Below are 42222 nucleotides of genomic sequence, written 5' to 3'. Positions count from 1 at the left end.
CGAGGCGGCCCGGGGCGGGGGCGTCCGCCCCGGTTCGTCCACCGTGATGCCGTAGTCCGTGGCCAGGCCCTCCAGCCCGCTGCGGTAGCCCTGGCCGACGGCACGGAACTTCCAGGTGCCCTGGCGGCGGTAGAACTCGCCCAGGACGAAGGCCGTTTCGACCGTCGCCCCCGGATTGTCGAAGCGGGCCGCCACCGCGCCCCCCGCCGCGTCGCGGACCTCGATGCAGAGGCCGGGGACCTGGCCGAAGGAGCCGCCGCCGGCGGAGGCGGCGAGGACCACCGTCTCGATGGCGGGCTCCACGCCCGCGAGGTCGACGAGCAGGCTGTCGGTCACCCGGCCGCCGGCCTCCCGCTTGCCCTCGTGGCGGACGGCGCCGGAGGTGTGCGCCGGCTGGTTGTAGAAGACGAAGTCCGCGTCGGAACGGACTTTTCCGTTCACCAGGAGCAGTGCCGAGGCGTCCACGTCGGGCACGCCCGGTCCGGAACGCCAGCCCATTTCCACGCGCAGCGCCCCCGTCGGCACCACGGTGTTCGCTCCTTTGGCCATGAACATGTCCGGCCCCCTTTATTTCTTGCCGACAACGCCCCTGGGCGCGTTCCGTGCGGTCCGTCCATTCTGCCGCGCGCGGCGCGTTTCCGCCGTCGTCCGGCCGCCGGTCCGGGCGGACCAGGCCGTGGAACCGGGCCGCAACCGGCCGGTAACACGCGCGCAAGTCGGCCTTTATCAGAAGATCGCGTTCCGGGCATGCCCTTTTTCATCAAGTTCGCTCGCATTGGGGATCTCAGGTCACGGCGGACACGGAAAACAACCCTCTTATCGGTCTCCCCAACCAGCACATCGTGGGCTTAACTTATGTGCCATGACCTCCCCCCGCTCCACCTATGGCGGCGGCTACTACTCCGCCTCCTTCCCGGACACCCCGATCTACGACTCGCTCGTGGCCGAACGGGGCACCCCGCAGATCGCCCCGATCCGGGTCCCCGCCGCGTACGACACCCCGGGCAGCCACCTGCCCGCCCTCCCCTCGGCGCTCCCCGCGCTGCCGGCCGCGCCCTCCCAGCCCTCCTACGGCTATCCGCAGCAGGCCCCCCAGCCCGCGCCGCTGCAGCAGGCCCCCGCCCCCTACATCCCGCAGCAGATGTCGGCGCCGCGTGGCTACCCCGCGCCCCAGCAGCCCCAGCAGCCCCGCCCGGCGGCGCCCGCCCCGGCCGGGTACGAGGCGATGCGCCCCGCGGCGCCCCGGCCCGCACCGGCCCCGGCTCCGTACCAGGACCCGTACAACAACCAGCAGTACCGGGGCTACTGAGCCGGCCCGACTGTCGGTGCCGCCTGGCACGATGACCCCATGGGGAACGCGCGACTGCGGTCGATTCACGTACATCCGGTCAAGGCGTTCCGGGGTTTCGCGCCCCGGGAGGCGGAGGTGGAGCCCTGGGGGCTGGCCGGAGACCGGCGCTGGATGCTGGTCGACGACGGGGGAAAGGTCGTCACGCAACGCCAGTGGCCACGCCTCGCGCTGGCCGCCGCCGAGCCGCTGCCCGGCGGCGGCATACGGCTGTCCGCGCCCGGCGCGCGGCCGCTGTCGGTACCCGTCCCGGACCCTGGGGAGACGGTCACGGTGGAGCTCTTCCGTGACAAGGTCCGTGTGACACCGGCCGCCGACGAGGCCGCGCACGCGTGGTGCGGTGCCTATGTGGGGGCGCGGACCCGGCTGGTGTACCTGGACGACCCCGCCACCCGCCGGCCCGTCGACCCGGAGTACGCGCGACCGGGCGAGACCGTGTCCTTCGCCGACGGCTACCCGCTGCTGCTGACGACCACGGCCTCCCTGGACGCCCTCAACTCGCTGATCGCGCGGGGCGGTCACGCCGCGGAGGGCCCACTGCCCATGGACCGTTTCCGGCCCAACGTGGTGGTGTCCGGCACCGAGCCGTGGGCGGAGGACGACTGGTCGCGCGTGACCATCGGCGAGGTCTCCTTCCGGGTCGCCAAGCCGAGCGGACGCTGTGTGGTGACCACCACCGACCAGGACACCGCCGTCCGCGGCCGGGAACCCCTGCACACCCTGGGGCGCCACCGCCGGCACGGCGGCAAGCTGCTCTTCGGACAGAACCTGGTGCCGCTGACCCGCGGCACGGTCCGCGTCGGCGACCCGGTCACCGTCGACGGCTGACCCGGCGGAGCACTGGTCTGCCGGCGGGAACCCGGGGGCAGGGCCCGCGCGTTGACCCGGATGAGAAGTTCATGAGAGGTCCGCCGGGGCGCCCGGCGGGATCCGCCGGGGGGTGATCTCGCTCTCTCTTCGACGGCTGCGCTCATGAACGGCTCGGTCCGGGGTTGTCACGGAGCGGGAAGGGGGTGCGGACCGTGCGAGCGATCGGGGGACTGTGGCGCTGGCGGCACAATCCGCTGCGCCGCGCGACCGACCTGGCCGAGGCCTGGGTGGCGCTGGCCACCCTGGTGCTGATCGTGTGCGTCGCACCCGTGGTGGGCGTGGTGGTGGGCACGGCCGCCGCCGACGCCCTGCGACGGTCGGTCCACGACCAGCAGGAGACCCGCCACCGGGTGACGGCCACCGTCGTCCGCGAGCTGGACCCCTCGCCGCTGGACGTCGACCCGGAGGCCGCCGCCGCGGCTCCCCCGCGCAGCCGGGTCCTCGCCGAGTGGACGGCACCGGACGGCTCCGCCCGGCACGGCCCCGTCCTGACGGTCGCCGACAGCCCGCACCCCGGCGACCGCTTCCCGATATGGACGGACGAGCACGGCCGGACGGTGGCCCGCCCGCTCGACGCCGCCACCGCCGCGACCCACGCCGTGCTCGCCGGGACCGGCGCCGCCCTCGCGGCCGCCGCCCTGGCCGAAGGGGCGCGACGGCTGGTCGTCTGGCGCATGGTCCGCCGCCGCTACGCCCGCCTGGACCAGGCATGGGAGCAGGCCGGTCCGGACTGGGGCAGGACGGGCACCGGCAGTTGACCGGCTTCGCCTCCGGTCGGCCCACCCCTCCGGCGCACGCTACGGTGGACCGGCCGAACCCGTTTCGGCATCGACCCGCGCGTGAGAGACCACCGGGGCACGCCCCGGCGGTGAACGAGCCATCGAACCAACGAGGTGGGGGCACAGCAACGCCATGGCACAGGGCACGGTCCAGGTGACGCACACCGGCACGTCGCGGTGGCGGCGCCGCACGGGCGAGTACGCATCACTCGCCGCCGCCCTGGAGGCCGCGGCCGACGGTGACGTGCTCACCATCGCCCCCGGCACCTACCGGGAGAACCTCGTGGTGCGGCGGGCGGTGACCCTGCGCGGTCCCGACGGCTCCCACGGATCGGTGCGGATCGCGCCCGTGGACGGGGTGCCGCTCACCGTGCGCGCCTCGGCCGTGGTGCAGGACCTGCACGTCGAGGGACAGGACGCGGCGGCACCCGCCGTACTGATCGAGGAGGGCACCCCGGAACTGCTCGACGTCCGGGTCGTCACCCGGTCCGCCGCCGGGATAGAGGTGCGCGGCGGCGCGCGGCCGACGGTGCGGCGGTGCTCCGTCGACAACCCGGCGGGCATCGGCATCGCCGTGGTCGACGGCGGGGGCGGGGTGTTCGAGGAGTGCGAGGTCGTCGCGGCCGGCCAGGAGGGCGTCGCGGTGCGCTCCGGCGCCCGCCCCCGGCTGGACCGCTGCCGCGTCCACCACGCCGCCGGCTCGGGCCTGACGGCGACGGGCGAGCACTCCTCGCTGGAGGCCGTGGGGTGCGAGATCTACGAGGTGCGGGGCAGCGGCGTCCAGGTCACCGGCCGGGCCACCGCGCACCTCACCGACTGCGACGTACACCGCACCACCGCCGACGGCATCACGCTCGACACCGACGCGGTGCTCACCCTCGCCGACTGCCGCATCCACGACATCCCCGAGAACGCGGTGGACCTGCGCTCCCGTTCCGTCCTCACCCTGACCCGCACCACCGTGCGGCAGTTCGGCCGCAACGGCCTGTCGGTGTGGGACCCGGGCACCCGCGTGGACGCCAACCAGTGCGAGATCTTCGACAGCACGGGCGACTACCCGGCCGTCTGGGTCAGCGACGGCGCCACCGCCGTGCTCGACTCCTGCCGGGTGCACGACGTGCCGGACGCCCTGTTCGTCCTCGACCGGGGCTCGCGCGCCGACGTCGTCGACAGCGACCTGTCGCAGGTGCGCAACACCGCGGTGTCGGTGAGTGACGGCGCCACCGCCCAGCTCGACGACTGCCGTATCCGGGAGGCGGCGACCGGCGCCTGGTTCCGCGACCACGGCAGCGGCGGCACGCTGAACAACTGCTCCGTCGACTCCACCCGTACCGGAGTGATCGTCACCAAGGGCGCCGATCCGACCATCGAGCGCTGCACCATCGACTCCCCCGGCGAGGCCGGCGCCTATGTGTCGGCCGGGGGCCGCGGCAGCTTCCTCGACTGCCGGGTGACCAACAGCGGCGGCTACGGCTTCCATGTGATCGACGGCTGCCGCACCACGCTGCGCAAGTGCCGCACCGAGCGGTGCGCGCGCGGCGGGTACGAGTTCGCGGACGCCGGGCCGGACGCGGGCGACGCGGGGCCCGTGGTCGAGGACTGCACCAGCGACGAGAGCACGAGCCTGCGGACGCCGCCCGAGACACGGGAGCCCGCCGTGCACACGGTGACCCGCTCCCCCGGGCTGCTGGGCTCGATCCCCGGGCAGCGCAGCACCGAGCAGGAGCCCCTCGTCACGGCCGCCGCGCCCGAGCGGCCGGCCCGGGACTCTCAGGACGTCCTCGGCGAACTGGACGCGCTGGTGGGCCTGGAGAGCGTCAAGCGCGAGGTGCGCGCCCTGATCGACATGATCGAGGTGGGCCGGCGCCGGCAGCAGGCGGGCCTGAAGGCGGCGTCGGTCAAGCGGCACCTGGTCTTCACCGGCTCCCCCGGCACCGGCAAGACGACGGTGGCCCGGCTGTACGGCGAGATCCTGGCCTCCCTGGGCGTCCTGGACAAGGGGCACCTGGTCGAGGTGTCCCGGGTGGACCTGGTCGGCGAGCACATCGGCTCCACGGCGATCCGCACCCAGGAGGCGTTCCAGAAGGCGCACGGCGGCGTGCTGTTCATCGACGAGGCGTACGCGCTCTCCCCCGAGGACGCGGGCCGCGACTTCGGCAAGGAGGCCATCGACACCCTCGTGAAGCTGATGGAGGACCACCGCGACGCGGTCGTGGTGATCGTCGCCGGCTACACGGCGGAGATGGAGCGGTTCCTGTCCGTCAACCCCGGTGTGGCGTCCCGTTTCTCGCGGACCATCACCTTCGGCGACTACGGGCCCGAGGAACTGCTGCGGATCGTGGAGCAGCAGGCCGACGAGCACGAGTACCGGCTGGCGCCGGGCGCCGCCGAGGGGCTGCTGAAGTACTTCGCGGCGCTGCCCAAGGGGCCGGCGTTCGGCAACGGCCGTACCGCGCGCCAGACCTTCGAGGCGATGGTGGAGCGGCACGCGAGCCGGGTCGCGCAGGTCGCGGACCCCAGCACGGACGAGCTGACCCTGCTCTACGCCGAGGACCTGCCCGAGCAGCCCTGAGGCCCGCCGTCGGCGCCCGGCACCGCCCGCGTCCCGTCCTCCTCGGGCCGGGGTGCCGGCACCTGGGGGCGCAGCCGGGCCAGCAGCCGCCGGCGTTCCTCGGCGAACGCCGGGTCGGCCTGGTAGTCGCCGTGCCCGAGGATCGGGGCGGGCAGCGGGTGCTCGGCGGTGCGGCCGTAGGAGAGCGGGTCCTTCAGGGCCTCGCGGTCGACCTCCGGGCCGCAGTCGCCGGGCAGCCGGACCGGGCCGCCGATCGGGTCGGTGTGCCGGTACAGGTTGCGCCAGCAGTCGATCTCCTGGTGCAGGGAGGCGAGCGCGGCCGGTCCGAAGTGGGCGGGGAACCAGCGGCCGTAGAGCCGCTCCAGCGGGGAGCCGTAGGTGAGCAGGGCGACCCGGCCGCGGGCGGACGGCTCCAGTTGCCAGGCCGCGGCGGCGGCGAGCACGCTGCCCTGGGAGTGGCCGGACAGCACCAGCTTTCCCCCGGTGGCCCGGGGGCAGGTGGCCATGCGCCAGGTCAGGTCGGGCACGGCGCGCTCGGCGTAGCAGGGCGGGGCGAAGGGATGGGCGGCGCGCGGCCAGAAGGTGCCGACGTCCCACAGGATGCCGATGGTGCGCCGCGCGGAGGCGTCCTTGTAGGCGCGGCGGCCCCAGGTGACGAACAGTATGAAGCCGAGGCCGATCAGCCAGGAGCCCACGGCCTGCGCGGTCTGGGCGGCGCCGTGCACGACGGCGTACGTCCCTTCCGCGGCCTTCGCCGGGGTCCGTCCGGTGGTCAGGGCGCCGGCGAGGGCGCCCATGCCGAGCAGGAAGGTCGCGGTGGAGACGACGGCGACCAGGAGCGGTGCCAGGTCGGTGAGGCCGGCCATCGCGCGGACGGCGGCGATCCGGCGGGTACGGGCCGGGTCCCCGGCCTCGGCCGCGTGGTCACCGGCCACGGCGGCGCGTTCGGCGCGGGCCCGGGACCAGGCGCGCCGGGCGAGCAGGGCGCACAGCGCGAGGACCACGACGAGCAGCGGCGGGATCACGGACGCCTGCCAGGTCAGCAGGACCGGCGGACCGGCGAGCGAGGTGCCGGTGCCGTCCAGCCAGTCCGACACCCGCTGGGCGACGCCGCCGGACATGACGCCGCCGAGGGCGCAGGCCAGCATCGCGACGGCGGGTCCGCCCAGGCCCCGCATCGCGGCGCGCGGGTCGGGCGCGGCCCGGTGCAGCACGTGGGCGACGGCGGCGAGGGCGACGACCAGCAGCCCCTGGGCCAGGGCGAGGCCGCCGAAGACCGCGTCGCCCGGCAGCCGCCCGGCGGACGCCCACCCCGGCCGCTGCCATCCGGCGTACACCGCGGCGAGCAGCAGCAGGGCGAGCGCGGCGAGCGGCAGCCGCCGTACGAGGTGTTCGTCGAGCCCTCGGTCGAGGATCCGTTCGCCGCGGCCCCGGCGGCAGACCACGCCCACCACGACGGCGGCCATGACGACCAGGGCGGTCTGAAGGAGCCACCCGCCGGTGTCCAGGAACGCGGGTCCGCCGGCCCGGCGGTCGAAGCGGGCCGCGGGTACGGCGAGGGCGGCGGCGACGGTCAGCAGCCCGGCGGCGGTGTGCGCGGCGCGCAGCCGGGCCACCAGCCGGCGCCCGTACCAGAACCCGGGCCGGCCCAGGGCGTTGTGCCCGCTCTCCGTCCCGGCTTCCGGATCGCGCTCCATCGGCTGCTGGGACTCGTAGGCGCGCCAGGTGCGCAGGGACAGGTACCAGAGCAGGCCGGTGAGCGCGGCGGGCACCAGGGCGGCCAGGGCGAGCCGGCGGCCGGGGGCGCTCCACCAGCCGGCGTCGGGGCCGGCCGGGGAGAGGAAGCCCAGCCAGGAGTGGCGCGTGGCGCACGCCTCGGTGCCGGCGCACTGCCAGGCCGCGAGGTCCAGGGCGACCTCCGCGGCGGCGGCGACCAGCAGCACCGTCAGGGTCAGCCCGGCGAGCCGCACCAGCAGGCCGTACAGGCGCACCGTCCGGGTGTGTCCGGTGGCGGCGGGGCGCATCCAGTGGGCGAGGTTGGCCACCATGAAGGGCAGGAGCAGCAGCCACAGGGCGCGGGTGCCGTCGCCGGAGGTGAGGTTGCACCAGACGTACGCCTCGGGCACCGGTCTGTCCCGGTAGTCCTCGGGGCGTGCCTCGGCGTCGGCGTCCTCGGCGCGGCGGAAGACGGCCGCGATGTCGTCGCCGGTGACCCGTACCGTGCGCGGGTCGTCGAGCATCTCCTGCGGGGTGGTGCCGCCCACGCCGTGCACCAGGAGTTCCAGGGCGGTGCCGGTGCCCTGTCCGCCGTCCGCCGCGCCCTGGTGTGCGGACCGTTCCTGCGCCTGTTCCACTGTGTCGCACTTCCCCCGTGACGCGCCGTCGGCTGTGTCCGTGCGGGCACAGGATCTCCGCTGAGCGGGTCGCGTACACCCCTCCCCACGGAATCTCCCCCAAGCGTGTGACTGGCGGCGTTCCGGTGAGGTCTGAGTGACATGTGCGCGACGGGTGGGCGGTGGCGCGCCCCGTGACGGGGCGTGCGAGGATGGTGCGTCGGCGCACCAGGGCGTGCGGACGTCCTCGTCGGAGCGGGCGCGCCGGGCGGGTCGGACTGGTGGCGGCGAAAGGACCGGAGCGTACGTGAGCGAGAATCAGAACCTCCTCGCGGAGCAGCGGCGGGCCCTGATCCTCGACGAGGTACGGCGCCGGGGCGGCGTCCGGGTCAACGAGCTGACCCGCCGGCTCGGCGTGTCGGACATGACGGTCCGCCGCGATCTGGACGCGCTGGCCCGGCAGGGTGTGCTGGAGAAGGTGCACGGCGGTGCGGTGCCGGTGGTCGAGGCGAGTACGCACGAGCCCGGTTTCGAGGCCAAGTCGGGTCTGGAGCCGACCGCCAAGGAGGAGATCGCGCGGGCCGCGGCGGAACTGGTCGCGCCGGGCGCGGCGATCGCGCTGTCGGGCGGTACGACGACGTACGCGCTGGCGCACCGGCTGGTCGATGTGCCGGATCTGACGGTGGTGACCAACTCGGTGCGGGTGGCCGACGTCTTCCACGCGGCGCAGCGCACCTCGGGGGCGCGGCAGGCCGCGGCGACGGTGGTGCTGACCGGCGGGGTGCGCACGCCGTCCGACTCGCTGGTGGGCCCGGTGGCCGACCAGGCGATCGCTGCGCTCCACTTCGACGTGCTCTTCCTGGGTGTGCACGGCATATCGGTGGAGGCCGGGCTGTCCACGCCGAATCTCGCGGAGGCCGAGACCAACCGGCGGCTGGTGCAGTCGGCGCGGCGCGTCGTCGTGGTCGCCGATCACACAAAGTGGGGTGTGGTGGGCCTGAGTTCGTTCGCGGAGCTGGCGCGGGTGGACACGCTGGTGACGGACGCGGGGCTGCCCGAGGAGGCGCGCGCGGAGGTCGCGGAGCATGTGCGGGTGGTCGTGGCGGGGGCCGTGGCGGGCGAGCCGGAGCAGGACGGCTGACGGACGCCGCTGACATCCGGCGGGGCGCCGGGCAGGGTGGCGCCTCCACCCGTCCACGGCCGGCTCACCGCGGCACCCGGGGTGTCCGTATGACGCACCGACTGCGCCCGGTGGGGCCGGACTTCCTCACGACGGCTCCCGTACGGCTGGTCTTCTCCGGGGCTGTCACCGCCGCGCCGGAGACGGTGTTCACCGCGCTCGCCGAGGACGTGGCCGGCTGGGCGGCGTGGTTCCCGCAGGTGACGATCGCCCGGCCCACGCCGGACGGGGACGGCCGGGAGATCCGGCTGCGAGGCGGCACGCGTTTCCAGGAGACCGTCCTCGACGCCGACCGGTCGGTCCGAGCGGTACGCGTACCGGGTGGACGCCACCGACGCGCCGGGGGCACGGGGACCGGCCGAGGAGTGGCGGCGGGACGCGGCTGCGGTGGACCTTCGCCGCGGACGGCACGGCGCTCTTCCGGCTGGTGCCGCGCGGCCCGGTCCGGGGCGGGCGTTCAAGGGGGTGTCCGCAAAGTCGCGTCGTCCGCCCGGAGGGCGGCCTCGCGGCGTCTGGTGCGTGCTCTGGGGTCCCCGGTCGCAGGCTGGGGGAGTGCCGGGCGGACGCCCGCGTACTGGTTGCACTCGGGTGTTCGCCCGGTGCGGCGAGAGTGCGTGCCAGGCGTCGCGAGGCAGGCGTGACTTTGCGGACACCCCCAAGGGGACGGTCGGCGTATTGGACCGGCGCTTGGCGCGCGCGGGACGTCGCTCGGCCGGCGCCCGGCCGTCAGTCGGGCCAGACGCCGGTGTGCAGCAGGGACTCGATGGCCGCGGTGTACGGCTCGATGCTCAGGCCCTGTTCGGCCAGCCAGGCGTCGGAGTAGTACTTGTCGAGGTACCGGTCCCCCGGGTCGCACAGCAGCGTCACCACGCTGCCCCTGCGGCCCGCGGCCACCATCTCGGCGACGATCTTCAGCGCGCTCCACAGGCCGGTGCCGGTGGAACCGCCCGCCTTGCGGCCGATGACCCGCTCCAGGGCGCGGACGGCGGCGACGCTCGCCGCGTCGGGCACCTTCATCATCCGGTCGATCGCGCCCGGCACGAAGCTCGGCTCCATGCGGGGCCGGCCGATGCCCTCGATCCGGGAGCCGCAGTCGCAGGTGACGTCCGGGTCACCGGTGGTCCAGCCGTCGAAGAAGCAGGAGTTCTCCGGGTCGGCGACGCAGATCCGGGTGTCGTACTGCATGTAGTGGACGTAGCGGGCGAGGGTCGCGGAGGTGCCGCCCGTGCCGGCCGTGGCGACGATCCAGGCCGGTTCCGGGAACCGCTCCAGACGCAGCTGACGGAAGATCGACTCGGCGATGTTGTTGTTGCCGCGCCAGTCGGTGGCCCGCTCGGCGTAGGTGAACTGGTCCATGTAGTGCCCGTCGGTCTGCGCCGCGAGGCGGGCCGACTCCTCGTACATCTTCCGCGAGTCGTCCACGAAGTGGCACTGTCCGCCGTGGAATTCGATGAGGCGGATCTTCTCGGCGCTGGTCGTGCGCGGCATGACGGCGATGAAGGGGACGCCGATCAGCTTCGCGAAGTACGCCTCGGAGACGGCCGTCGAACCGCTGGACGCCTCGATCACCGGGCGGCCCGGCCGGATCCAGCCGTTGCACAGGCCGTAGAGGAACAGGGAGCGGGCGAGCCGGTGTTTGAGGCTGCCGGTCGGGTGGGTCGACTCGTCCTTGAGGTAGAGGTCGATGCCCCAGGGCTCGGGCAGCGGGAACCGCAGCAGATGCGTGTCGGCCGAGCGGTTGGCGTCGGCCTGGACCTTGCGGACGGCCTCTTTCAGCCACGCCCGGTACGCCGTGTCGCCGCGGTCGACGTCCAGGGTCGCACCGGTCCCGATGGGCTGGGGAGTGCTCATGGCACGGCTCCTCACGCTGGCGCCGACGGCGCCCGGCCGGGCCGCCTGCGCCGATCATAAGCATGTTTCCCGCACGTCTCTCACCTGCATAAAGGCCCCTTGGGGAGGCTCAAAGGAACGTCTGGAGCGGGATGCGGGGCGGGGCGGGGGCGCATTCGCGCCAGTGCTCCGGGCCGTGCCGGGAAGGGACCCGCGCGCACTGGTGCTCCACGCCGGGGGCGGGCACACTGCTCCGGGTGGGACCCGAGCCCCGCCCAGGGGCACACTGGATCACTGTACGAGCCGGCACCGGCCCGCCCGGAGCACGGTCCGGCCACCGACGCGCACGAGGGGGCGGCGGCATGGCGGAGCCGGAGTTCACGGCGACGGGGGTGCGGATAGACAAGTGGCTCCGCTCGCTCACGCGGGCCGGGCAGGTGCGGATCAGCGACGGCCGGCTGGAGCTGCTGACCAGTTACGGCAGCGAGATCGACAGTGCGCCGGTGCGGTCGGTGCGGGCCTCCAGGCCCTGGTTCGCCCCAGGGGACCGGGCCCTCGCGGAGCTGGACGGCAAGCGGTACCTGCTGACCCTCGGCGAGTCGGCCCCGGTGCCGGGCGAGTCGGGCCCGGCGGCGGCACGCCGGTTCATCGAGGCCGTGCGCCGGGCGGCGGGACACAGCGGGTGAGATGTCCGTAAGTTGCGCTGCCTCACCCCTTGCGCCACGCTGGTCTCACGTCACTCTGGGTTTACCGGCGATAACGCTGCGAACCAGCCCGCCGGCCACGACAGCAGGCGGTCGCGTGACGCAGGCGCCTGCTGGATCCGTCCTCAGTGTTCTTCCGGACCTCTATGTCGGGGAGTCGCAGCCGTGATCAGTCACCCAAGCAGGCACTGCACGGTGGAGCTCCAAGCCCTGCCGTCGCGGATCGGCCAGGTCCGCAGAATCGTATCTGCGCAATTGCGCTACTGGCATCTCGACTCCCTCGTCGACCGGGCCGCGCTCGGCGTGACGGAGCTGTTGACCAACGTCCACCAGCATGCCCGGCCCGACAAGACGTGCACCGTGGAGATCGAGCTGCTGCCCGACCGGCTCACGGTGTCGGTACGGGACCGCGACCCGCGGCTGCCCGTGGTGGATACGGCCGAGCCGCTCGCGACCTGCGGGCGCGGTCTCGCCATGGTGGCCGCGATGAGCGAGAGCTGGGGCGCCCGGCCGGACGGCGAGTCCGGCAAGGTCGTCTGGTTCGCCCTCGCCACGCCACCGTCGCTGCCGGCCCTGTCCGGCCGCCCGCCACGGCGCCTGGTCGAGGAGGTGTCCGCCGAGCCGTTCGCGCAGGTGGCACGCGCCGCTCCGGCCCGGTCGGCCGTCGCCGGCTGACCGGACGGTGACCGCCCCCTCCGGGGAGCGGTGCCGGCGCCCGGCGAGGAGCCGGCGGGCCCGGCCCGGCGGTCAGCCGAGTACCGCCAGCGGGTCGTCGAGGACCGGCTGCCAGGCCAGTTCGGCGGCGCCCACCAGGCTGTTGTGGTCCAGCGCGCAGGGCAGGACGGGGACGCCGCCGCTCTGTCCCCACAGGCTGCGGCCGGCGATCACCGCGCGCAGCCGGTCGGGGTCGGCGCGCAGCAGATCGCGGTGGAGGCCGCCGAGGATGATGCGGTCCGGGTTGAGGATGTTCACCAGGCCGGCCAGGCCCTGGCCGAGGCGGTCGAGGAGGGTCTCGGCGGCGGTGCGCACGGCCGGGTCGGTGTAGTGGTCGCGGACCAGGTCGACGGACTGCTGGAGCAGGGACTGCTCCGGGCCCGGTTCGCGTCCCGCCGCGGTCAGGAAGGCCAGCGGGTCGGTCTCCACGTCCAGGCAGCCGCGGCTGCCGCAGTGGCAGGGGCGGCCCTCGGGGTTGACGGTGAGGTGGCCGACCTCCAGGGCGAGACCGGAACTGCCCGAGTGCAGGCGGCCGTCGAGGACCAGGGCGCCGCCGACGCCCCGGTGGCCGGTGGCCACGCAGAGCAGGTCGCGTGACCCGCGCCCGGCGCCGTGCCGGTGTTCGGCGAGGGCGGCGAGGTTGACGTCGTTGGCCGTGAAGGCGGGTCCGCCGAGGCCGGCGGCGCGCACCCGCTCGGCGAAGATCTGCCGGACGGGGGCGCCCGCCGGCCAGGCCAGGTGCAGCGGGTTGAGCGCGAGGCCCTCCGGTTCGGCCACCGCCGACGGTACGGCGAGCCCGGCGCCGACACAGCGCCGTCCGGTGCGCTCCAGCAGTTCGGCGCCGGCCTCCACGACGGAGCCGAGGACCTTGGCCGGGTCGGCGTCGACGATCTCGCAGCCGGGGGTGGTGGCGACGATCCGGCCGCCGAGCCCGACCAGCGCGGCCCGGTATCCGTCGGCGTGGACCTGGGCGGCGAGGGCGACGGGGCCGTCCTCGGCGACGGCGAGACGGTGCGAGGGCCGGCCCTGGGAACCGGCGGGGGCGCCGGGCCGGGCGTCGACCCGGATCAGGCCGAGCGCCTCCAGTTCGGCGGCGACCGCACCGGCCGTGGCCCGGGTCACGCCGAGTTCGGCGGTGAGGACGGCGCGGGTGGGCGCGCGTCCGGTGTGCACGAGCTCCAACGCGGGGCCGAGCGCCCCGCGCCCCCGGTCCAGCCGCGTCCTGGAGGTGGTACCGTCCGCCGTTCTCCGGGGGTCCGCCTTGCCGCTCATGGAGGTGAGTCTCCCATGATCTGTGCCGGGGAAGCCCGCGCCGGGGAAGCCCCTTGGAGCCCGCTCACCCGCAGGGTGATGTTCAGCCGCCCGACGAGCCCCAGCTCCGGCGGCGCCGTGCCGGGGTGTACCCGTGGGACCCCGTGGTAGGCGAACCGGGCCGGGCCGCCGAAGACGAACAGGTCGCCGCCGCGCAGTTCGACGTCGCTGTAGGGGCGGGCGCGGGTCTCGGTGTTGCCGAAGCGGAAGACGCAGGTGTCGCCGAGGCTGAGCGAGACCACCGGCGCGTCCGACAGCTCGTCCTCGTCGCGGTGCATGCCCATCCGGGCGTCGGCGTCGTAGAAGTTGACGAGTGCGATGTCGTACGGCGCCGCGGGCACCGCCCGCGCGCCCAGCGCGTCGGTCACCGCGCGGCGGGCCAGGTCGCCGAGCCGGGCGGGGAAGGGCTTGACCGGGGCGCCGTCTCCGTCGGCGTGCGGGAGTAGGCGTACGGGTACGCGTGCGGGCCGGGGCAGTCCGGGTTGTCCCGCACGGCCCGGCCGCAGCTCGGGCAGGCGCGTACGGGGCCCCAGTGCCATCCCAGGCAGACCTGCCGGGCGGTCATCGTGCCGCCGCCGGGGGTGCGGACGGTGCGCAGTCCCGCGGGCGGGCGGGCCCACCGGCGGCACGCGTCGAGCAGCTCGCGCTGGAGCCCGGCGTCCAGCCAGTCCGGCAGGTGGACGGCGCCGGGCGCGATCTCGGTACGGCCTCGGGGGAACAGCTCGGCGTCCATGTGCTCCATCCTGCGCCCTCCCGCCGCCGACCGGTCCTGAGCTGCGGCTCCGCTAGCCTGGACGCACGATGGACGACCGTGACGACCGTATGACGACCGAGTGGGGCGAGCCGGTGCTGACCCGGTTCCCCGAGGATCCGCGCGACCGGCTGCGCGCCTGGGACGCCTCCGACGAGTATCTGCTCGGGCATCTCGCCCAGGAGCGGGTGCCGCTGTCCGGGACGGTCGTGGCCCTGGGCGACCGCTGGGGCGCGCTGGTGACGGCGCTGGCGGCGCACCGGCCGGTGCAGATCACCGACTCGCACCTCGGCCGGGAGGCGACCCGGCTCAACCTCGCCCGCAACGGCGTGGAGCCGGGCGCGGTACGGCTGCTGACCACGCAGGACCCGCCGCCGGAGCGGATCGACGTCCTGCTGGTGCGGGTGCCCAAGAGCCTGGCGCTGCTGGAGGACCAGTTGCTGCGGCTGGCGCCGTCGGTGCACGCGGACACGGTCGTCGTCGGCACCGGGATGGTGAAGGAGATCCACACCTCGACGCTGGAGGTGTTCGAGCGGGCCCTCGGCCCGACCCGGACCTCCCTCGCGAAGAAGAAGGCCCGGCTCATCTTCTGCACGCCGGACCCGTCGTCGGAGCGGCCCGCCAACCCCTGGCCGCTCAGCTACCGGCTCCCCGACGGCATCGGTCCCGTCTCGGGCCGGACCGTCGTCAACCACGCGGGCGTCTTCTGCGCCGACCGGCTGGACATCGGCACCCGGTTCTTCCTCCAGCACCTGCCGGAGGACCCGGCCGGGAAGGTCGTCGACCTCGGCTGCGGCAACGGCGTCGTCGGTACGGCGGTGGCGCTGGCCGGCCCCGGGGCCGACGTGCTGTTCACCGACGAGTCCTTCCAGGCCGTGGCCTCGGCGGAGGCGACGTACCGGGCGAGCGGGGCGCGGGGGAACGCCGAGTTCCGGGTCGGTGACGGGCTGGCCGGGGTGCCGGTCGGCAGTGTCGACCTGGTGCTCAACAACCCGCCGTTCCACTCCCACCAGGCCACCACCGACGCCACCGCGTGGCGCATGTTCGACGGTGCCCGGCGCGCGCTGCGGCCGGGCGGCGAGCTGTGGGTGGTCGGCAACCGGCACCTCGGCTACCACGTCAAGCTGCGCCGCCTGTTCGGCAACAGCGAACTGGTCGCCAGTGACCCGAAGTTCGTCGTGCTGCGGGCCGTCAGGAAGTGACCGAGCCCACCACCCGGACCAGGTCGGCGACCGTACGGCCCATGGCGTCCCGGCCCACCGCGAGGTAACCGCGCGGATCGACCGCCTCGGGGTGTGCGGCGAGGTGCGCCCGGACCGCCCCGGTCAGGGCGATGTTCAGCGCGGTGCCGACGTTGACCTTGGCGATGCCGCCCGCGACCGCCGCGGCGAGTTCGCCGTCCGGGACGCCGGAGGAGCCGTGCAGGACGAGGGGGACGTCCAGCGCGGTCGACAGTTCCTTGAGGAGGTCGTGGTCGAGGGCGGCGGTGCGGGTCGTCATGGCGTGCGAACTGCCGACGGCGACGGCCAGGGCGTCCACCCCCGAGTCGGCGACGAAGGCGCGGGCCTCGGCGGGGTCGGTGCGGGCGCCGGGCGCGTGGGCGTCCAGCGGCGGCTCACCGTTCTTCCCGCCCACCTCCCCCAGCTCCGCCTCGATCCACAGCCCCTGGGAGTGCGCCCAGTCGGCGGCCGCGCGCGTCGCGTCCAGGTTCTCGGCGTACGGCAGCCGGGAGGCGTCGTACATGACGGAGCTGAAGCCGGCGTCCGGTGCCTGCCGCAGCAGGGCGTCGCTCTTGACGTGGTCGAGGTGGAGGGCGACGGGCACGGCGGCGCGTTCGGCGGCGGCGACGGCGGCGCGGGCCAGTGGTTCGAGCCGGCCGTGCCGGAACTTCACGGCGTTCTCGCTGACCTGGAGGATCACGGGCGCGGCCACGGACTCGGCGCCGGCGACGACGGCCTCGACGTGTTCCAGGGTGATGACGTTGACGGCGGCGACCGCGGTACGCGCCGCCGCGGCGCGGGCGACCAGGTCGCCGGTGGTGGCGAGGGGCACGGATCTGTCCTTTTCCTGAGGCCCGTCAGGGGGCGAGGATCACCGAGCGGGTGAGGTGGCGCGGCCGGTCCGGGTCCAGACCCCGGGCGGCGGCCACGGCGACCGCGAGCCGCTGGACGCGGACCAGTTCGGCGAGCGGGTCGAGGGTGCCCGCCACCCACGTCCCGCCGGTGGCCGCGACCTGTTCGGCCAGTCCCTCGGGCGCCTCGCCGAGCATCCAGGTCGCCGTGGTGGAGGTGGTGACGCTGATCGGGCCGTGCCGGTACTCCATCGCCGGGTACGCCTCGGTCCAGGACAGGGACGCCTCGCGCATCTTCAGGGCGGCCTCGTTGGCCAGTCCGACGGTCCAGCCGCGGCCCAGGAAGGTGAACTGGGTGCGGCCGACGAGCCCTTCGGGCAGGTCCGCGGCGAGTGCCGTGCGGGCGTCGGCGACGGACTGCTCGACGGGCAGGCCGAGGTGGGCGCGGAGCAGGGTCAGCGCGGTGGTGGCGAACCGGGTCTGCACCACCGAGCGTTCGTCCGCGAAGTCCAGGACGACCAGGTCGTCGGCGGCCGTCATCACGGGCGTGGCGGGGTCGGCGGTGATCGCGGTGGTGCGGGTACGGCCGCGCAGCCGGCCGAGCAGCTCCAGCACCTCGGTGGTGGTGCCGGAGCGGGTGAGGGCGACGACCCGGTCGTAGGAGCGGCCGTGCGGGAACTCCGAGGCGGCGAAGGCGTCCGTCTCGCCCTGGCCCGTCTCCTCGCGCAGCGCCGCGGCGGCCTGGGCCATGAAGTACGAGGTGCCGCAGCCGACGATGGCGACCCGCTCCCCCGCCGCCGGCAGCGCGCCGCCGTGCCGTGCCGCCTCCGCCGCGGCGCGGGTCCAGCACTCCGGCTGGCTGTTGAGCTCGTCCTCGACGTATGTCATGGCCACACCCTCCCTTGGATTGATTGTTCTTGCAAGGTATAGCGAGCTTTCAAGCACAATCAAGCATTTGACGGGTGAGCATCTGCGTTAGGGTCGGCCAGGGACCGAGGAACGGAGGGTGCGCATGTCGCGCGACGCCCGCTGGAAGACGCTGCTGGAGCTGCTCGTCGAACGCGGCCGGCTGGATGTCGAGGAGGCGGCGGCCGAGCTGGCGGTGTCGGCCGCGACGATCCGCCGCGACTTCGACCAGCTCGCCGAGCAGCAGATGCTGGTGCGCACGCGCGGCGGCGCGGTCGTGCACGGGGTGTCGTACGAGTTGCCGCTGCGGTACAAGACGGCGCGGCGGGCCTCCGAGAAGGAGCGCATCGGGCAGGCCGTCGCCGCCCTGGTGGCGCCGGGCGAGGCGGTGGGGCTGACCGGCGGCACGACCACCACGGAGGTGGCGCGCGCGCTGGCCGTGCGCCCCGATCTCGCCTCGGGCACGCCCGCGCTCACCGTGGTCACCAACGCGTTGAACATCGCCAACGAGCTGGCCGTCCGGCCGCAGTTCAAGATCGTGGTGACCGGCGGGGTGGCGCGGGCGCAGTCCTACGAACTGATCGGGCCGCTCGCGGACGGGGTGCTCGGCCAGATCACGATGGACGTGGCGGTACTGGGTGTCGTGGCGTTCGACGTGACGCACGGGGCCGCCGCCCACGACGAGGCGGAGGCCGCGATCAACCGGCTGCTGTGCGAGCGCGCCGGACGCGTGGTGGTGGCCGCCGACTCCACCAAGCTCGGCCGGCGGGCGTTCGCCCGGATCTGCGCGGCGGAGACGGTGGACACGCTGGTCACGGACGCGGCGGTGGACGCGGACACCGTACGGCGGTTCGAAGAGGCGGGGATCACGGTCGTCGCGGTGTGAGCCGCCGGGCCGCCGCCCCCGGCCGGGGGCTCAGTGGCCGTGGCCGGTGCCGGGCGCGTCGGTGTGGCCGTCCGTGGGGGTGGCCGACGGCGACGGCGTGGCCGCCTCCCGTGCCGTACTTGCCCGGACCGTGAAGGCCGCCGTCCGGACCTTCCCCTCGTGCCGGAAGTCGAGGAAGAGCCGGTAGTCGCCGGCGCTGGGCGCGGTGGCCGTGAAGGAGACGGTGGGACCGGGCTCCGTGGTGCCGTCACCGGGTTCGCCGTTCGGGTGGACGTGGAGGTAGGCGAGGTCACCGGAGCGCAGGGCGACCAGGTGGCCGTAGGCGCCGAGGTAGGGCTGGAGGTCGGTGACGGGCCTGCCGTCGCGGGCGACCGTCAGCCGCAGTCTGCTCGCCTGACCCGGACGCAGGGCGCCGGTCAGCCGTACCTCGTAGCCGTCGACGCGTGCGGTGGCGACCGGGGCCGGCAGGTCGTGCGGCGCGTAGGAGCCGGACGCCGCCAGGTCGGCCCCGAGGGTGAGGTTCCCGGCGCCGCGCTCCGCCGGGGTGAAGTCGGCGAAGACCCGGTATCCGCCCGCCCGGGGCAGGTCGACGGGCGTGCTCCAGGTGCCGTCGGCGGCTCGCTCCGGGTGAAGGTGGCGGTAGGTGCCCAGGTCGCGTGAGGCCAGGACGAGGTGGAGCTCCTTGCCGTGTTCACGCCGGTACGCGGTGACGGCCCGCCCGTGGTCGTCGCGGACGGTGAAGCTCAGCTCGGTGCGCCGCCCGGCGGTGACGCGGGGCGTGTCCAGGTCCAGCGTGTAGCCGTCCTCGGCGATCTGGAGCCCGCCGGCCGGCACGCTCTCGTGCCCGGCGTGACCGTCACCGGCCTGCGGCATCCGTGCCGGGTCACCGTGCTCGTCGTGGGCGGCGGACGCGGAGTCCTCCACGGCCGGGTCGAGGGCGGCGCCCACGCCGTAGGCCGTGCCGAAGGCCGCGGCCAGGGCGGCCGCGAAGGCGGTGATCCGCAGTCCCGTGTTCATGGTCGTCGTCTCCTCGGCTCAGGGCTCGGTACGTGCGTGCGCCACGTCACCTCCATCATACCCCCTAGGGGTATCTTCAGTAACTCGGACCTGCCCCGTACGGGCCCGGCCGAGGCGCCGTCCGGGCCCCTGCGGGTCAGGCTGGTGTCCGGACGTCCCGGGGAGAAGGAGCACATGAGCGAGCCGACCGCCGCCGTACTGCGTGATCTGCGGGCCGTGGACGGAGCCCTGTACGCCGCGGTGGCCGCCACGCCGACACCCGCGCTCGACCGGACGCTGCGGCGGCTCTCCCGCGCCGCCGACCACTCCAAGATCTCGCTCGCCATCGCCGCCCTGCTCGCCCTGGGCGGGAGGCGGCGGCGCCGGGCCGCGGCGGTCGGTGCCGGTTCCCTCGTCCTGGCCTCGGCCTCGGCCAACCTGCTCGGCAAGCGCCTGGTGCGCCGGCCGCGGCCCGACCGGGAGGCCGCCCGGGTCACGGTGGACCGGCGGGTGCCGATGCCGGCGTCGGCGGCGTTCCCGTCCGGCCACACCGCCTCCGCGGTCGCGTTCGCCACCGCCGTCGGCACGGTGCTGCCGCCCGCCGCCGTCCCGCTGGCCGCCCTGGCGGGCGCGATCGGCTACGCGCGGATCCACACCGGCGTGCACTATCCGGGCGATGTGGCCGCCGGGGCCGTGCTGGGGGTCGCGAGTGCGGCCGTCACCCTGGCGGTGACGGCCCGTACCCGGCCGGGGTGCGTCAGCCGAACGCCTTGACGGCCTGGTAGTACGTCCACGCCGTTCCGTCGCAGGTGGTCTTCGTACCGCCGGTGTAGCGGGCGCAGACGCGCTTGAGGTCCTCGTAGAAGGCGCTGTCGAGCCGGGCCTTGTCGGCGGTGAAGGTGCCCGCCGCCTTGTAGTTGCGGTAGCCGAAGTCGTGTCGCGCGCAGGAGGCGCTGAAGGGGAAGCCGAGCGGGTTGTCCGGGGAGGACGAGCAGTAGTCGGTGGACCAGTCGAACCCGTAGGCGGACCAGGCGGACTGGTTGGCGCGGGCTGCGGTCCACAGGCTCTGGCTCGACGCGCTGGTCTGGGTCCAGCTCGCGAGCACCTGCGGTTTGTCGGCGGGAACGGCGTCGGCGGCCGTGGCGGTGGCGACGACGGTGAGGACGGAAAGGGCCGAGGCGGCAAGACCGGTCACGAGTCTTCTGCGGTGCATCCCACACCTCCATGAGGCCGCGGCCCGCCCCTCGGGCCGCGGGTTCATGAGGATGATGCGCGTCCCGGCGCCCCCCTCACACCCGTCCGCTCCCAATGCGCCGTCAACTCTTGTCGACCGCGGGCGAACGGGAGTTGAACGGCCGTCACTCCCGCCCCGTACGCGGGCGACCGGTCTCCTCGTACGGCAGTGTCGTCCCCGGCAGGGCGTACTCGTCCCGGCGCCCGCACATGCCGTAACCGCCGAGCCGGGTGGGCGAGGCCGCGTGGGCGGTCGCCCCGTCGAGGTGGGCCGGGTCACCGGCCGCCAGGGCGTCGAGCTGCGCGCCGGTGCGTTCGGCGGCGGCCAGCGCGCCGGCCCGCCACACCTCGCGCCAGACCGGCACCTTGTCGCGGACCAGGCGGGCGGCGGTCCGCTGGAACGCGCGCAACGGGGTGTCGTCACCGGCGAGCAGGGCCGCGCGCAGCGGGAGGTAGCCCTCGACGGCGAGGTCCCGGCGACGCCGGGCGGCGGCCTCCGTCTCCGGTCCGCCGCCCGGCGGCAGCGTGGCCGCGGCGGCGTACGCGCCGGGGTCGGCGAGCACCTCGGGCGGGAAGGTGAAGACGGCGTCGCCCGCCTCCGGCAGTCCGCTGTTCTGCATCAGCACGGTGATCCGCAGGCCGCCGCCCTGGACCATGCGGTGGACCGTGCCCGGCGTGAACCAGGCGACCGAGCCGGGCCCCAGCGGGATGTCCCGGCAGCCGTCCGGGCTCAGCGTCTGCACCGCGCCCCGGCCGGCGGTGACGACGTACGCCTCCACGCACACCAGGTGCAGGTGCGGGCTGCCGCCGCACACCCCGTCGGCGGACTCCCAGTCGTAGGCGCTGAGGTGGGACAGGCCGACGGCGCCGGGCAGCGGGTGCGGGATCACCACGGCAGCTTGGCCAGGTGTGCGGCGACCCGGTCGCGGTCCCAGGCGCCGTCGGCGATCACCAGCCGGTAGCGGTAGCCGAAGGACTGCCCGGGCGCCAGCTCGAACTCCTCGAAGAACGCCCAGGAGAACGCGACGGTCGGGACCGGCTCGGCGCGCACGAACCAGTGCGAGGGGTGGATCGCGGTCTTCTCGTCGAGGTTCTCGGGCGCGTGCGCGAAGACGAGGGTGGAGTGGGCGTCCACGTCGTCGTGCTCGGTGGTGAACGCCAGCCACGGGCCCTGGGTGCCCATCAGTTCCCCGGCGCCCGTTCCGGCCGGGGTGAAAACCGTGCCGCCGGTGAAGTCGCGGGGGCCGCGCCACTGGAGGCCGGTGTAGCCGGCCATCTCCCGGCCCGCGGTGGTCGGTGAACCGAAGACCAGCGGCTCGGCGCGGAGGTTGGTGAGGCGGATCGACCAGTCCAGCGCCCAGGAGCCGGATTCCTCGTCGACCGAGTGGACGGTCAGTCCGCGTTCCTCGCGGGCCCACTCGGCGCCGCCGTGCTCGACCCAGGTGAGGTGCTCGGTGAGGGCCAGCCGGTCGTCCTCGGCGGTCAGTTCCGCGAAGCCGTCGTGCCGCATCGAGCCGACGCGCTCGGGCAGCGGCAGGTAACCGCGCCCGTGGACATAACTGTTGCCGCCCCAGAAGTTCTGCCCGGACACGTGACTGGCCGTCATCTGCACGCCCTTGTGCCAGCGGTGGTCGCTGGGGCGGTACCCGGTCACGGTGCGCCCGGCCAGGGTGCGCACCGGGTGGGCGTACGGCTTGCGGGACTCGAACGGGTCGGGGTCGGGGCGGTAGACGTACCGGAGGATCTCCGTGCCGGCCGCCGTCGTGACCGTGATGTCCTCGCCGTGGGTGTGGGTGACGCGGATGCCGTCGCTCATGCGTGCTCCTCGGGGGCCCAGTCGGGGTGGTCGCCGTGCATCGCGGCGTAGAACGGGTCGCCCGGGCCGATCTCCCCCGCGCGTACCGGCTGTCCGGTGAACGCCGCCTTGTACAGGGCGGCGGCGAACTCCAGGGTGGCGCGGGCCTCCTCGCCGCTGCCCGGGGGCCGCTCCCCGGCGTCCCAGGCGTCGAGGACCGCGCCGAGCTGTGCGGTGTGGGAGCTGGGCACGTCGGCGGCCGGGGTGCGCCAGGCGGCGGCGCGCCCGGCGTCGACGTGCCGGGCCGGGGTGTAGGTCCAGTCGGCGTTGCGGTGGCCGTACAGGTGGGTCAGCTCCACGGTGGCGTCGGCGCAGTCCACCCGGATGCGGCTCGTCTCGTCCGGCGACAGGACGCTGTTGACCACGGTGGCCAGGGCGCCGTTCGCGAACCGCACCAGGGCGGTGGACACGTCCTCGCTCTCGGTGTCGTGCACCAGCCGCGCGGCCATCGCCCGGACCTCCGCCCAGGGGCCGAGCAGGTGGAGCAGCAGGTCGTACTGGTGGATGCCGTGGCCCATGGTCGGGCCGCCGCCCTCGGTGGCCCAGCGTCCGCGCCAGGGCACCGCGTAGTAGGCGGCGTCGCGGTGCCAGGTCGTCTGGCAGTGGGCGACCAGCGGCGCGCCCAGCTCCCCGCCGGCGATCAGCTCGCGGGCGTGCGCGGCGCCGGAGCCGTACCGGTGCTGGAAGACGACGGAGGCGTACGCCCCCGAGGCCCGCTCGGCCGCCGCGATGTCGTCGTACTCGGCGAGCGACAGGCACAGCGGCTTCTCGCACAGCACCCAGGCACCCGCCTTGAGCGCGGCCACCGTCTGCTCCCGGTGCAGCGACGGCGGGGTGCCGATGAGGACCAGGTCGGGGCGTACGGCGTCCAGCATGGCGCCCATCGAGGTGTGACCGGTGGCCTCGGGGCCGGCCTCGGCACGGAAGGCGTCGAGCCGGGCCGGGTCCACGTCCACGGCGGCGACCAGCTCGACCCGGTCGGCATGGGCTCTGAGCGCGGGCAGATGGCCTCCGGCCACGATGGCACCGGTGCCGACGACGGCCACCCGGCGGCGGGCGGGGAGCGGGGACATGCGGGGGTCCTCCTCGGACGCTGACGACAGCACGGGGGTGCGGGCGCCGGACGGTGAACGGCGGACGACAGTCGATGGAAAGCGCTTACACCCGGGCCGACCTTAGGCGTCGGGCGAACGCCTGGACAACCCCCTCCGCGCGGTCCGTCCGCAGCCCTTCCGTCGGGACCGGGTGCCTCGCCCGCGCCGTAGCGTTTGCGGGCCCGGCGGGCGGCTGGTCGACTGTCGCAGGGGGCCGAGTCCGGCCGCGCGAGGCGCCGGCACTCCCCTTCGGCTCCCCGTGGAAGGAGTTCAGGCGTGAGCACCGATCCCAGGCCGGCGGCACCGGCACGCCAGACCGACGGCAGCCAGCCGTGGCTGCATCAGCAGGGCCGGATCATCCAGGAGTTCGGCACCGTCAAGCAGTTCCCCTTGGCCCTGTCCATGGAGACCCGCCTCTACTCCGCCCAGCGGCTCAACAAGGTCCTGGCGGACACGCGCATCCTGCACGACCTGTACAAGAAGTACCACTGGCTGATGCGCGGGGCGACGTTCTACCAGCTGCATCTGCTGATGGACAAGCACGCGGGCGAGCAGCTGGCACTGATCGACACGATGGCGGAGCGGGTCCAGACGCTCGGCGGTGTCGCGGTCGGCGACCCCCGCCATGTCGCGGAGATCACCACCGTGCGCCGGCCGCCGGACGGGGTCGAGGAGGTGCCGGCCATGCTGTCGCGGCTGCTGGAGACGCACGAGCAGATCCTCGCCGACTGCCACGACGCCGCCGCGGTCGTCCAGGAACAGGGCGACGACGGCACCAACGACATCCTGGTCTCGGACGTCATCCGCACCAACGAACTCCAGGCCTGGTTCCTGGCGGAGCACCTGGTGGACACACCGCTGGTACGGGTCTGAGCGGAGCGGCGGGCGGCGGGAGCCGTCGACGGCCGGGGTGCCGGACCGGTCTCCCCCGCCGCACTCCCCGGCAAGCCGCCACCACCCCCTCATGACCGCCGTCGTACACCGCACCGGACCGGCAGGCCCGACCAAGGACGAGCGAACGTGCACGAGACTCCCGAGACGGCCCCCGACGGCCAGAACCCGCCCCCGGCACGGGAGGGGGCCTGGAGGCGGTTCCGCGAGGGTCCGTGGTGGCCGGCCACTGTGCTGGTGCTGATCCTGGCGGCGGCGGCCGGTCTGTTCGCCGGGTCGTACACGTACACCATGGCCAACCCGACCCCGCACCAGCTCCCCACGGCCGTCGTCGGCTCGTACGAGCAGGGGCGGGGGAAGGCGTTCCTGGAAGGGCTGGGCAAGGCCCTCAACTCCTCGGTCCACACCCGTACGTACGACTCACGGGCGGCGGCCGTGCGGGCCGTCGAGGAACAGTCCGTCTTCGCCGTCTTCGAGCTGCGCGACAACGGCCGGCAGGTGCGGCTGGACGTCTCCTCCGCCTCGGGCGCCTCGGTCGCGGAACTGCTGGAGCAGGCGGCCCCGGCGGTCGGGAAGGCCACCGGCGTGGCGGTAACCGTGCGGGACGTCAATCCGCTCCAGGACGGTGACCCGCGCGGTCTGGCGATCTTCTACATCTCGCTCGCGGCGGTGATCATCGGCTTCGTCGGCGCGATCCAGCTCAGCGTGCACGCCCGCGCGCTCACCCCGCTGGAGCGGATCGGCTTCACCCTCGCCTACGCGCTGCTCGGCGGGTTCGCCATCGCGGCGGTCGTCGACTGGCTGCTGGGCGCTCTCGACCTGCCGTTCGTGGAGTCCTGGCTGATCCTCGCGTTCACGATGTTCGCCAGCGGGATGACGTTCACCATGTTCAACACCCTGGTCGGGCGCTGGGCGATGCTCCCGACCTGGGGCGTCATGATCCTGCTGGGCAACCCGTCGTCCGGCGGCGCGGTGTCCTGGCCGCTGCTGCCGTCCGCGCTGGGCGTGATCGGGCAGTGGCTGCCGCCGGGCGCCTCGGTCAACGCCCAGCACACCGCGGTGTACTTCGCCGGGCACCAGCACGCGTTCCCGTTCCTGGTGCTGGCCGGGTGGGCGCTGGTGTCGTGCGCGGTGTTCTGGATCTGGCGGCACCGCCACCCGGGCGGGCGGGACAAGAGCCCGCCGGAACTCGCGCCCCCCGCCTCCTCCTGAGGGCGGCGCCTACCGGGACGCGTCAGTCGCCGTCGGCGAGGCGGTTCAGCCACTCCCTGAGCAGATGCCGCTCCGCGTCGCTCAGGGGCGTCCGCTCGGTCAGCGCGGCGCGCAGGGCGCGGGCCGCGCCCGCCGGGCCCGCCTCCCGGACGGCCGGCTTCTCGTGGGTGACGGCGACGACCATGGCCTCCCGCAGGGCGGTCAGCAGGGCCGGATCGCGCCGGTCCTCGGGCAGCGACAGCCAGGTGAGCACCGCGCCGCGCGCCGTGGCGTGGATGATCTGCGCCGCCAGTCCCTCGTCGACGCGCAGCCAGCCACCGGCGGCGAGCCGCCGTACCCGGCCCATCAGGATCTCCATGCCGGCCGCGAAAGCGGGCGAGGCGGTCCTGGCGGGCTCGGCGTACATCAGCGTGAACAGCGCGGGGTTGGCCAGCCCGAACTCGGCCGCGACGTCCCAGCCCGCCCTGAGGTCCGCGATGGGGTCCTCGGGATCGGGATCGACGCGCTTGGTGGCGAGGAACGCGGTGAAGCCGTACTCGGCGACCGCGTCGAGCAGCCCGTCCTTGTCGCCGAACAGCCGGTAGATGGCCGGCGGCTGGAGGCCCGCCGCGTCGGCGACCGCGCGGGTGGTGACCGCGTCGCGCCCACCGCGCGTCAGCAGGTCGATGGCGGCCTCGATGACCCGCTGCCGGGTCTGCTCCCGTGATGACATGAATCAATGATACGCGACCTATGATTCCGTCGTTAATATCAGTGCTATCGTCTTGACGTTTCCACTGGAACCACAGTCTCGCCACTGGAGCGCATCATGATCATCATCACTGGAGCCACCGGCCTGCTGGGCCGTCGGATCGTCGAGCGGCTGCTCACCCGCGTACCCGCCGGCCGGGTCGGCGTCAGCGTCCGCGACCCGCGCAAGGCGCAGGCGCTCGCCGACCGCGGCGTACGGGTACGGCAGGGCGACTTCACCGACGTCGCCGGTCTCGCCCACGCCTTCGAGGGCGCCTCGCAGGTGCTCATCGTCTCCGTCGACAAGATGGGCGAGGAGTGCGTCAAGCAGCATCGCGTGGCGATCGACGCGGCGGTCGCGGCGGGCGCCCGCCGCATCCTGTACACCAGCCAGATGGGGGCCAGCCCGTCCTCGCGCTTCCAGGCGTGCGTCGACCACGCCGCCACCGAGGAGGCCCTGCGCGCCGGCGGGATACCGTTCACCTCGCTGCGCAACGGTTTCTACGCCGCCAGCGCGGCGCATTTCATCGGCCAGGCGGTGGAGTCCGGCCGGCTCGTGCTCCCCACGGACGGGCCGTTCAGCTGGACCGCGCACGCCGACCTCGCCGAGGCGGCGGCCGCCGTCCTGGCCGACGAGGGCCGCTTCGAGGGCCCCACGCCGCCGCTCACCGGGGCACGGGCGCTCACCTTCGAGGACCTCGCCTCGCTCACCACCGAGATCACGGGCCGCACCCTCACGAGGATCACCGTGCCGGACGACGAGTGGCTGGCGGAGGTGACGGGGCACGGCATGCCCGCCACCGTGGCGCAGCAGTTGCTGGGCATCTTCACCGCCGCGCGCGACGGCGAGTTCGCCACCGTCGACCCGACGCTGGCCACCTTGACCGGCCGGGAACCCGTCTCCGTCGAGACGGTGCTCCGCGAGCACCTGGCCGGCCACTGAACCACGCGCACTGCCGGATCGCCTGCCCGTGCCCCGCACGCGCGAGCCCCGGAGGCCGTTCCTCCGGGGCTCGCGCACACCGGTCCCTCAGCCGAGCGGCACCGTCACCTCACCCGCGCCCTCGGCGCTCGCCCCGCCGGCGACCCGCACCGTGAACGCCCGCTGGGTCCCCTCCGCGCTCACCCGCAGCACGTCGCCGTCCCGCCGCACCCGGAACGTCGCCGCCGGCGCCCCCGTCGCGTCCGGCACGGTGACCTCGGCCGCGTAGTCGGGGGACGCGGACGGGTGGACGAGCAGCGTCGGCGCGTCCAGCCAGTCGCCGTCGGGCCGCTGGTCGTCGGAGGCCAGCGGCAGCACGGCGCCCTCACGGACGTACAGCGGGAGGCTGTCGTAACCGTGGCGTTCGGTGCGCCAGGCCGGGCCGGTGACCTGCTCGCCGCTGAGCAGGTGCGTCCAGGTGCCCTCCGGGAGGTAGACCTCCACCTCGCCGTCCTCGGTGAAGACCGGGGCGACGAGCAGGTCGGGACCGAGCATGTACTGGCGGTCCAGCGGGCGGCAGGCCGGGTCGCCGGGGAACTCCAGGACCATCGGGCGCATCATCGGCACGCCGGTGCGGTGGGCCTCGGCGGCGGCGCCGTAGAGGTAGGGCATCAGGCGGTGCTTGAGGAGGGTGAAGCGGCGGGCGACATCGACCGCCTCGTCGCCGAACTCCCACGGCACCCGGTACGACGAGGAGCCGTGCAGCCGGCTGTGCGAGGAGAGCAGGCCGAAGGCGAGCCAGCGCTTGAAGACGGCGGGGTCGGGGGTGCCCTCGAAGCCGCCGATGTCGTGGCTCCAGAAGCCGAACCCGGACAGCGACAGGGACAGGCCGCCGCGCAGGGACTCGGCCATGGCGCCGAAGGAGGACCAGCAGTCGCCGCCCCAGTGCACGGGGAACTGCTGGCCGCCCGCGGTCGCGGACCGGGCGAAGAGGACGGCCTCGCCCTGGCCGCGCTCCTTCTCCAGGAGTTCGAAGACGGTCTGGTTGTAGAGCTGGGTGTAGTAGTTGTGCATCCGCTCCGGGTCGGAGCCGTCGTGCCAGACCACGTCGGTGGGGATGCGCTCGCCGAAGTCGGTCTTGAAGCAGTCCACGCCCTGGTCGAGCAGCGGCTTCAGCTTCGACTGGAACCAGGCGCGGGCGTCGGGGCTGGTGAAGTCGACCAGTCCCATCCCGGCCTGCCACAGGTCCCACTGCCACACGTCGCCGTTGGGCTTGCGCACCAGGTGCCCCAGTTCCGCCGCCTCGTCGAACAGCGGGGACTTCTGGGCGATGTAGGGGTTGATCCAGGCACTGATCCTGAGCCCCTTCTCCTTCAGCCGGGCCAGCATGCCCTCCGGGTCCGGGAAGACGTCCGGGTCCCACTCGAAGTCGCACCACTGGTACTCGCGCATCCAGAAGCAGTCGAAGTGGAAGACGGAGAGCGGGATGCCGCGCTCGGCCATGCCGTCGACGAAGGACGTGACGGTCGCCTCGTCGTAGGAGGTGGTGAAGGAGGTGCTCAGCCAGAGACCGAAGGACCAGACGGGGGGCAGGGCCGGACGGCCGGTGAGGGCCGTGTAGCGGGACAGGACGTCCTTCGGGGTGGGGCCCGCGACGACGTAGTACTCCAGCGTCTGGTCCTCCACGCTGAACTGCACCTGGCCGACGGACTCCGAGCCGATCTCGAAGGAGACCGCGCCGGGGTGGTTGACGAAGACGCCGTAGCCGCGTGAGGAGAGGTAGAACGGGATGTTCTTGTACGCCTGCTCGCTGCTGGTGCCGCCGTCGGCCTGCCAGATGTCGACGACCTGGCCGTTCTTCACGAACGGGGTGAAGCGCTCGCCGAGGCCGTAGATCTGCTCGCCGACGCCGAGCGCGAGGCGGCTGAGCATGTGGTGGGCGCCCTCGCCGGTGGTGGCGTACGCGGTGCTCTTGGCGTCGGCCCGGGTCAGCTCCCGTCCGTCCGCGTCGTGGAAGGTGAGCCCCCAGGGGCCGGAGCGGTCCAGGCGCAGGGTGAGCGGGCCGCTGGTCAGCTCGGTGACCGGGCCGTCCTGGCGGACCTCGCCGACGCCGTCCGGTGCCTCGTCGAGCGCGAAGTCGGGGCCCGGGTGCCGCTTGCCCGCGTGGTGGGTGACCCGGACGCCGATGACGCCCTCGGCCGGTGAGAAGCAGTCGACGGTGATGAGCGGGGCATTGAGTGTGTCGCCCCGCCGTGTCACCTTCTTCACGGCGGCATGGGCGGTGAAGCGCTTCGACTGGGCGTGGACATCGCGTACTTCGGTGGCGTACGAGAGGTGCACGCCCTCGCGGACGAGCCAGAAGCCGTCGGTGAACTTCATGATCTTCCTCGGGTGGGGCGAGAGCGGTCGGATAGCGGTGCGTGACGTCTCAGGAGCATTTTGATCGTACACAAAACAAATCGGCGCGGAAGGGCTCCGGTTCGACTTTTCGGCCTCTGAACTGGCCTGATAACCGAAGAGAACGGCGCACTCACGGAGAGAAGGGCCCCCTGTGGGGCTAGCGCGGAAGCCGCTCCGTGACGTATTAGTCATGCCATCAAACAAAACCGTCCGGCGTGGGAGCCGACGGTACGACAGCAAGGGCCGCACGATGTCGAAGCGCTTCAACCCCACTCCCGAGGACAGGTTCACGTTCGGTCTGTGGACCGTTGGCTGGCAGGGCAGGGACCCGTTCGGGGACGCGACCCGGCCGGAGCTGGATCCGGTCGAGTCGGTGCGGCGTCTGGCGGAGCTGGGCGCGTACGGGGTGACGTTCCACGACGACGATCTGATCCCGTTCGGTGCGCCGGAGGCGGACCGTGAGGCGCGGGTGAAGAGGTTCCGGCAGGCGCTGGACGCGTCGGGCATGAAGGTGCCGATGGCGACGACGAACCTGTTCACGCATCCGGTGTTCAAGGACGGGGCGTTCACCGCGAACGACCGGGACGTGCGGCGGTTCGCGTTGCGCAAGACGATCCGCAACATCGACCTGGCCGTGGAGCTGGGTGCCGAGGTGTATGTGGCCTGGGGCGGGCGTGAGGGCGCGGAGTCGGGCGGGGCCAAGGACGTGCGGGAGGCGCTGGAGCGGATGAAGGAGGCCTTCGACCTGCTCGCCCAGTACGTCACGGAGCAGGGCTACGGCCTGAGGTTCGCGATCGAGCCGAAGCCGAACGAGCCGCGCGGTGACATCCTGCTGCCGACGGTGGGGCACGCGCTGGCGTTCATCGAGCGGCTGGAGCGTCCTGAGCTGTTCGGGGTGAACCCGGAGGTGGGGCACGAGCAGATGGCGGGGCTGAACTTCCCGCACGGTATCGCGCAGGCGCTGTGGGCGGGCAAGCTGTTCCACCTGGATCTGAACGGGCAGTCGGGGATCAAGTACGACCAGGACCTGCGGTTCGGTGCGGGGGATCTGCGTTCCGCGTTCTGGCTGGTGGACCTGTTGGAGACGGCCGGGTACCAGGGGTGCCGGCACTTCGATTTCAAGCCGCCCAGGACCGAGGACATCGACGGGGTGTGGGCGTCGGCGGCGGGCTGCATGCGCAACTACCTGATCCTCAAGGACCGGGCCGCCGCCTTCCGCGCCGACCCGGAGGTCCAGGAGGCGCTGGCCGCGTCCCGGCTGGACCAGCTGGCCCGGCCCACCGCCGAGGACGGCCTGGCCGCCCTGCTGGCCGACCCCACCGCCTACGAGACCTTCGACGCGGAAGCCGCCGCCGCCCGCGGCATGGCCTTCGAACACCTCGACCAGCTCGCCATGGACCACCTCCTCGGCGCCCGTAGCTGACCCCCGGTCCGCGGGTCGGCCGGTGCCCGCGGACCTCCTCCCATCCGCCCCGTGACGCCGTGGTCGCGCGGGCGGGCCGGCACCCCCTCGCACCCAAGGGCACCCACCGTGACAGCACACCCTCCGGCCGCCGGACCTCGCCGGCGCCGTCGCTCACGCAGAGCCGCAGCCCCGCTCGCCGCCGTCTCCGTCCTGGTCGCCGGGGCGGCGCTGACCGGCTGCGGACAGCAACGCGACCCCGATGTGTACACCGTGATGAACTCCTCGACCGACGAGTCCTACCACCGCTGGGACGCCGAGGCGATGGCCCGCTGCGGCAAGCAGCTGGGCGTCACCATCGAGCAGCAGAGCGTCCCCGCCGCCCAGGTCATGACCAAGGCGCTGCGCATGGCGTCCTCCAAGTCGCTGCCGGACGTCATCCAGTTCGACGCGTCCGAGATGCCGACGTTCGCCGACGCCGGCGGCCTGGTCGACCTCAAGACCCTCGGCCTGAGCACCCGGGACATCCCCGAGGGCATCGTCAACTTCGGCTCCTACAAGGGGACCTACTACGGCGCCGCCCGCTCCGTGAACACCCTCGCGCTCTTCTACAACAAGGACCTGCTCGACCAGGCCGGCGTAGAGGTCCCCAAGACATGGGACGAACTGCGCGCGGCGGCGAAGCAGCTCACCGAGGGCAAGCGGTACGGGCTGGCGCTCAGCGCGGGCGGCGCGGAGGACGGCGTCTTCCAGTTCATGCCGTTCATGTGGTCCAACGGCGGCGACGAGGCGGAGCTGGACAGCCCGCAGGTCGCCGAGGCGCTGGACTACTGGAAGGCGCTGCTGGCGGACGGTTCGCTGTCGAAGTCGACGGTCAACTGGACCCAGGCGGACGTCAACGACCAGTTCATGGCCGGCAACGCGGCCATGATGATCAACGGTCCGTGGCAGGTGGAGACCCTGAACACGGACAAGTCGCTGCACTGGGAGATCGCGCAGATACCGGTGCCGGAGGCGGGCGAGGACTCGGTCGGTCCGCTCGGCGGGGCCATCCTCACCGTGCCCAACACCGGCGACGAGCAGCGGGAGAAGACGGCCGGTAGGATCGTCGCCTGTCTCTCCAGCCAGAAGGAACAGCTGACGTACGCGCTCAACAGCTGGATGGTCCCGGCCAACGCCAAGGCCGCCGCCGTGTGGCGGGAGAAGGTGCCGGAGCTGGACGCGCTCGCCGACCAGGTGGCCGCGGCCCGGTCGCGTACCGCCAAGCTCGGCGCGGGCTGGTCGAGCGTGTCGCTCGCCCTGCAGAGCGCCTTCCAGTCCGCCCTGACCGGCCAGTCCAGCGAGGCCGCACTGAAGCGCGCCCAGCAGCGGGCCACGAGCGGGAACTGAGGAACGTGACCATGACCACCTCGACCGTCACCGCGACGCCGGCCGGCAGAGAGCCGAAGACGGCCACCGCTCCCGACCCGGACCGGCTCAGGCGCCGGCGCCGGCTCACCCAGTGGGGGTTCGTCGCCCCCGCCGTCGTCTTCATGCTGCTGTTCTTCGGCTACCCGCTCGTCCGCAACGTCGTGATGAGCTTCCAGCACTACACCCCGAAGACCTTCTTCACCGGCGAGTCCCCGTTCAACGGCACCGACAACTGGTCGAACGTCTTCCAGGACGCCCTGTTCGGCAAGGCCCTGTGGCACACCCTGGTGTTCACGGCCGGCTCACTGGTGGGCCAGTTCGGCATCGGCCTGGCGCTGGCCGTGTTCTTCAACCGCCGGTTCCCCCTCAACGGCGTCCTGCGCTCCCTGATCCTGCTGCCGTGGCTGGTGCCCATGGTGGTGTCCGGCGTGGTGTGGCGCCGCATCCTCGACCAGGACACCGGCGTCCTGAACACCTTCCTGGACACCGTCGGCCTGGGCAGCGGCCACACCCCCTGGCTGACCAGCCCGGACATGGCCCTGCTCTCCGTGATCCTGGTCAACATCTGGATCGGCATCCCGTTCAACATGGTCATCCTGTACGGCGGTCTCCAGGAGATCCCGAAGGAGCTGCACGAGGCGGCCGCCCTGGACGGCGCCTCCGCGTGGCGGACGTTCCGCTCCGTCACCCTGCCGATGCTGAAGCCGGTGGTCACGGTCGTGCTCGTCCTCGGCTTCATGTCGACGGTCAAGATCCTCGACCTGATCCTCGCCCTCACCGACGGCGGACCGGCCGACGCCACCCAGACCCTGGGCACGCTCACCTACCAGAACTCCTTCGTCCAGCTGGACTTCGGGGCGGGCGCGGTCGTCGGCAACGTACTCATCCTGATCTCCGCGGTGTTCGCGGTGTTCTACCTGCGGGCCAACCGCACCGAGGGGAAGTGACGTCCATGGCCTCGCAGACCACCACGGCACCGAGGCGCCGCTGGGGCTCCACCGTCGCCGGTGTGCTGATCCTGTGCGTGATGCTCTTCCCGCTGTACTGGATGCTCAACACCGCGCTCCAGCCCGAGTCGGGCCTGCTCAAGGTCGACCCGGTGCCGGGCAGCCTGGACCTGTCCGGCTTCTCCAAGGCCATCACCGACCAGGGCGGCCACCTGGTGACCTCGCTGGTCGTCTCGTTCGGCGCGGTCGTCATCTGCCTGGCGATCGCCGCGCCGGCCGCCTACGGGCTGGCCCGGTTCGGGCTGCGCGGCTCGAAGACCATCGTCTTCGGCACGCTGATCACCCAGATGGTGCCGGGCATCGTCATCGCCAACGCGCTCTACAACTCGTACGTCGACCTGGGCCTGGTCAACTCCTACTTCGGCCTGATGCTGGCGGACGCCTCGCTGGGCATCCCGTTCTCCATCGTGCTGATGCGCTCCTTCATGGTGTCGATCCCGGGCGAGGTGATCGAGGCGGCGCAGATCGACGGGGCCGGGCCGGTGCGGACGTTCGTCAAGGTGGTGCTGCCGATGAGCCGCAACTCGCTGATCACGTCGGGGCTGTTCGCGTTCCTGTTCTCATGGAGCGACTTCATGTTCGCGCTCACCCTGAACACCACCGACGAGGTCAAGCCGGTCACCCTCGGCATCTACCAGTACATCGGCGCGCACGTCGGTGACTGGGGTTCGGTGATGGCCGCGTCCGTGCTGTCGGCGGTCCCGGCGGCGATCCTGCTCGTCCTCGCCCAGAAGTACATCGCCGCCGGTATCACCGGGGGTTCCGTCAAGTGACGTCCACACCGAAGGAAATGGGTTCCGCAGGCATGACTTCCCCACGCTTCCCGTCCGGCTTCGTCTTCGGTGCCGCGACCGCCTCGTACCAGATCGAGGGCGCGGCGCGCGAGGACGGCCGCGGTCCGTCGATCTGGGACACCTACAGCCACACCCCCGGTCTGACGGCGAACGGCGACACCGGTGACGTGGCCTGCGACCACTACCACCGCTACCCCGAGGACGTGGCGCTGCTGCGCGAGCTGGGCGTGGACTCGTACCGGTTCTCGATCGCCTGGCCGCGGATCGTCCCGGACGGCGGCGGCCCGGTCAACGCCAAGGGGCTGGACTTCTACTCGCGGCTGGTCGACGAACTGCTGGAGGCGGGCATCGAGCCGGCCGCCACCCTCTACCACTGGGACCTGCCGCAGGCGCTCGAAAACCGGGGCGGCTGGCGGGTGCGGGAGACGGCGGAGCGGTTCGCCGAGTACACGGCCGTGGTGGCTGAGCACCTGGGCGACCGGGTGCCGCGCTGGATCACGCTGAACGAGCCGTGGTGCAGCGCCTTCCTCGGCTACTCCATCGGCCGGCACGCGCCCGGCGCCAAGGAGGGCCGGGGCGCGCTGGCCGCCGCCCACCACCTGCTGGTCGGGCACGGACTGGCCGTGAAGGCGCTGCGCGCGGCCGGGGTGCGCGAGGTCGGCGTCACCCTCAACCTGGACCGCAACCTGCCCGCCACCGACTCCCCCGCCGACCTGGCGGCGGTGGTCCGCGCGGACACCCAGCACAACCTGGTGTGGACCGAGCCGATCCTCGCCGGCCGCTACCCGGCCACCGAGGAGGAGACCTGGGGCGAGCTGATCACCGGGGCGGACTTCCGGCAGGACGGCGACCTGGAGCTGATCTCCCAGCCGCTGGACTTCCTCGGCATCAACTACTACCGGCCGATCGTGGTCGCCGACGCCCCGCACCGCGAGCCCGACCCGGCGCTGCGCACGGCCACCGACAACCGGTACGAGGAGGTCACGCTCCCCGGTGTCCGGCACACGGCGATGAACTGGCCGGTGGTGCCGGAGTCCTTCACCGACCTGCTGGTGCAGCTGAAGAAGCAGTACGGTGACGCGCTGCCGCCGGTCCACATCACGGAGAACGGCTCGGCGGAGGACGACGCGGTCGCCGAGGACGGCGCGGTCCACGACGCCGACCGGGTGGAGTACCTGCGGGGCCATCTGACCGCGCTGAAGGCGGCGATGGACGCGGGCGTGGACGTCCGCGGCTACTACGTCTGGTCGCTCCTCGACAACTTCGAGTGGGCGTTCGGCTACGACAAGCGGTTCGGGATCGTCCGGGTCGACTACGAGACGCAGGAGCGCACGCCGAAGGACAGCTACCGCTTCTACCAGGAGCTGATCGCCGCCCACCGGCGGTGAGGTGACCGAGGGGGCCGCCCGGCGGGGCGGCCCCCTTTCTCATGCGCCGCCGCGTTCCGCGTACGCCGCCGGGTCCTCCAGCACCTCACGGACGATCACCCCGGCGGCGCCCCGGGCCGCGTCCCCGAGGGAGGAGGAGGCCCGCAGCCGCTTGCCGTCCTCGGTCCACAGCCCGGAGACCACCCGCAGCGCCAGTTCGCGGTCGACGGCCGGGGCCAGCCAGTCGCTCAGCTCGCGGTAGACGCCACCGAGCATCACCGCCTCGGGGTCGAAGAGGTTGACCGCCCCGGACACCACCACGCCGAGCTGCCGGCCCGCCCGCTCGATCGCCGCCAGGGCGTCCGGCTCACCGCGCCTGGCGCGGCGCCCCAGCTCCGCGACGCCCCGCACGCCCGTGTCCGCGTCGATGCCGGCGGCCGTGAGCAGGGCGCCCTGACCGGCGTACTGCTCCAGGCAGCCGCGCGCCCCGCACCGGCACAGCGGGCCGTCCGGGTCGACCACCATGTGCCCGATCTCCCCGGCGAAGCCGTGCGCGCCGCGCAGCAGTTCGCCGCGCAGGACCAGGGCGCCGCCGATGCCGATCTCGCCGGTCAGGTAGAGGAAGCTGCGCACCCCCTCGGTGCCGGCGCCGAACCACAGCTCGGCCAGGGCGGCGGCGTTGGCCTCGTTGTCGGAGCTGACCGGCAGCGCGCGCTGGGCGGGGCGCAGGGCGAGCAGCGCCTGCGCGAACAGGCCCTCGACGGCCACCCGCTGCCAGCCCAGGTTGGGGGCCTGGCGCACGCTGCCCCCGGTGACCAGCCCGGGCAGCGCGACATGGACGCCGGCCGGCGTGAGGTCCTGCTCGGCCGCCGAGCCGATGGCGCGGGCCGCGAGCCGGGCGGCGCGGGCCAGTACCTCGGAGGGCTGGACGCCCCGGTTGTCGACGTGTTCCACCAGCCGGACCCGGTCGGTGCCGGCGAGGTCGACGACGCAGACGGTGATGAAGTCGATGTTGATCTCGACGCCGAGGCCCGCCGGACCGGTCCTGGACACCTTCAGGACCGTGCCGGGCCGGCCCACCTGGCCGCTGCTGGTCTTGCCCCACTCGGTGACGAAGCCGTACTCCAGCAACTGCTCGACCAGGGAGGACACCGCCGCCCGGGTCAGTCCGACATGCGTGGCGACCCCGGCTCTGGTCGCCTCCCCCGCGTCGTGCACGGCCCTCAGGACCAGGCTGAGGTTGTGCCGTCTGACCGTGGCCTTGTCGGCCTTCGGCTCCAGGGGGGTCAGGTTGTTCATCATCGTGCTGTCGAGCGTATGCGACGCGGGAGGGGCCGGGACGGGCCCCTTGCCCGGTCCGGAGGGTGCTCCTACTCTCACTTTGTGCCGCCGATAAACAAAACCCGTTCGCACAACGACGTGCCGGGCCCCCGCACCGACCTCACCCGGCTCCGCATCGTCCTCACGGTCTTCTTCGCCCTCGACGGTTTCGTCTTCGCCGGCTGGGTGGTGCGCATCCCCGCCATCAAGGAGCAGACCGGCGCCTCCGCCAGCGCCCTGGGGCTGGCCCTGCTCGGGGTCTCCGCGGGCGCGGTCGTCACCATGACCCTGACCGGACGGCTCTGCCGCCGCTACGGCAGCCATCCGGTCACCGTGGTCTGCGCCGTCCTGCTGTGCCTCAGCGTCGCCCTGCCCCCGCTCACCCACTCCGCGCTCGCCCTGGGCGCCGTACTCCTCGTGTTCGGCAGCGCCTACGGCGGGATCAACGTCGCCTTCAACAGCGCCGCCGTCGATCTGGTGAACGTGCTGCGCCGCCCGATCATGCCCAGTTTCCACGCCGCGTTCAGCCTGGGCGGCATGGTCGGCGCGGGGCTCGGCGGGCTGGTCGCCGGGTCGCTGTCCCCGCTGTGGCACCTGCTCGGCCTCACCGTCGTCGGGCTGCTCGTCACCCTGTTCGCCGGGCGCGTCCTGCTGCGCTGCCCACCGCTCGTGCCGCCGGACCGCTCACCCCAAAGCGACGAGGCCCCGCGCAAGGCGGACGCCCGGACCCGCCGTCTCGTCGTCACCTTCGGCCTGATCGCCCTGTGCAGTTCCTACGGCGAGGGCGCCATGGCCGACTGGGGCGCCCTGCACCTGGAGCAGGACCTCGACGCCTCGCCGGGCGTCGCCGCGGTGGGGTACTCGTGCTTCGCGCTGGCCATGACGGTGGGCAGGCTGACCGGTACGGCCCTGCTGGAGCGCCTGGGCCGGACCCCGACCGTGGTGGCCGGCGGCACCGTCGCCGTGGCCGGCATGCTGCTCGGCTCGCTGGCCCCCTCGGTGTGGGCGGCGCTGTTCGGGTTCGCGGTCACCGGCCTGGGGCTGGCCAACATCTTCCCGGTGGCGGTGGAGCGGGCCGGAGCGCTGGGCGGTCCGGGCGGTGTCGCGACCGCCTCCACGCTCGGCTACGGCGGCATGCTCCTCGGGCCGCCCGCGATCGGCTTCATGGCCGACTGGTTCTCCCTGCCGGCCGCGCTCACCAGTGTCGCGGTGCTGGCCGGGGTGGCGGTGGTGGTCGCGGTCTGCAACCGGCGGGTGACGGCGCCGGGCTGAGGGCCGTCTCAGTCACCGAAAACCCGTTCCCCCGGGGGAGTTCGTCCGACAGACTCACCGCTCATGGAGACTGCGCGATTCATCGAGTTCCTGGACCGCGAGGGCCGGCTGCTGGCCTCGGCCGCCGATGCGGCCGGGAGTGACGCCGAGGTGCCGCACTGCCCCGGCTGGCGCGTGCGGGACCTGGTCGGACACACCGGGGTGGTGCACCGCTGGGCGGCGTCGTTCGTCGCCCAGGGGCAGACCTCTCCCCGCCCGATGGGCGATCCGCCGGACCTGGACGGCACCGCGCTCACGGACTGGTACCGCGCGAACCACCGGCGACTGGTCGACACGCTCACCGCCGCGCCGCCGGACGTCCGCTGCTGGCAGTTCCTGCCCGCGCCGACCCCGCTGGTGTTCTGGGCCCGGCGGCAGGCCCACGAGACCGCCGTGCACCGGTTCGACGCCGAGTCCGCCGCCGGCGGCGTCCCCTCCGCGCTCGACGCGGAGTTCGCCGCGGACGGCATCGACGAACTGCTGGGCGGCATGCACGGCCGCGCCAAGAGCCGGGTCCGCAGCGAGAAACCCCGCGTCCTGCGGGTCCGGGCGACCGACGTGGCCGACGCGGTGTGGACGGTACGGGTGACGCAGGAGCCGCCCGTCACCGAGCGCGGCGACACCGGGGACGCCGAGTGCGAGATCACCGGCCCCGCCGGCCGGTTGTACCTCGCGCTGTGGAACCGGCAGCCCTTCCCACAGGTCACCGGCGACGCCTCCCTCGCCGAGCTGTGGCGGCGGACGTCGGGCGTGGGCTGAGGAGGACGTCGGGCGTGGGCTGAGGAGGCTGGGCAGAGGAGGCTGGGCAGAGGAGGCTGAGCCGGAGAGGCTGGGGCCGAGGAGGCGCACCCTGCCGGGCCTGCCGTACCGGCTTGTCCGGCCGAAGGACACCTGTGAGACTCCCGGTATGACCAGTCAGGGAGCTCGGCGCAGCCAGGCCGAACGGGACGCCGTCACCGTCGAGATCGGGTACGCCCTGTTCAGCGCGGCGTTCGCGGCGGTCGTGCTGTTCGGGGCGGTGGCGGGACCGGCGTACGTCTTCGAGCTGCCGGCCGGGGCGCGCCGTGTGCTGGTCGGCGGGGGCGTGGCGGTGGCCGTGGCGGTCTTCGCCGTGCGGGTGGTGAGTGTGCTGCTCCGCTTCCAGCGGGCGGGTCAGCCCCGTCATCCCGGCAGGACGAGCCCCGACTCGTAGGCCGGCACCACCAGTTGCGCCCGGTCCCGCGCGCCCAGCTTCACCATGGTGAAGCTGACGTGGGTCTTCGCGGTGAGCGGGCTGACCACCAGGCGGCGGGTGATCTCCTCGTCGGACAGGCCGATGCCGACCAGGGCCATCACCTCCCGTTCCCGCTCGGTGAGCCGGTCGAGCGCGCCGGCCGCCGCGGGCTCCTTGGAGCGGGCGGCGAACTCGGCGATCAGCCGGCGGGTCACGCCGGGCGAGAGCAGCGCGTCGCCCGCGACCACCGCCCGCACGGCGCGCAGCGGTTCGTCCGGTTCGGTGTCCTTGACGAGGAAGCCGGACGCGCCGGAGCGGATCGCCTCGAAGACGTACTCGTCGAGTCCGAAGGTGGTCAGCATGACGACCTTCACCGCCCCGAGCCCGGGGTCCCCGGTCACCCGGCGGGTCGCGGCCAGCCCGTCGAGCACGGGCATCCGGATGTCCATCAGGACGATGTCGGGACGCAGTTCGCGCACCGCGCGCACCGCCGCCTCGCCGTCCGCGCTCTCCCCGGCCACCTCGATGTCCGGCTGGGCGTCGAGCAGCGCGCGGAAACCGGCCCGTACCAGTGACTGGTCGTCGGCGGGCAGGACGCGGATCACCGGTCTTCCTCCTTGTTCGTGTCCCTGGGTGCGAGCGGCAGGGAGGCGAGCACCGGAAGCCGCCGTCGGGGCGCGGCCCCGCCTCGATGGTGCCGCCGAGCGCCGCCGCGCGCTCCCGCATCCCGGCCAGCCCGTCGCCGCCGCCGCCCGCGTCGGCGCCGGTCGCGGGCCCGTCGTCGTCGATCCGCGGCCGCAGGACGGCGCCGTCCCGGCCGAGGCACACGCGCGCGTGCCGTGATCCGCAGTGGCGTACGACGTTGGTGAGGGCCTGGACGATGCGGAAGGCGGCCAGGTCGGTGCCGGGCGGCAACGGCGGAGGCTCTCCTTCCACGTCGACCGCGAGGCCCGCGCCCGCCGCCTCGCGGACCAGTTCGGGCAGGTTGGAGAGACCGGGGGCCGGGGCGCGCGGCGCGTCACCGGGGGCGCGGAGGCTGTCGAGCACCTGGCGCACCTCGCCCAGCGCCTCCTTGCTCTTGGCCTTGACGGTGGTGAGCGCCGTGCGCGCCTGCTCGGGGTCGGTGTCGAGGAGGGCGAGGCCCATGCCCTCCCGCACATTGATGACGGAGATGCTGTGGGCGAGGACGTCGTGCAGTTCGCGGGCGATCCGCAGCCGCTCCTCGTCGGCACGCCGCCGGGCCCGCTCGGCCCGCTCCCGCGCCCACTGCTCCCGTCGGGTCCGGGCCGGCTCCGGCAGGGCCACGACGGCCGCCGCCCAGGTGGCGGCCACGGCCTCCTGCCCCCGGGGGGCGGCGCCGTCCCCGGTCGGCGGCAGCCACCGGTACAGCCAGTGCGCCATCAGCACGTGCCCGGCCCACAGCGCCGCGACCACCGCCACGCGGCCCGGCGGTGCCCGGCGACGACGGCGCTGAAGCATGCGACGGCGACGGTGAGGAGCACCGGCCCGTAGGGGTAGCCGGCCCCCAGGTAGACCAGCACGGTGGCCGCCGTGCCGAAGGCGACGGCCACCGGACACCGCTGCCGCCCCAGCAGCAGGGCGCACGCCACCAGCAGCAGCACGTGGCCGAAGGGGTCGAGCGCGGCCCGTCCGCCGGTCTGGGCATGGGCGGCGAAGTCCGAGCCGAGCAGGACGAACGCCGTGAGCAATGCGGTGGACCGCCACGGCCACGGGTCGCCGCGGGGGCGGTGCCCTCCGGGGGCCCGTACCGCCACCACCGCCGCGGTCCGGCCCCGCGCTAGCGCTGTCCCTTCATGACGGCCGCGCTGGACGCCGGCCGTCCGGCCGGGCGTCACCCGCGCGGGGCGGTCACGTCTGCTCCCGGGGTAGTACGCCGACGCCCGACGCCCGCCCGGCTCAGGGAACGCAGGTCAGGAGCCGGACTGCTCCTCGGCTCCCCCGGCCGGTCCGGCTTCCCCGGCCGGCCCGTCCTGTCCGGCCTTCTCGGCTCCTCCGGCCTTCTCGGCTTCTCCGGCCTTCTCGGCTTCTCCGGCTGCCCCGGCCTCCGCGGTGGCGGCCGCCGGCCGGCGGTCCAGCCCGGTCAGGGCGCGCTGGGCGATGGGGTGGTTGCGGACCAGTTCGCCCAGCGTCGTCGAGCCCCGGGTGATGTCCCGGAACGCGTTCCACGCGGGCCGGAAGCCGGTCAGGGCCGCGTGGAAGATTCCCGGGCGGCGCTCGAACGCCGCCAGCATCCGCTTGCCGACGCTCATCTCGACGCCCAGCCCGGCCTTGATGGCGAAGGCGTAGTTCAGGGCCTGGCGGCGGGCGTCCACGGCGTCGTGCGCCTCGGCGATGCGCACCGCCCACTCCCCCGCGAGCCGCCCCGAGCGCAGGGCGAAGGAGATACCCTCCCGCGTCCACGGCTCCAGGAGCCCCGCCGCGTCCCCGCACACCAGCACCCGGCCCCGGGACAGCGGCGAGTCGTCGGCGCGGCAGCGGGTGAGGTGCCCGGAGGAGATGCTCGGCTCGAAGCCGGCGAGGCCCAGCCGGCCGACGAAGTCCTCCAGGTAGCGCTTGGTCGCCGCGCCCTCGCCGCGGGCCGAGATGACCCCGACCGTGAGCGTGTCGCCCTTGGGGAAGACCCAGCCGTAACTGCCCGGCATCGGGCCCCAGTCGATCAGGACCCGGCCCTTCCAGTCCTCGGCGACCGGCTCCGGAACCGGGATCTCCGCCTCCAGGCCCAGATCCACCTGGTCGACCTTGACCCCGACGTGCGCGGCTATCCGGCTGGCGCTGCCGTCCGCGCCGACG

36 protein-coding genes and 4 pseudogenes are annotated in these 42222 nt (G+C 73.7%); 22 read left to right on the top strand and 18 right to left on the bottom strand.

Going from position 1 to position 42222, the window contains the following annotated elements; translation table 11 throughout:
- A partial coding sequence (locus tag J7I94_RS03965) for a TerD family protein (RefSeq protein ID WP_215165119.1) occupies nt 1–549 on the bottom strand: 549 nt, incomplete at its 3' end.
- 313 nt (nt 550–862) lie between these two features.
- Between J7I94_RS03965 and J7I94_RS03960 the strand changes: the two genes are divergently transcribed.
- The 4 genes from J7I94_RS03960 (at nt 863) to J7I94_RS03945 (ending at nt 5569) form a co-directional block, all read left to right on the top strand.
- The gene (locus J7I94_RS03960) at nt 863–1309 is read left to right on the top strand and encodes a DUF6643 family protein (RefSeq protein WP_215165116.1); all 447 of its coding nucleotides are present in this window, start codon (nt 863–865) and stop codon (nt 1307–1309) included.
- Nucleotides 1310–1348: 39 nt separating this feature from the next.
- Entirely contained in the window at nt 1349–2176 is an 828-nt protein-coding gene (locus J7I94_RS03955) for an MOSC domain-containing protein (protein ID WP_215165114.1), read from the top strand.
- 194 nt (nt 2177–2370) lie between these two features.
- Nucleotides 2371–2976, top strand: coding sequence for a hypothetical protein (locus J7I94_RS03950; RefSeq protein ID WP_215165111.1), 606 nt, complete (start codon nt 2371–2373; stop codon nt 2974–2976).
- Nucleotides 2977–3130: 154 nt separating this feature from the next.
- Nucleotides 3131–5569, top strand: a complete 2439-nt coding sequence (locus tag J7I94_RS03945) for a right-handed parallel beta-helix repeat-containing protein (protein WP_215165109.1) — start codon at nt 3131–3133, stop codon at nt 5567–5569.
- Here the strand turns inward: J7I94_RS03945 and J7I94_RS03940 are convergent.
- A complete protein-coding gene (locus J7I94_RS03940) occupies nt 5539–7923 on the bottom strand; it encodes a hypothetical protein (RefSeq protein ID WP_215165108.1) in 2385 nt (794 codons plus the stop codon). The genes J7I94_RS03945 and J7I94_RS03940 overlap by 31 nt on opposite strands.
- A 286-nt stretch (nt 7924–8209) precedes the next feature.
- Here J7I94_RS03940 and J7I94_RS03935 point away from each other — a divergent pair, with 286 nt between their 5' ends.
- Both J7I94_RS03935 and J7I94_RS38110 read left to right on the top strand, forming a co-directional pair.
- Nucleotides 8210–9043: a DeoR/GlpR family DNA-binding transcription regulator gene (locus J7I94_RS03935; protein ID WP_215165107.1), complete on the top strand. Its 834-nt coding sequence runs from the start codon at nt 8210–8212 to the stop codon at nt 9041–9043.
- 89 nt (nt 9044–9132) lie between these two features.
- Nucleotides 9133–9568: pseudogene (locus J7I94_RS38110) on the top strand (SRPBCC family protein); the annotation flags it as partial.
- Nucleotides 9569–9808: 240 nt separating this feature from the next.
- On the opposite strand, the gene J7I94_RS03930 reads toward J7I94_RS38110, so the two are convergent.
- Complete coding sequence (locus J7I94_RS03930; protein WP_215165106.1) at nt 9809–10933, bottom strand: PLP-dependent cysteine synthase family protein; 1125 nt, start codon at nt 10931–10933, stop codon at nt 9809–9811.
- A gap of 341 nt (nt 10934–11274) precedes the next feature.
- Here J7I94_RS03930 and J7I94_RS03925 point away from each other — a divergent pair, with 341 nt between their 5' ends.
- Together J7I94_RS03925 and J7I94_RS03920 are read left to right on the top strand one after the other, a co-directional pair.
- A complete protein-coding gene (locus tag J7I94_RS03925; RefSeq protein ID WP_215165105.1) occupies nt 11275–11598 on the top strand; it encodes a hypothetical protein in 324 nt (107 codons plus the stop codon).
- Nucleotides 11599–11781: 183 nt separating this feature from the next.
- Nucleotides 11782–12291: an ATP-binding protein gene (locus tag J7I94_RS03920; RefSeq protein WP_215165104.1), complete on the top strand. Its 510-nt coding sequence runs from the start codon at nt 11782–11784 to the stop codon at nt 12289–12291.
- Between the two features lie 72 nt (nt 12292–12363).
- Here J7I94_RS03920 and J7I94_RS03915 read toward each other — a convergent pair whose 3' ends face one another.
- On the bottom strand, nt 12364–13602 hold the full coding sequence (locus J7I94_RS03915) for an ROK family protein (RefSeq protein WP_215165103.1): 1239 nt from the start codon (nt 13600–13602) through the stop codon (nt 12364–12366).
- A pseudogene (locus tag J7I94_RS03910) lies at nt 13599–14374 on the bottom strand (alpha-ketoglutarate-dependent dioxygenase AlkB). The gene J7I94_RS03915 and the pseudogene J7I94_RS03910 overlap by 4 nt, the downstream one beginning before the upstream one ends.
- A gap of 89 nt (nt 14375–14463) precedes the next feature.
- Here J7I94_RS03910 and J7I94_RS03905 point away from each other — a divergent pair.
- Nucleotides 14464–15594, top strand: coding sequence for a methyltransferase (locus J7I94_RS03905; protein ID WP_215165118.1), 1131 nt, complete (start codon nt 14464–14466; stop codon nt 15592–15594).
- Here J7I94_RS03905 and J7I94_RS03900 read toward each other — a convergent pair.
- Both J7I94_RS03900 and J7I94_RS03895 read right to left on the bottom strand, forming a co-directional pair.
- Nucleotides 15584–16444 (bottom strand): class II fructose-bisphosphate aldolase, encoded by an 861-nt coding sequence (locus tag J7I94_RS03900; protein ID WP_215165102.1) that lies wholly within the window; start codon nt 16442–16444, stop codon nt 15584–15586. The two genes, J7I94_RS03905 and J7I94_RS03900, sit on opposite strands and share 11 nt — an antisense overlap.
- Before the next feature lie 25 nt (nt 16445–16469).
- Complete coding sequence (locus tag J7I94_RS03895; protein ID WP_215165101.1) at nt 16470–17351, bottom strand: SIS domain-containing protein; 882 nt, start codon at nt 17349–17351, stop codon at nt 16470–16472.
- Nucleotides 17352–17475: 124 nt separating this feature from the next.
- On the opposite strand from J7I94_RS03895, the gene J7I94_RS03890 reads away from it, so the two are divergent.
- Nucleotides 17476–18255, top strand: a complete 780-nt coding sequence (locus J7I94_RS03890) for a DeoR/GlpR family DNA-binding transcription regulator (RefSeq protein ID WP_215165100.1) — start codon at nt 17476–17478, stop codon at nt 18253–18255.
- Between the two features lie 30 nt (nt 18256–18285).
- Here the strand turns inward: J7I94_RS03890 and J7I94_RS03885 are convergent, their stop codons facing one another.
- Entirely contained in the window at nt 18286–19272 is a 987-nt protein-coding gene (locus J7I94_RS03885; RefSeq protein ID WP_215165099.1) for a DUF748 domain-containing protein, read from the bottom strand.
- A 174-nt stretch (nt 19273–19446) separates the two neighbouring features.
- On the opposite strand from J7I94_RS03885, the gene J7I94_RS03880 reads away from it, so the two are divergent.
- A complete protein-coding gene (locus J7I94_RS03880; RefSeq protein WP_215165097.1) occupies nt 19447–20025 on the top strand; it encodes a phosphatase PAP2 family protein in 579 nt (192 codons plus the stop codon).
- Here the strand turns inward: J7I94_RS03880 and J7I94_RS03875 are convergent.
- The 4 genes from J7I94_RS03875 to J7I94_RS03860 form a co-directional block, all read right to left on the bottom strand.
- Nucleotides 20009–20464 (bottom strand): phospholipase, encoded by a 456-nt coding sequence (locus J7I94_RS03875; RefSeq protein ID WP_215165095.1) that lies wholly within the window; start codon nt 20462–20464, stop codon nt 20009–20011. The two genes, J7I94_RS03880 and J7I94_RS03875, sit on opposite strands and share 17 nt — an antisense overlap.
- A gap of 145 nt (nt 20465–20609) precedes the next feature.
- The gene (locus tag J7I94_RS03870) at nt 20610–21374 is read right to left on the bottom strand and encodes a cupin (protein ID WP_308114488.1); all 765 of its coding nucleotides are present in this window, start codon (nt 21372–21374) and stop codon (nt 20610–20612) included.
- The gene (locus J7I94_RS03865) at nt 21371–22300 is read right to left on the bottom strand and encodes a PmoA family protein (RefSeq protein WP_215165091.1); all 930 of its coding nucleotides are present in this window, start codon (nt 22298–22300) and stop codon (nt 21371–21373) included. The genes J7I94_RS03870 and J7I94_RS03865 overlap by 4 nt, the downstream gene beginning before the upstream one ends.
- Nucleotides 22297–23412, bottom strand: a complete 1116-nt coding sequence (locus J7I94_RS03860) for a Gfo/Idh/MocA family protein (protein ID WP_215165089.1) — start codon at nt 23410–23412, stop codon at nt 22297–22299. The genes J7I94_RS03865 and J7I94_RS03860 overlap by 4 nt, the downstream gene beginning before the upstream one ends.
- A 297-nt stretch (nt 23413–23709) precedes the next feature.
- On the opposite strand from J7I94_RS03860, the gene J7I94_RS03855 reads away from it, so the two are divergent.
- Entirely contained in the window at nt 23710–24306 is a 597-nt protein-coding gene (locus J7I94_RS03855) for a Dps family protein (protein WP_215165088.1), read from the top strand.
- A 147-nt stretch (nt 24307–24453) separates the two neighbouring features.
- Nucleotides 24454–25536, top strand: a complete 1083-nt coding sequence (locus tag J7I94_RS03850) for an ABC transporter permease (RefSeq protein ID WP_215165087.1) — start codon at nt 24454–24456, stop codon at nt 25534–25536.
- A gap of 22 nt (nt 25537–25558) precedes the next feature.
- Here J7I94_RS03850 and J7I94_RS03845 read toward each other — a convergent pair whose 3' ends face one another.
- On the bottom strand, nt 25559–26248 hold the full coding sequence (locus tag J7I94_RS03845) for a TetR/AcrR family transcriptional regulator (protein ID WP_215165086.1): 690 nt from the start codon (nt 26246–26248) through the stop codon (nt 25559–25561).
- A 96-nt stretch (nt 26249–26344) separates the two neighbouring features.
- Here J7I94_RS03845 and J7I94_RS03840 point away from each other — a divergent pair, with 96 nt between their 5' ends.
- On the top strand, nt 26345–27208 hold the full coding sequence (locus J7I94_RS03840; protein ID WP_215165085.1) for an NAD(P)H-binding protein: 864 nt from the start codon (nt 26345–26347) through the stop codon (nt 27206–27208).
- A gap of 87 nt (nt 27209–27295) precedes the next feature.
- Here the strand turns inward: J7I94_RS03840 and yicI are convergent, their stop codons facing one another.
- Nucleotides 27296–29566, bottom strand: coding sequence for an alpha-xylosidase (yicI, locus tag J7I94_RS03835; protein ID WP_215165084.1), 2271 nt, complete (start codon nt 29564–29566; stop codon nt 27296–27298).
- 271 nt (nt 29567–29837) lie between these two features.
- Between yicI and xylA the strand changes: the two genes are divergently transcribed.
- From xylA to J7I94_RS03810, 5 genes are all read left to right on the top strand, one after another.
- A complete protein-coding gene (xylA, locus tag J7I94_RS03830; protein ID WP_215165083.1) occupies nt 29838–31010 on the top strand; it encodes a xylose isomerase in 1173 nt (390 codons plus the stop codon).
- Nucleotides 31011–31118: 108 nt separating this feature from the next.
- Complete coding sequence (locus J7I94_RS03825) at nt 31119–32378, top strand: sugar ABC transporter substrate-binding protein (protein ID WP_215165081.1); 1260 nt, start codon at nt 31119–31121, stop codon at nt 32376–32378.
- A gap of 11 nt (nt 32379–32389) precedes the next feature.
- Entirely contained in the window at nt 32390–33346 is a 957-nt protein-coding gene (locus tag J7I94_RS03820; RefSeq protein ID WP_215165080.1) for a carbohydrate ABC transporter permease, read from the top strand.
- A 5-nt stretch (nt 33347–33351) separates the two neighbouring features.
- Nucleotides 33352–34179 carry a carbohydrate ABC transporter permease gene (locus J7I94_RS03815; protein WP_215165079.1) on the top strand — a complete coding sequence of 276 codons (828 nt, stop codon included), beginning with the start codon at nt 33352–33354 and terminating at the stop codon, nt 34177–34179.
- Between the two features lie 32 nt (nt 34180–34211).
- Nucleotides 34212–35588, top strand: coding sequence for a GH1 family beta-glucosidase (locus J7I94_RS03810; RefSeq protein WP_215165078.1), 1377 nt, complete (start codon nt 34212–34214; stop codon nt 35586–35588).
- A gap of 39 nt (nt 35589–35627) precedes the next feature.
- On the opposite strand, the gene J7I94_RS03805 is transcribed toward J7I94_RS03810, so the two are convergent.
- The gene (locus tag J7I94_RS03805) at nt 35628–36869 is read right to left on the bottom strand and encodes an ROK family protein (RefSeq protein ID WP_215165077.1); all 1242 of its coding nucleotides are present in this window, start codon (nt 36867–36869) and stop codon (nt 35628–35630) included.
- Between the two features lie 117 nt (nt 36870–36986).
- On the opposite strand from J7I94_RS03805, the gene J7I94_RS03800 reads away from it, so the two are divergent.
- The 3 genes from J7I94_RS03800 (at nt 36987) to J7I94_RS03790 (ending at nt 39390) form a co-directional block, all read left to right on the top strand.
- A complete protein-coding gene (locus tag J7I94_RS03800; RefSeq protein WP_215165117.1) occupies nt 36987–38159 on the top strand; it encodes an MFS transporter in 1173 nt (390 codons plus the stop codon).
- A gap of 63 nt (nt 38160–38222) precedes the next feature.
- The gene (locus J7I94_RS03795; protein WP_215165076.1) at nt 38223–38957 is read left to right on the top strand and encodes a maleylpyruvate isomerase family mycothiol-dependent enzyme; all 735 of its coding nucleotides are present in this window, start codon (nt 38223–38225) and stop codon (nt 38955–38957) included.
- A gap of 148 nt (nt 38958–39105) precedes the next feature.
- Entirely contained in the window at nt 39106–39390 is a 285-nt protein-coding gene (locus J7I94_RS03790; RefSeq protein ID WP_215165075.1) for a DUF6332 family protein, read from the top strand.
- On the opposite strand, the gene J7I94_RS03785 is transcribed toward J7I94_RS03790, so the two are convergent.
- The 3 genes and pseudogenes from J7I94_RS03785 to J7I94_RS03775 all read right to left on the bottom strand — a co-directional run.
- A complete protein-coding gene (locus tag J7I94_RS03785; protein ID WP_215165073.1) occupies nt 39360–40016 on the bottom strand; it encodes a response regulator transcription factor in 657 nt (218 codons plus the stop codon). The two genes, J7I94_RS03790 and J7I94_RS03785, sit on opposite strands and share 31 nt — an antisense overlap.
- Nucleotides 40013–41200, bottom strand: a pseudogene (locus J7I94_RS03780) (sensor histidine kinase); the annotation flags it as partial. The gene J7I94_RS03785 and the pseudogene J7I94_RS03780, both read right to left, overlap by 4 nt.
- A 142-nt stretch (nt 41201–41342) precedes the next feature.
- Nucleotides 41343–42222, bottom strand: a pseudogene (locus J7I94_RS03775) (hyaluronate lyase); the annotation flags it as partial.

Origin of the sequence: Streptomyces sp. ISL-12 (assembly GCF_018614415.1) — a bacterium.
In the GTDB taxonomy this organism is placed as follows: domain Bacteria; phylum Actinomycetota; class Actinomycetes; order Streptomycetales; family Streptomycetaceae; genus Streptomyces.
Note: the sequence above shows the minus strand (reverse complement) of the source record. Positions and strands in the feature narration are given on the sequence as shown.

Excerpts from the sequence above, each read along its gene's own strand:
- J7I94_RS03960 (WP_215165116.1), top strand. The coding sequence starts at position 863 with ATGACCTCCCCCCGCTCCACCTATGGCGGCGGCTACTACTCCGCCTCC.
- J7I94_RS03955 (WP_215165114.1), top strand. The coding sequence starts at position 1,349 with ATGGGGAACGCGCGACTGCGGTCGATTCACGTACATCCGGTCAAGGCG.
- J7I94_RS03945 (WP_215165109.1), top strand. The coding sequence starts at position 3,131 with ATGGCACAGGGCACGGTCCAGGTGACGCACACCGGCACGTCGCGGTGG.
- J7I94_RS03930 (WP_215165106.1), bottom strand. The coding sequence starts at position 10,933 with ATGAGCACTCCCCAGCCCATCGGGACCGGTGCGACCCTGGACGTCGAC.
- J7I94_RS03925 (WP_215165105.1), top strand. The coding sequence starts at position 11,275 with ATGGCGGAGCCGGAGTTCACGGCGACGGGGGTGCGGATAGACAAGTGG.
- J7I94_RS03915 (WP_215165103.1), bottom strand. The coding sequence starts at position 13,602 with ATGAGCGGCAAGGCGGACCCCCGGAGAACGGCGGACGGTACCACCTCC.
- J7I94_RS03905 (WP_215165118.1), top strand. The coding sequence starts at position 14,464 with ATGACGACCGAGTGGGGCGAGCCGGTGCTGACCCGGTTCCCCGAGGAT.
- J7I94_RS03895 (WP_215165101.1), bottom strand. The coding sequence starts at position 17,351 with ATGACATACGTCGAGGACGAGCTCAACAGCCAGCCGGAGTGCTGGACC.
- J7I94_RS03890 (WP_215165100.1), top strand. The coding sequence starts at position 17,476 with ATGTCGCGCGACGCCCGCTGGAAGACGCTGCTGGAGCTGCTCGTCGAA.
- J7I94_RS03885 (WP_215165099.1), bottom strand. The coding sequence starts at position 19,272 with ATGAACACGGGACTGCGGATCACCGCCTTCGCGGCCGCCCTGGCCGCG.
- J7I94_RS03880 (WP_215165097.1), top strand. The coding sequence starts at position 19,447 with ATGAGCGAGCCGACCGCCGCCGTACTGCGTGATCTGCGGGCCGTGGAC.
- J7I94_RS03875 (WP_215165095.1), bottom strand. The coding sequence starts at position 20,464 with ATGCACCGCAGAAGACTCGTGACCGGTCTTGCCGCCTCGGCCCTTTCC.
- J7I94_RS03865 (WP_215165091.1), bottom strand. The coding sequence starts at position 22,300 with ATGAGCGACGGCATCCGCGTCACCCACACCCACGGCGAGGACATCACG.
- J7I94_RS03860 (WP_215165089.1), bottom strand. The coding sequence starts at position 23,412 with ATGTCCCCGCTCCCCGCCCGCCGCCGGGTGGCCGTCGTCGGCACCGGT.
- J7I94_RS03845 (WP_215165086.1), bottom strand. The coding sequence starts at position 26,248 with ATGTCATCACGGGAGCAGACCCGGCAGCGGGTCATCGAGGCCGCCATC.
- J7I94_RS03840 (WP_215165085.1), top strand. The coding sequence starts at position 26,345 with ATGATCATCATCACTGGAGCCACCGGCCTGCTGGGCCGTCGGATCGTC.
- yicI (WP_215165084.1), bottom strand. The coding sequence starts at position 29,566 with ATGAAGTTCACCGACGGCTTCTGGCTCGTCCGCGAGGGCGTGCACCTC.
- xylA (WP_215165083.1), top strand. The coding sequence starts at position 29,838 with ATGTCGAAGCGCTTCAACCCCACTCCCGAGGACAGGTTCACGTTCGGT.
- J7I94_RS03820 (WP_215165080.1), top strand. The coding sequence starts at position 32,390 with ATGACCACCTCGACCGTCACCGCGACGCCGGCCGGCAGAGAGCCGAAG.
- J7I94_RS03815 (WP_215165079.1), top strand. The coding sequence starts at position 33,352 with ATGGCCTCGCAGACCACCACGGCACCGAGGCGCCGCTGGGGCTCCACC.
- J7I94_RS03810 (WP_215165078.1), top strand. The coding sequence starts at position 34,212 with ATGACTTCCCCACGCTTCCCGTCCGGCTTCGTCTTCGGTGCCGCGACC.
- J7I94_RS03805 (WP_215165077.1), bottom strand. The coding sequence starts at position 36,869 with ATGATGAACAACCTGACCCCCCTGGAGCCGAAGGCCGACAAGGCCACG.
- J7I94_RS03795 (WP_215165076.1), top strand. The coding sequence starts at position 38,223 with ATGGAGACTGCGCGATTCATCGAGTTCCTGGACCGCGAGGGCCGGCTG.
- J7I94_RS03790 (WP_215165075.1), top strand. The coding sequence starts at position 39,106 with ATGACCAGTCAGGGAGCTCGGCGCAGCCAGGCCGAACGGGACGCCGTC.